This window comes from Pseudomonas sp. IT-P218, from assembly GCF_949767605.1.
GTDB lineage: Bacteria > Pseudomonadota > Gammaproteobacteria > Pseudomonadales > Pseudomonadaceae > Aquipseudomonas > Aquipseudomonas putida_AE.
The window spans coordinates 1-55,070 of record NZ_CATKQQ010000004.1 but is presented as its reverse complement, the minus strand read 5'-3'; the positions used below and the strand labels follow the sequence as shown (position 1 = coordinate 55,070).

Here is a 55,070-nt window from a genome sequence, read left to right as displayed (position 1 = left end):
ACACGCAAAAAGCCCTGAAAGCCGAGAACAGTGCCGCCAGTGCGCGGTTGATCGATGCCCAGGAAACGGTCGAGCGCAATCTCGAGTTGTTCGTCCAGGGGGCGGTCAGTGGGGCGGTGGTGGCTTCGTCGAAAGCGCAGCTGGCTTCGTTGCAGGGCGCGGCCGAGTCTGTGCGTTCGCAGTTGCGCATCACCGATGGTGACGTCAGCGCCGCCAACAAGCGGGTCTACCTCGATCCCGATCAGCTGCGCATGTTCGATCTCAGCGCGCAGATGACTACGCTCAAGCTCAGCCTGGAGAATCAGGCGCGCAACCGGGCGACCTATCAACAGGAACTCGCCAACCTCAACCAGCTGATCGATACCGAGCAGAACCGGATCAAGTTGATGGCCGGCTACGACGTCGTGGCGTATTCGCCGGGTACCGTCCAGGAACTGCTCGCCCCCCAAGGCACCCTGGTGCAGGCCGGCTCGACTCTGCTGCGGGCCACCGATTGCGCGCAGAGCTACGTGATCGCGGTGTTTCCCGAGCGCATGGCCAGCAAGATCGACCGCGACAGCGTGCTCACCGTGAAAATCCGCGGCCTCGACCAGCCGCTCAAGGCCAGTGTGGTGCAGTTGTTGTCCAGCGCTTCGGACATCCGCGCCAATACCTACAGCGTGCCGTTTCCCTATGCCGAGCAGAATTCGGTGTACGTGGTCGGCACCTTTGCCGCCGATCTCACGGACAGCCAGCGTGCCATGACCTGCAACCCGGGATTGTGGGCCAGTGCCGAGGTGTCGCGGCCATGAGCATTTTATTGCGAGCGATGGTGGGGCTGATGTTGATGACCGGTGCGGCAAGCGGATGGGCTGCGCAAGCCCGACCGCAACTGGCGGCAATGACCTGCGCCGCCCTGGATCAGGCCGTGGCATCACAGCCGGCGGGCCCGGTACTGGTGGCCAGTTATCCGCCGCTGGATGGCCAGCCTGCGCCGATCCTGGCGTTGCGCGGGGTGGCGTTTACTTACGACAACGCACTGGCCAGCATTGCCCTGTTTGCCTGCGGCAAGGCCGAATCGGCGCGGCGGATTGCCGATGCATTGGCGTTCGCCACACTGCACGATCCGGAGTACCAGGACGGACGCTTGCGCAACGCCTATGCCGCCGGCCCGGTGGCGGCGCCGTCGATGAAGTTGCCGGGCTATTGGAGTGTCGAGCGCAACGCCTGGAACCAGGACGCCTATCAGGTCAGCAGCGCCACCGGTAACCAGGCCTGGGCGGCACTGGCCTTGTTGGAGGCCTATCGACAGAGCGGCGAGGCGTCATACCTTGCGGCCGCGCGCAAAGCCCTGCACTGGTCGCAGCAAAACACCTACGACGGGCAATCGCCGGCCGGATTCAGTGGCGGCTACTACGGGTACTTTGACAAGCAGGTCCAGCAGAACTGGAAGTCCACCGAGCACAACGTCGACCTCGCCGCGGCGTGGTCGGCACTCGACGCGGTGGCGCCGAATCAGGATGCGGCGAAACAGGCACGGATCGCCCGGCAGTTTGTCTCGAGCCAATGGGATGCCGGGGAAGGCCGCTTCCTGATCGGCACTGGCGCGGATGGCCAGACCTCGGACCGCGTGCGCTCGGGGCTGGATGCGCAGATCTGGCCCTTGATCGCCCTGCATGAGCCGCCCAAGGACTGGCGACGAGTCTTCGCCTTCATCGACCACGCTCACCGTGCCGGCGAAGGTTACGGGTTCAACCGCGACCCCGATGGCCTGTGGACCGAAGGCACCGCCCAGGCCGCTGCGGTGGCGCGCTTGAGCGGCCTGAGTGAGAAAGCCCAGCCGCTGTGGAGCGTGCTGCTGGCCCAGCAGGCGGGCAACGGTTGGCTGTTCGCCACACCGCAAGCGCGCATCAGTACCGGGCTGGCCATAGGCCCGGACTCGGTCAGCAACGATTTCTTCTATTACCACCTGCCTCACTTGGGCGCCACAGCGTGGGCGGCGATTGCTGCCACCGGCGTCAATCCCTTTACCGGTTCGCAAGAGGCTGACTGACATGCAGGCACTGGACTCGCTGCAACTGCTGCAAATCAATTTCTGGACCCTGGCGGCGGTGATTCTGTTCACTTGCCTGACCCATCGTGATCAATGGGCCGCGCGGGTCGGATTCGGTGCCATCACTGCATTTTTGCTGATCAACTATGCAGCCTGGCGGATTCGCGACACCTTGCCCGACGGTCATTCCGGATTTGCCACGGTCTGGGCCTACAGCTTCCTGTTCTTCGAGATGCTGGCGATCGGTTACACGCTGTTTTCCATCGTCGTGATGCTCTGTCGCACGGATCACCACAAAGCGGCCGATGCCGGCGAACGCCGCCTGCGCCAGCAAGGCAACGCGGTGCCGGCGGTGGACATCTTCATCGCCACCTACAACGAGGGCCTGGAAATCCTCGAAAAAACCATTATTGCCGCCCAGGCCATCGACTACCCGAACTTCACCATCTGGGTGCTCGACGACACCCGGCGCGACTGGTTGCGCGACTACTGCGCCGAAATGGGCGTGCAGTACGCGCGGCGCCCCGACAATTCCCACGCCAAGGCGGGCAACCTCAACAACGGTCTGCGCCAGTCGGCGGCCCTCAGCAACGCGCCGTACATCCTGGTGCTCGACGCCGACTTTGCACCGCAGCAACCGATCCTGCTGCGAACCCTGGGGCTGTTCGACGATCCCAGGGTCGGCCTGGTGCAGACGCCGCAGTTCTACTACAACCCCGACCCGATCCAGCACAATCTCGGCACGTCGGCCTGCTGGGTCGATGAACAGCGGGTGTTCTTCGATGTGTTCCAGCCGGCGAAGGATGGTTGGGATGCGGCGTTTTGTGTCGGCACGTCCTTCGTGGTGCGACGCGATTTGATCACCGAAGTCGGCGGTTTTCCTACAGGGTCGGTCTGCGAAGACATCTACACGACTTACCGCTTGCTGCAAAAAGGCTACGTCACCCGCTGGTTGAACGAGCGCCTGTCCATTGGCTTGTCTGCCGAAGGTTTGACCGAGTATATCAATCAGCGTGGACGCTGGTGCCTGGGCACGATCCAGGTGGCGCTGCTCAAGGAAGGGCCGTTGCGCGGCAGCGGCTACACGCTCAATGACCGTTTGCACTATATCCATGGGCTGATGCACTGGTTTTCCAAGCCGTTCATTCTGATGATGCTGGTGTCGCCGGTGCTGTACTGGTACTTCGGCATCGCCGGGTTCTACGCCAATCCGGTGGATTTCCTGGCGTTCGGCATGCCGGCGCTGATTGCGTTCTGGGGTTACGGGACCTGGGTGTCGGACCGGCGAACCTTGCCGATCTTTACCGAGGTCACGCAGATCGTTGCCTCGCTGGCGGTCACGGCCACCATCGCCAGCGCCATGATTCGTCCGTTCGGCAGGCCGTTCAAGGTCACCGCCAAGGGCCTCGACCGGACGAAAACCATGGTCCACTGGAAGCTGTTCGGCTTCTTTCTGGCCTTGACCTTGCTCTCGCAATTTGGCGCCTACATCGCCATCAGCACCGCCGCCTCGTTCGACGGCAACATGCTGTTCAACCTGTGCTGGACGGTGGTCGCGCTGGTGTACAACCTGGCGACCCTGGTGGCTTGTGTCGACCGGCCGCGGTTGCATGGCGAAGAGCGGTTTCCATTCGACAAACCCACCGGTTTTCGTTTTGGCGGCAAGGTGCTGCCGGGGCGCCTGATGGATATTTCCCTCAGCGGTGCGTCGCTCAACTGCGCCTTCGCTTCCTCGATCAAGCCGGGGCTGTGCGGGCAGCTGTGGGTCGACAAGTTGGGTTGGATTGACGTCGAAGTCATGCGCAATCACGGCGAGGACCAATTGGGCTTGAGGTTTGCCGACCTTGACGAAGGGCTGCGGCGGCAACTGATTGCCCGGCTGTTCAGTGACGCCACGATCAACGTGGTCAGCAAGGCGCAGCCGGCGCAGGCCTTCGGCACGTTGCTGCAGCGCTCGTTGATCGGTGAAAAACGCCTGGCAACCCGTGCCGCCAAGCCGGTCAAGGCGCCGACCTACGTCCCTGCACCCCGCTGGCGGCCGATCACTGTGCGTTCGCGTAAACAGGCGCTGCCGAACATCAGTGTCGGTCGGTCGGGTCTGTGGTCGTTGCTTCTTTCCCCCTTGCGAGCTTTGCTCGGCCAACGTTTTTAGGTGCGCGCCATGAACAGTTGCTTGCCCACTACATGTTTCATGACTTTGTTTTTGCTCGGCGGTTGTTCGCTGGAACCGACCTACGAGAAACCCGACGCGCCCATCGACCAGCAATGGCCGGCCAATACCGCTGGTGAATGTTGCAAAGGCAAGCAGGCGTTCGATAAGGACTGGCGCGGTTTTGTGGTCGACGAGCGACTGCGCCAGTTGATCGACATGGCCCTGGCCAACAACCGCAGTCTGCGACAGTTCGCGGCCAGTGTCGAAGAGGCGCGGGCCGGGTATGACAGTGCGCGTTCGGGGCTTTTTCCTACGATCGGCATCGACACTTACGCCGGTCGCAGCAAGTTGCCGCCGCTGGTGCGCACACCCGGAGGCGGCGATACCGCTGGCAGTATCGCCAACACCTATCAGGCAACGGCGGGCTTTACCTCCTACGAGTTGGACCTGTTCGGGCGTATCCGCAGTCAGCGCAATGCCGCCGGGGCGCGCTTCGAAGCGTCCGAGGCGGATTACCAGACGGCGCGGCTGGCGCTGATCGGCGAAGTCGCCAGCACCTGGCTGAGCCTCAAGGCCAACCAGCATCTGCTCGACCTGGCGCAGAACACCTGGCAATCCCAGGATCGTTACGGGCAGTTGTTGCGCAAGAGCTATAACCTCGGTTCCAGTGCGCGGATCGATGTGCATCAGGCGGATGCGCAGACCAACACCGCGGCGGTGCAGGTCAATACCTATCGCATGCAAGTGGCGCAGGACAGCAATGCGCTGCGGGTGTTGGTGGGGCAACCGGTGCCGGTGGGGTTGCTGCCGACCGGCGCGTTGGGGGAGCAGTTGGCGACGCTGGACGTGCCGGCGGGTTTGCCTTCGGCGCTGGTCGAGCGGCGGCCCGACATCATGTCCGCCGAGGCGCAACTGCGTGCCGCCAACGCGGATATCGGCGCGGCGCGCACGGCGTACTTCCCGACCTTTTCCCTGACCTCGGCATTGGGCAGCCTGACCGGAGAGTTTTCCCAGTTGCTTACTGGCCCGGCGGAGTTCTGGTCGGTGGCGCTGGCCGGCTCGCTGCCCTTGCTCGACGGCGGCGCGCGACGGGCGCAGGTCGATGCCAGTCACGCTCGGTTCGCCGGCCAGGCGGCGGCCTATGAAGCCACGGTGCAGAACGCTTTTCGGGAGGCGGCCGATGCCCTGAATGCGCGCCAGGAAATGCTCACTCAGGTCGAGTACCAGAAAAAACTGGTGGGGGATTATCAGGAAGCCTACCGGCAGTCGCGCCTGCGTTTCGAATCGGGGCTGGACAGCTATTTTTCCACCATGGATGCGCAGCGGTCGTTGTTCGATGCGCAGCAGAAATGGGCGCAGCTGGAGTTGGCGCGGGAGATCAATCAAGTGACGTTGTACAAGGCGCTGGGGGGAGGGTGGAGCCAATCCTTGAAGATGGCGGAACGTTGACCACGCCAATTCATTCACACCACAAATCCCCCCTGTGGGAGCTAATGCTGTTCACTTAAGCATGGTGTTGTTAAGAACTGGATTGGGGGATATACACCTAATCCAAATATCCACCTGAAGCCCTCCAACCTAAAGTGAACAGCATTACCCTGTGGGAGCGGGCTTGCTCGCGAAGGCGGCGTGTCAGGCAACATCATTGGTGAATGACACTACGCCTTCGCGAGCAAGCTCGCTCCTACAGTTCTATCGCATAATGGCTCAGCTTGGCGTTGGGTCAGGAAGTGCTTTGGGGAGTGGGGGATTTGTTGAACAGGTGGCAGGCCGTTTTTCTGGTGTTGATTGGCACCTTGTCCGCCTGCGGCAATGGCGAATCCATGGAAAGCTTCGGCGGGCCGACCATGGGCAGCACCTGGTCGATCAAGTACGTGCGACACGCCGGCCTTCCTGCCCCGGCAGAGGTCCAGGCTCAGGTGGAAAAGATCCTGGCTGAAGTCGACCGGCAAATGTCGACCTACCGCATCGACTCGGACATCGAGCGCTTCAACGCTTTGCCCGCCAATCACTGTCTGGTCATGCCCGCGCCGATCCTCGAATTGGTCCGCGTCGGCGAGCAGTTGTCAGTACAAAGCGAGGGCTCTTTCGATTTGACCGTGGAGCCGCTTCTGAATCTCTGGGGTTTCGGCCCACAGGCCCGTGAAGAAAAAATCCCCACTGCCCAAGCGCTGGCCGATGCGCGCCGACGTGTCGGTCACGAGCATCTGCGCATCGACGGTGACCGGCTGTGCAAGGACGCCGCCGTCGAAGTCGACTTCAACAGCATCGCGGCCGGTTATGCGGTGGACACCATTGCCGCGAAGCTCGAGACCATGGGCATCCACGACTACCTCGCCGAAGCCACCGGCGAACTCAAGGCGGCGGGCCGCAAACCGGACGGCACTCCTTGGCGCATCGCCCTGGAGGAACCTCGGGACGATCAGCAGGTGACCGAGCGCATCATCGCCGTCGACGGCTATGGCCTGTCCACGTCCGGCGACTACCGACATTATTTCGTACAGGGTGGCCAGCGTTTTTCCCACACCCTCGATGCCCGGACCGGTACACCGGTCTCACACAACCTGGCGTCAGTCACGGTGATTCATCCTTCAGCGCTGATGGCCGATGGCTTATCGACGCTGTTGCTGATTCTTGGCCCCGAGCGGGGCTGGGACTACGCGGAAAAACACGGCATCGGCGCATTTTTTGTGATGCGCACCGATACAGGTTTCGTCACACGCAGCAGTCAGGCTTTTGCACGCCTGAGTGGCGAAAAAACCGAATGATAACGGCGATTCAGGCATTGAAACCTGGCGTTGTAGTGCAGGCAAAACTAGCCTACGACGCGACCAAGGGTTAATGTGCGCGGCGTTGACGCTTCTATAGACTGTGTCCGGGTTCTGCATGGGCCCCAAATTGTTCCTTCATGCCACAGATTGGCGTGATTTAGCCGCAGGTGCCGCTGGCGCCACGGCCTGTTCTGAGGAGTACGCATGGCTGTCTACAACTACGACGTGGTGGTGTTGGGTTCCGGCCCGGCGGGGGAAGGCGCGGCAATGAACGCCGCCAAGGCAGGGCGCAAGGTGGCGATGGTCGACAGCCGTCGCCAGGTTGGCGGCAACTGCACTCACTTGGGCACCATCCCGTCCAAGGCACTGCGTCACTCGGTCCGGCAGATCATGCAGTTCAACACCAACCCGATGTTCCGGGCCATTGGTGAGCCGCGCTGGTTCTCGTTCCCGGACGTGTTGAAAAGCGCCGAGAAAGTGATCTCCAAGCAAGTCGCCTCGCGCACCGGCTACTACGCCCGTAACCGCGTCGATGTGTTCTTCGGTACCGGCAGTTTCGCCGACGAGCAAACCATCGAAGTGGTCTGCGCCAATGGCGTGGTGGAAAAACTGGTGGCCAAGCACATCATCATCGCCACCGGTTCGCGCCCTTATCGCCCGGCCGACATCGATTTCCATCACCCGCGTATCTACGATAGCGACACCATCCTCAGCCTCGGCCACACCCCGCGTAAACTCATCGTTTACGGCGCCGGCGTGATCGGTTGCGAATACGCCTCGATCTTCAGTGGCCTGGGTGTGTTGGTCGAGCTGGTGGACAACCGCGGCCAGTTGCTGAGCTTCCTCGACTCGGAAATTTCCCAGGCGTTGAGCTACCACTTCAGCAACAACAACATCACTGTTCGCCACAACGAAGAGTACGACCGCGTCGAAGGCGTGGACAACGGCGTGATCCTGCACCTCAAGTCCGGCAAGAAGATCAAGGCCGACGCCTTGCTCTGGTGCAACGGCCGCACCGGCAACACCGACCAGCTGGGCCTGGAAAACATCGGCGTGAAGGTCAACAGCCGTGGCCAGATCGAAGTCGACGAGGCGTACCGCACCGGGATCCAGAACATCTACGGCGCCGGTGATGTGATCGGCTGGCCGAGCCTGGCCAGTGCCGCCCATGACCAGGGTCGTTCGGCCGCTGGCAGCATCGTCGACAACGGTAGCTGGCGCTTCGTCAACGACGTACCGACCGGGATCTACACCATTCCGGAGATCAGCTCGATCGGCAAGAACGAGCAGGAGCTGACCCAGGCCAAGGTGCCGTACGAAGTGGGCAAGGCGTTCTTCAAGAGCATGGCCCGGGCGCAGATCGCCGGCGAGCCGCAAGGCATGCTGAAGATCCTGTTCCACCGTGAAACCCTGGAAGTGCTGGGCGTTCACTGCTTCGGCTACCAGGCATCGGAGATCGTGCACATCGGCCAGGCGATCATGAACCAGCCGGGCGAGCTGAACACCTTGAAGTATTTCGTCAATACCACGTTCAACTACCCGACCATGGCCGAAGCCTATCGGGTCGCCGCGTACGACGGCCTCAACCGGCTTTTTTGAGCGGCTCCGGCCGGTGGCCTGAGCCGGCCGGGGAGACCGATTTCAGCAATTCTCGAGCGTGGCAGTGGCCAAACCGGGAAAGTCTGTAATCAGGCTGTCAACGCCGAAATCAGCGAGCCTGCGCATCAGCGCGGGTTCGTTGACTGTCCACACCGACACATGCAGCCCCTGGCGCTGCGCCTTCTGCAGGCGTTCCGGCGTACACAGGGTCCAGTTCAGCGCGAGGATCTCGCAGCCGTAGCCTTGGGCGACCTTTAGCGGGTCGAGCCAGGCGTATTCGGCCACCAGGCCGCGGGACACGTCCGGCACCAGGTCCAGGGCCGCCTTCAACACTTCCCGCGAACTCGAGGTGATGGTGATCCTGTCCAGCAGGCCATGCCGTTGGGCCATTTCGCGAATCGCCAGCACTGTCGTCGCGGCGCGGGTGCGTGAAGCGCTCTTGACCTCCAGTTGCCAATGCTCGAAATCGCATTGCTCGAACAGCTCTTCGAGGGTCGGGATCGGGCACGGTTTGATCCAGCCCGGGCCACCCTTGCGCGCGTCGTAGGTCACCAGTTCCGCTGCAGTGTGCTCGACCACCTTGCCGCGCCGGTCAGTGGTGCGCTTGAGCGTCGGGTCGTGGATGACCATCAGCTCGCCGTCCATGGACAGGTGCAGGTCCAGTTCACAACGGCGTACGCCGTGCTTGAGACATTCCTGAAAGCTGGTCAGGGTGTTTTCCGGTGCTTCGCCCTTGGCGCCGCGGTGGCCGTAGATGAGGGTCACGATTATTCCTTTATTTAAATGCCTGATTCGTTCAGTTCGCGGGCCAGGCGTCGTTCCTGGGCCTGCTTCTGCAAGATATGGCGCGCCAACAGTTGCCGCTGGGCATCGGTCAGGTGTTCGAACTCGGTGCCGACATCAAAGCCATCGCCCTTGCGGTCGCAATGGGTGACGCGCGCACGCAGCAACAGGCCCAGGGCCTGGGGCATCAGCACCAGCTTGATCGACAGGCGCGAACCGGCGGCGATGGGGGAAGGGTGCTGGAAGTCGATGCCGCCTTCGGAGATGATCACCGGCTGCGGTTCGCCGATCTGCCCGAGCACGGTGATGGCGATCACCTGGCTGAGCAGATCGATGCGCTTGTTCTGGGATTTGAGGAACGCCGCGAGGTTGCGGTCGCGCTCGCTGATCTGGCGCAGCAGGTGCTGCGACTCGAATTCGCTCAGGTGCAGTTCGCTGAGCAGATTGAACAGTGGGGAAGCATCCTGCAACACTTCCTGCCCGGCGGCTTCGAGGGCGGACAGGGGCCGAATTTCCAGTGCGATCATGTCCTCGATACGGTAGTATTCGCGGCGATCTTCTTCATCTAATGTCGACATGGCGAACCCATGGTAGCGGCGGTGGTCTGAGTGTAAAGCTGGTTATCGACCCCCGCCACAAGGACGTTCCTTTTCCCTCCGAACAAGCCCCGACATGTTCAGACCTCTCTTCGTATTTATCGGCACGCGTTATACCCGTGCAAAGCGTCGCAATCATTTTGTGTCATTCATTTCCCTGACCTCGATGATCGGACTCGCCCTTGGCGTGGTCGTAATGATCGTGGTGCTGTCGGTCATGAACGGCTTCGATCATGAGATGCGCACCCGCGTGCTGGGCATGGTGCCCCACGCGACCATCGAATCCGGCGAGCCGCTCAGCGATTGGCAGGGCCTGGCCGCCAAGGTCAAGCAGAACCCTCAGGTGACGGCCGTGGCGCCGTTCACGCAGATGCAGGGTTTGCTGACCAACAACGGCAAGGTCAACAAGATCCTGCTCAATGCCATCGACCCGGCGCAGGAACGCCAGGTATCGATCATCGACAACTTCATGACCCAGGGCAAACTCGACGACCTGGCGCCGGGCGAGTTCGGCATCGTCATCGGCGACAAGGCGGCGGCCAAGCTCGGTGCGGCCATCGGCGACAAGCTGACGTTCGTCGCGCCGGAAGTCACCGTGACCCCCGCCGGGATGTTCCCGCGCATGAAGCGCTTCACCGTGGTCGGCATCTTCCATGTCGGTGCCGGCGAGCTCGATGGTTACCTGGGCATCACCAATCTCCAGGACCTGGCGCGCCTGCATCGCTGGAAGCCGGATCAGGTGCAGGGCCTGCGGCTGAAGTTCGACGACCTGTTCCAGGCGCCGCGCACGGCGTGGAGCATCGCCCGCGAGCTGGGCGAGGACCGTTTCTATGCCCGCGACTGGACCCGCACCCACGGCAACCTGTACCAGGCGATCCGCATGGAAAAAGCCATGATCGGCCTGTTGCTGCTGCTGATCGTCGCGGTCGCTGCGTTCAACATCATTTCCACGCTGGTGATGGTGGTGAACGACAAGAAGAGCGACATCGCGATCCTGCGCACCCTCGGTGCCACGCCGGGCACCATCATGCGCACGTTCATGGTCCAGGGCACGGTGATCGGCGTGGTCGGCACGGCCATCGGCGCGGTGGTCGGGATCTTCGCCGCGCTCAATGTCAGCGCGGCGATCTCGGCGCTTGAAGGCCTCATCGGCCACAAATTCCTCAACGCCGACGTGTATTTCATCGATTACCTGCCGTCGCAGGTGCAGAGCCAGGATGTCCTGATGGTCTGCTGCGCGGCGTTGGTCCTGAGTTTCCTCGCCACCCTGTATCCCGCCTGGCGTGCCGCGCGCACCCAGCCGGCGGAGGCGCTACGTTATGAGTGAGTCGGGCATGAGTGATAAAGCAATCTTGAGCTGCCGCAGCCTGGGCAAATCCTACGAGGAAGGCCCGGAGTCGGTGGAAGTATTGGCGGGCCTGCAACTGGAGTTGCACCCGGGCGAGCGTGTGGCGATCGTCGGCAAGTCGGGCTCGGGCAAGAGCACCTTGCTCAACCTGCTGGGCGGCCTCGATACGCCGACCAAGGGCAGCGTCTGGCTCGACGGCGAAGAGCTGTCGGCGCTGAGCGAGAAAAAACGCGGGCTGCTGCGTAACCGCGCCCTGGGCTTCGTGTACCAGTTCCACCACCTGCTGCCGGAATTCACCGCCCTGGAGAACGTCTGCATGCCGCTGCTGATCGGCAAGACCGCGATCCCCGAGGCGCGTCAACGTGCCACCGCGTTGCTGACGCGGGTAGGGCTGGGCCACCGACTGGAGCACAAGCCGGCGGAGCTGTCCGGTGGCGAACGCCAGCGCGTGGCCATCGCCCGCGCCCTGGTGAACAATCCCGGCCTGGTGATGCTCGACGAGCCGACCGGCAACCTCGATTCCCACACCGCCCAGGGCATCCAGGACTTGATGCTGGAACTCAGCACCTCGATGCGCACCGCGTTCCTGGTGGTGACCCACGACATGAACCTGGCCCGCCAGATGGACCGCGTCCTGCATTTGCAGGAAGGTTGCCTGACGCCTATCTGACCGGTTGCAACCCGACGGGGCTGAAAAGCCAGTCGGGTCTTTTATTTTTTTACGGTGCCCCAGCGAATGTTCAGACCGTTATCGATCTTTATCGGCACGCGCTATACCCGCGCCAAGCGCCGCAATCGCTTTGTTTCCTTCATCTCGATGACCTCGATGATCGGCCTCGCCCTGGGCGTGCTGGCCATGATCGTGGTGCTGTCGGTGATGAACGGCTTCCAGCGCGAAATGAGCTCACGCATCCTCGGCATGGTCCCGCATGCGACCATCGTCGGGGTCAATCCCATCGATGACTGGCAGCCCGTTGCGGCGGCCGCGATGAAAAACCCGCAAGTCACGGCCGCCGTGCCGTTCACCGAGATGGAAGGCATGCTGTCCTACAAGGGCACGATGCAGCCGATCCAGGTCAGCGGCATCGATCCGGCGCTGGAAGGCAAGGTGTCGATCGTCGCCCAGCATATCGTCCAGGGGCGGTTGGATGCGTTGAAGCCGGGCGAGTTTGGCGTGGTGATCGGCGAGATCACGGCGCGGCGGTTTCGCCTGAATGTCGGCGACAAGATCACCCTGATCGTGCCGGAAGTCAGCAATGCGCCGGGCGGCATCACCCCGCGCATGCAACGGCTGAACGTGGTCGGGGTGTTCAAGGTCGGTGCCGAACTGGACGGTTCGATGGCACTGATCCACATGGCCGATGCCGCGGCCATGCAGCATTGGGCGCCGAACCAGGTGCAGAGCGTGCGCCTGGCGGTGAAGGACCTGTACGCCGCGCCGCAAGTGTCGAGCGACATCGCCACGGGGCTGGGCGCCGCCTACAAGGCTGACGACTGGACCCACACCCAGGGCAGCCTGTTCAGCGCCATGAAGATGGAAAAAACCATGATTGGCCTGTTGTTGCTGATGATTGTCGCGGTGGCGGCGTTCAACATCATCGCCACCTTGATCATGGTGGTGAACGACAAGGGCGCGGACATCGCGATCCTGCGCACCATCGGCGCCACGCCACGGCAGATCATGGCGATCTTCATCGTCCAGGGCACCGTAATCGGGATTGTAGGCACCCTGATCGGCGGCGTGCTGGGCGTGATTGCGGCGTTGAATGTCAGTGCCATGGTCGGCTGGGTAGAGCGGGTTAGCGGACAGCACATCTTCAGTTCCGATGTGTATTTCGTCAGCAATTTGCCGTCGGAATTGCAGGGTGCGGACGTTGCGCTGATCTGCACGGCGGGGTTTGTCATGAGCTTTTTGGCCACGGTTTATCCGGCGTGGCGTGCGGCGAAGATCGAGCCGGCTCACGCGTTGCGTTATTCGTAAGCGCTGATACCGCTATCGCCGGCAGGCCAGCTCCCACAGGGATCGCGTCGTACACAAATTATGTGAACATCACAAAATACTGTGGGAGCTGGCCTGCCGGCGATGAGGCCGGCCCGGCTAGCCTCAATCTCCCTTTGGCAACTCAATCACAAACCGCGTCCACCCATCAGCCGATTCACACCGAATCTGCCCACCATGGGCCCGGATGATCGACTGGGTAATCGCCAACCCCAACCCCGCATGCTCACTGCTGCCTTCATGTCGCGCCGGATCAGCCCGGTAGAAACGATCAAACAGGCGCGGCAGCAAATCCGCTGAAATCCCCTCACCGCTATTTTCCACTGTCAGCCTCAAGCCCTCGGGCCGATCGACAATCCGCACCCGAACCTCGCCCCCAACCGGGGTAAACCGCAGCGCATTGTCCAGCAAGTTGGACAGCGCCCGGCGCAACATACTGCGGTCGCCCTCGATACATGCATTTCCGTCGCGGCTCAAGGTGAGTTGAGTGTCCTCGGCCAGGGGCGCAAAAAACTCCAGCAACACATCCACTTCCTCAGCCAGTTCCAGCGGTTCGCGCTTGGGCATCAACAAACCGTGGTCGGCCTTGGCCAGGTACAGCATGTCGTTGACCAGTTGCGCCATCCACTGCAGTTCCTCGAGGTTGCTGTGCAGCGCTTCGCGATAATCCTCGAGGGGGCGCTCACGGGTGAGGGTGACCTGGGTGTGGGTCAGCAGGTTCGACAGCGGTGTGCGCAGCTCATGGGCAATGTCGGCGGAGAAGGCCGAGAGCCGTTGGAAGGCGTCGTCAAGTCGCCCTAGCATGGCGTTGAAGTGGAGGGCCAATTGCGCCAGCTCCGGCGGCATGTTGTCTTCCGGCAGGCGTGCGTTCAGCGAGTGCGCCGAGACCCCACGGGCGACCGCGCTCATGCGGCGCAACGGTCGCAACCCGCTGCGCGCGGCCCAGGCACCCAGCAGGGCAGTGGCCAGGGCGGACAGGCCGACAGTCAGCCAGATCAGGTGTTGCATGCGTTGCAGAAAATGCTGGTGATGGGTGATGTCCAGCAGCAGGGTCAGTTGCGGCGAATCGACCTGGTCGGGATACAGCGGTGCGTTCAGCACGCGATAGTCGGTGCCGTCGTGGCTCACCGTGGACAAGCCGGGCTGGCGCGGCAAGGTCGGCGGCAGGCGCGGGGAGCTGTCATGCCAGCGGCGGCCATCGCTGCCACTGATGCGCAGTGACAGGTCGGCCTGGCGACTCAATTCGTCGGCCAGCCGGGCTTGACCTTCGCTTGATTGGATATCCGGCAATGCCCTTCGTAATCCAACAAGCTTGGCGTCCAGCAACTGTTGGTCGAGCTCGATGAAGTGCGCCTCACTGGCGCGGCTGAACAGAAACCCGGCGAACAGCGAGACCACGGCGGTGCACGCGGCGAACAATAGTGCCAGGCGCGCGCTCAAGGACAGCCGGCGCATCAGGGCTGGCGCTCTTCAAGCACGTAGCCCATGCCGCGCACGGTGTGGATCAGTTTGTTCGGGAACTCGTCGTCGATCTTCAGGCGCAAGCGGCGGATCGCGACTTCGATGACGTTGGTGTCGCTGTCGAAATTCATGTCCCAGACCTGGGATGCGATCAGCGATTTGGGCAGGACTTCGCCCTGGCGGCGCAGGAGCATTTCCAGCAGGGCGAACTCCTTGGCGGTCAGGTCGATGCGCTGGCCGCTGCGCTCGACGCGGCGACGGATCAGGTCCAGGCGCAGGTCGGCCAGTTGCAGGCAGGTTTCCTGGGGTGGGGTGCTGCCACGGCGCAACAGGCTGCGGACCCGCGCGAGCAACTCGGAGAAGGCGAACGGCTTGACCAGGTAATCGTCGGCGCCCAGCTCCAGGCCGTGTACCCGGTCTTCCACGGCGTCCCGGGCGGTGAGGAACAGCACCGGCGTGTCGAGGCCGGCGCTGCGCACCGCTTGCAGGATCTGCCAGCCATCGCGACCGGGCAGCATCACATCGAGAATCAGCAGGGCATAGTCACCGCTCAGCGCCAGTTGCTGACCGGTGCTGCCGTCGGCCACCAGTTCCGTGGTGAACCCGGCCTCGGTCAGGCCCTGGCGCAGGTAATGGCCGGTTTTCGGTTGGTCTTCGACGATCAGCAGTTTCATGGGCGACTCGGGCTAAATGGCACAACAGCGTTATACCTTGGGCGACGACGCTGCAGGCCAAGCTGACAAAGTTGTAATCTGGCCGTCAGGTAACGGGCAGCGATGGCAGTTTAGAGTTTTCCACAGGCTGAACCTTGATCTTGTTGGAGTACTTCGATGTTTTTGCGCAAATCCGTGTTGTTGGCCAGCTGTCTGTTGGCGCTGAGTTCGCCGGTGTGGGCATCGCCGGCGCAAACCTGGGATTTTGGTCAGCCGGCACCGGCCGCCAAGGCGAGCCGCAGCGTCGAGGTGGTCATGGGTGACATGACGTTCACCCCCAAGGCGATCGAGATCAAGGCCGGGGAAACGGTGCGCTTCGTGCTGGTGAATAAAGGCCAGTTGCTGCACGAATTCAACCTCGGCGATGCCGCGATGCATACCAGGCATCAGCAGGAAATGCTGCAGATGCAGCAACACGGCATGCTCACGCCTACCGGCGTGAAGGCAATGGACCACAGCGCCATGGCCGGAATGGGCCATGGCATGCAGCACGACGACCCCAACAGCGTGCTGGTGGAGCCTGGCAAGACCGCCGAGCTGACCTGGACGTTCACCAAGGCCACCAGCCTCGAATTTGCCTGCAACATCCCCGGTCATTACCAGGCCGGCATGGTAGGCAAATTGACTGTCAGTCAGTAAGCACTCAAAGGCTGCGGCAAAGGCTGGTAGAATCCGCTGATTCTTCAGTCAGGTTTCCGCCATGCATCCCGCAGCCGAACACTCGCCGCTGGGCAAATCCAGCGAATACATTGCCACTTACACGCCGTCCCTGTTGTTTCCGATCCCGCGCACCGCGAAATGGGCGGAGCTGGGCCTGACGGCTGAAACACTGCCGTATAAAGGCGTGGATTTCTGGAACTGCTTCGAACTGTCGTGGTTGTTGCCGTCGGGCAAACCGGTGGTGGCGATCGGCGAATTCAGCATTCCGGCGGATTCGCCGAACATCATCGAATCCAAGTCGTTCAAGCTCTACCTCAACTCCTTGAACCAGACGCCGTTTGCCGACATCGCCAGCCTCGAATCGACCCTGGCCAAGGACCTGTCGGCCGCCGCCGGCAAGACCGTGGGCGTGCGCATCCGCAGCCTGAAAGAAGTCGAGGCCGAAGGTGTGGTGGCATTGCCAGGGGAGTGCATCGACGATCTGGACATCAGCGTCAGCACCTACGAGCACCCGCGCCCGGACCTGCTGCGTTGTGATCATTCGCGCGTTGTCGAAGAGAGCGTGCACAGCCATTTGCTCAAGTCCAATTGCCCGGTGACCAGCCAGCCGGACTGGGGCAGCGTGGCGGTGGAGTACCGTGGCGCGGCGCTGGATCACGCGAGCCTGCTTGCGTACATCGTCAGCTTCCGCCAGCACTCGGACTTCCATGAGCAGTGCGTGGAGCGGATTTTCCTTGATCTGCAGCGGTTACTGAAGCCTGAGAAATTGACGGTGTTTGCGCGGTATGTGCGGCGGGGTGGGTTGGATATCAATCCGTATCGCAGTACTGAAGAGGTGCAACTGCCGAACCATCGCCTGGTCCGTCAGTAAATGATTTGTAGGAGCAAGCTTGCTCGCGATGGAGGTCAACGATAACGCGGGAAGCCTGACTCCCCGCGGTGATCTCTGGTTTTTCGCGAGCAAGCTCGCTCCCACATGTATCTGCAGGATCAGATGCCCATGCTGTGCAGGGCCGTGCCAATCCGGCGCAGGGCGTCGGAGAGGGTCGGGTGTTCGAGTTCGAAGCGTTCGACGGCCATGTTGACGTTATCGGCGAGGTTGACGTCCTGGGTCTTGGTTTCCAGCTCCAGTTCAAGTTCGATCTGTTGCATCAGCTTGTGCAGGTCTTCGCGCTCGACTTCGGTCAGCGGAGGATTCTGGTCCAATTGCTCGCGCAGGGCATTGAGCTGTTCTTGCAGTTCGCGGGCAGGCATGGCGTTCTTCCTTTTATCGATAGGCACTGGCATAGACCGCGACGGCGCGCCAAAGGTCTATGGCTTATCTTTAGATTAATCCACTCGCGCCTAACCTGCATGATCTGTATCAGGGCTTTTCGCCCTTGAGCCGACGCAAACTGATGTCTGCCAGGCAAGTGTCGAGTTCACCGAGGTGATCGATCACCGAATGCACGCCCAGGCCGAACAGCTGCACCGTGGCCTTGCTGCGCTTGATGTCGCGTTCCTGTGCGGACAATGCCTGCCATTGCGCCGGCGACAGCCCGCAGAGCGAGCCGCAGGAGGCCAGGCCGATGGTCCACAACCCGGCATTGAGACCCGATTGCAGCAGCCGCGGTTCGCCGCTGACCAGCACGCAACCGTCCAGGCGTTCGATGTCCAGGGCCATCAAGGCTTGCCAGCACGCATCCGGTGCCGGCCAGGGTTTGATTGTTGCAAGCTGTTGCAGAGGCTGCGAAGGCTTGATCCATTGCGGCAGGCCGATAGCCAAAGCATGGCTGGTCGAGGGAGGTAGTTCATCGAGCCAGGCGCAGGGGATCTGCTGGCGCTGCAAGCTGTGCAGGCTGTCCAGGGCGCCGGGGGTGACCTCGGCGTGATCGGCACCATGGCTGGCCTGAAGGCGCATGCAGGCGCCGAAATCCACCAGGCAACCACTCAGGCCGAACAGCACGGCAGTCAGGTTCGGCGCGGTTTGCGGGGTGATTTCGGCGTGTGGCATGTCTACGTCCCTGAAATAGCCTCGAGGCTAAAGGGCGACGGTGACAGTTGAGTGACACTGTTGTGAATTGCTCGACCTGTGAGGGGGGCGGGTCCAATACTGCCTAAAGTGGCAGTTACGTCTTATACTATCGATCTTTGCGCCGGGCCAAGCGCCCCGCGACGTTACAGTCCAAGGAGTTTTTCTATGCGCTGGAGCAATCCTCTCGCTCGGCTTTGTGTGTGCGCCAGTGCGCTGCTGGTTCCGTTTGCTGCCCAGGCAGCCTCGGAAGATGATCCTTGGGAAGGCGTCAACCGTCCGATCTTCGAGTTCAACGACTTCGTCGATACCTATGCCTTGAAACCTTTGGCCCAGGGCTATCAGTTCGTGACGCCAGAGTTTCTCGAAGATGGCATCCACAACATGTTCCGCAACGTCGGCGATGTGACCAACCTCGCCAACAATATCCTCCAGGTCAAACCTCACGCGGCGGGTATCGACACGGCGCGCCTGCTCTTCAACACCACCTTCGGCCTGCTGGGCTTCTTCGACGTGGGTACCCACATGGGCCTGCACCGCAATGACGAAGACTTCGGCCAGACCCTGGGTTACTGGGGCGTTGGCAGTGGTCCCTACGTGATGTTGCCCCTGCTCGGCCCAAGTACGCTGCGTGATGCGCCCTCGAAGTACGTCGACGGCTACACCGGCCCGTACCGCTACATCCACGATGTACCGGTGCGTAACTCGATCTTCGGCCTGAACATCGTCGATACCCGTGCGAGCCTGCTGTCCTCCGAGAAGCTGATCACCGGCGACAAGTACACCTTCATCCGCAACGCTTATCTGCAAAACCGTGAATTCAAGGTGAAAGACGGCCAGGTCGAAGACGATTTCTGATCTCGACCGGTAAGAAACAAGGCGGCCAACGAGCCGCCTTGTTCGTTTTTATTGCCCTGAGCGACCTTTCATTGGGTTTCGGTTTTGCAGGTTCTTATAACTCCCGGTGATTTGAAAAGTCTCGTCGCCAAGAGACCATCGGCGTGAGCTTGAAACGCCTCGCGGATGGGAGTACCGTCTGCGCCTTAGAAGGGCACCTCTGGTGGACCTGTGAGTCGGGTAAACGCTCGAAAACAGTGCAGCAGAGAGGCTAGAAAGCGAATCCAGTAGTCTGAGCCGGACGAAAATCCGAGCCGCTACGCCAACCTAATTCTGGCGCCGTTTGCCCACATGCCAAAAACCAGTGCCACGCTGCTGATAATCGATGATGACGAAGTAGTGCGCGCGAGCCTCGCGGCCTATTTGGAAGACAGTGGTTTCAGCGTCTTGCAGGCCAGCAATGGCCAGCAGGGTCTTCAGGTATTCGAGCAAGACAAGCCCGACCTGGTCATCTGCGATCTGCGCATGCCACAGATGGGCGGTCTCGAACTCATCCGTCAAGTCACCGAGCTGTCACCGCAAAGACCGGTGATCGTGGTGTCGGGTGCCGGCGTCATGAACGACGCGGTCGAGGCCCTGCGCCTGGGTGCAGCGGATTACCTGATCAAGCCTCTCGAAGATCTGGCCGTGCTCGAGCACTCGGTGCGTCGGGCCTTGGATCGCGCACGCCTGCTGGTGGAAAACCAGCGCTACCGCGAGAAGCTGGAAAAGGCCAACCGTGAGCTCGCCGCCAGCCTGAACCTGCTCCAGGAAGACCAGAACGCCGGTCGCCAGGTGCAGATGAACATGCTGCCGGTCAGCCCCTGGACCATCGACGACTTCAAGTTTGCCCACCAGATCATTCCGTCGCTGTACCTGTCGGGTGATTTTGTCGACTATTTCCGGGTCGACGAGCGCCGGGTAGCGTTCTACCTGGCGGACGTTTCCGGGCATGGCGCCTCTTCAGCCTTCGTCACCGTGCTGTTGAAATTCATGACCACGCGCCTGTTGTTCGAGTCCAAGCGCAACGGCACCTTGCCGGAATTCAAGCCGTCTGAAGTGCTTGGGCATATCAACCGGGGCCTGATCAGTTGTAAGCTGGGCAAACACGTCACAATGGTCGGTGGAGTCATCGACGAGGAGACAGGTTTGTTGACCTATAGCATCGGTGGTCATTTGCCGTTGCCTGTGTTGTACACACCCGACAGTGTTCGTTACCTGGAAGGGCGTGGTCTGCCGGTAGGCCTCTTCAATGAAGCCACCTACGAGGATCACGTGCTGGAATTGCCGCCGACGTTCAGCCTGACGCTGATGTCTGATGGCATTCTGGACCTTTTGCCGGAACCCACACTCAAAGAAAAAGAGGCTGCCTTGCCCGAACGGGTTAAGGCGGCGGGCGGCAGCCTGGATGGCCTGCGGCAGGTTTTTGGATTGGCCACGCTTGGGGAGATGCCGGATGATATCGCCCTGTTGGTGTTGAGCAGGAATCTTTGATGAGTACCGGTAGAATCCAGTTCGCCGAGCAGGACGGCACCTTTGTCCTGAAATTCGTCGGTGAAGTTCGCCTGACCCTGTGTTCGGCGTTGGATGCAACTATTGAGCGGATCTTCACCGCGTTGAATTTCAACGCGATCGTGATCGACCTGACCGAAACCCGCAGCATCGACAGCACCACCCTGGGCCTGCTGGCCAAACTGTCGATCCTGTCGCGGCAGAAGGTCGGACTGCTGCCAACCGTTGTCACCACCCATGAAGACATCACCCGTCTGTTGCAGTCGATGGGGTTCGAGCAGGTGTTCAACATCGTCGACCAGCCGGTGCCATGCCCGGAATGCCTGGACGACCTGCCTGATCAGGATCAGTCGGAGGAGGTGGTGCGGATCAAGGTGCTGGAAGCGCACAAGATCCTCATGGGCTTGAACGACTCCAATCGGGAAGCCTTTCATGACCTGGTGAATGCTTTGGAGCGTCACTGATCCCTTAAAGTGATGTTGGCCGGGCTGGCCTCATCGCCAGCAGGCTGGCTCCCACATTGGATCTGTTGCGTGAACAAATCCCCCTGTAGGAGCTGGCTTGCCAGCGAAGGCGTCCGCAAGAACACCTCACTCGATCAGGACTCACAAAAAAGGGCGAACCCACCAAGGTTCGCCCTTTTTGCATTACGCGATGCAGATCACAGCTTGGCCTGCAACAACGCCTCCAGCTTCTCCTGGTCCCGGGCGAATTGACGAATACCCTCGGCCAGTTTCTCGGTGGCCATGGCGTCTTCGTTGGACAGCCAGCGGAATTGCGCTTCATTGAGGTTCAGGCGCGCTTCACCGGCGCTGCCCGGCGCCAGTTTACGCTCCAGCTTGCCGGTGTCCGCCGCCAGCTTGTCGATCAGGTCGGGGCTGATGGTCAGGCGGTCGCAACCGGCCAGTTGCTCGATCTGGCCGAGGTTGCGGAAGCTCGCGCCCATGACCACGGTCTTGTAGTCATTGGCCTTGTAGTAGTTGTAGATGCGCGTCACCGACTGCACGCCCGGATCATCAGCGCCGACGTAGTCGTTACCGTTGGCTTTCTTGTACCAGTCGTAGATGCGGCCCACGAACGGCGAAATCAGGAACACCCCGGCGTCGGCGCAGGCAGCCGCCTGGGCAAACGAGAACAGCAGGGTCAGGTTGGTCTGGATGCCTTCCTTTTCCAGGATCTCGGCAGCGCGGATACCTTCCCAGGTGGAGGCGATCTTGATCAGCACCCGGTCGCGGCCGATACCGGCGTTTTCGTACAGCTCGATCAGACGGTGCGCTCGCTTGAGTACGGCGTCAGTGTCGAACGACAGGCGCGCATCCACTTCGGTGGAAATACGGCCGGGAATCACCTTGAGGATTTCCTGCCCGACCGCGACGCCAAAACGGTCGCTGGCCAGGCCCACATCGCCCTTGCAGTCGGCGACGCATGCATTGAGCAGTTCGGCATAAGCAGGAATGGCCGCTGCCTTGAGCAGCAGGGAAGGGTTGGTGGTGGCGTCCACGGGCTTGACGCGAGCGATTGCTTCGAAGTCGCCGGTGTCGGCAACCACGGTGGTCATCTGTTTGAGTTGTTCCAGCTTGGAAGTCATGGGCGTGCTCTGTCCTATGGGTCTGATGACATTACCCGAGCGCTGAGAGCCACTCAAGGGCATGTATGTGTATCGATGGCCCCAGGGGCAACAACCGCAAAACGGCTGTTTGAATGGCGGGGCGCGGTATCGGTAGATAGGATGCCGAAACGCCGCGCAGGTTCCGGGCAACTGACCGGGTGTGCATCTCATGTACGATAGATAGACCTGTGGGAGCGGGCTTGCTCGCGAATGCGGTGTGTCAGTCGATACTCATGTTGACTGACACACCGCATTCGCGAGCAAGCCCGCTCCCACATTGGATGTGTGTATGGGCTAAACGCGGAACTGATCCATCAGGCTCTGCTGTTGATTGGCCAGGCGATTGAGCGATTGGCTCACCCGCGCCGACTCGTTGGCTTGCCCCGACAGCGACTCGGTGACGTCGCGGATGGTCGCCACGTTGTGGTTGATTTCCTCGGCCACGGCACTTTGCTCTTCGGCGGCGCTGGCGATCTGCAGGTTCATGTCGCTGATCACGGTGACCGCGTCGCCGATCTGCTGCAGCGCCGTCACGGCCTGACCAACCTGTTCGACGCTGTCCTGGGCCTGGCGGTGGCTGTTGCCCATCGAACCGACCACGTCCTGGGTGCCGCTTTGCAGTTGTTCGATCACCACGCGGGTTTCTTCGACCGACTCCTGGGTGCGCCGCGCCAGGTTGCGCACTTCATCGGCCACCACGGCAAAACCGCGCCCGGCTTCACCGGCCCGGGCGGCTTCGATGGCGGCATTGAGGGCCAGCAGGTTGGTCTGTTCGGCAATGGCGCGGATCACTTCCAGCACCGAACCGATTTTCTCGCTGTTGGCCGCCAGGCCTTCGACCTGGACCATCGCCGCGCTCATGTCGGCGGCGAGGTTGTCGATGCTCGCGGTGGTGCGGTCGATCACGGTCAGGCCCTGGCGGGTGGCCTGATCGGCATCGCGCGCCGCCTGTGCCGCTTGTGCGGCGCTGCGGGCGACGTCCTGGGCGGTTGCGCTCATTTCGTGGGAGGCGGTCGCGACCTGGTCGACCTGACGGTATTGCTGCTCCATGCCGGCGCTGGTCTGGGTGGCGATGGCGGACGACTGGTCCGCCGTGCCGCGGGCGTCCTGCACCGAGCGTTTGACCTCGGCGATGATCGGTTGCAGCTTGTCGAGGAAACGGTTGAACCAGCCCGCCAGTTGGCCCAGTTCATCCTGTTTGTCATAGGCCAGGCGGCGGGTCAGGTCACCTTCACCGCTGGCGATGTCCTGGAGCATGTGCGCCACGCCGAGGATCGGCCGGGTCACGCTGCGCGCCATCAGCCACACCAGCAGCAAGCCGATCAGCGCGGCGAGGATGCCCAGGCCGAGTTCGGTCAGGGTGCCGGCGGTGTTGCTGTCATCCAGTTGTTTTTTCAGGGTCTCGGCCGGGCCGACCAGGACTTTTTCCGGCACGTCGAGCAGCACGCCCCAGGCTTTGCCGCCGGGAATCGGCTGGAATGGGGCCAGCACTTTCAATTGCTGATTTTTGTGCAGGCTGGCGGTCGCGCTGCTGGTGGCAAGCATGCGCATCAGCTCGGCGCCGGTGCGGGTGTCCACGGCTTCCAGGCGCTGGCTGAGTTTGCTGGCATCGGCACTGTAACCGGCGAGCAGGCCGGCCGGGCTGACGATGCTGACGCTGGTCTGGCCGTCGTAGAGCTTCTCGCTCGCGCTTTGGCTGATTGCCTGCAGGCTGTTGAGGTTGATGTCCACCGACAGCGAAGCGATGACCTTGCCGTTGACCATCAACGGGAACACGATGCTGGTCATCAGCACATTCTGGCCGTCGATCACATAGAAGTACGGCTCGATCACGCAAGGCGTGAGGCGCGCGCGCGGGCAGGTGAACCAGGCGTTGGCCGGTTCGCCGCTGGGGCCGGTGCTGGTGTCGGCCATGTCGCTTTCGGGCAGCGCCATGGAGGTCACCTTGCCCGGTGTCGGCTGCGACCAATAGAGGGCGAAACGGCCCTTGTCGTTGCTCCCCAGCTCCGCCTGGCCGCTGAACAGTTCGTCCTTGCCGTCCAGGGCGTTGGGTTCGAACACCAGGGACAGTCCGAGCAGGTCGGGGTTGGCTTGCAGTGCCGACTTGACCTGGCGGGTCAGGTCTTCGCGCAGGTCGAAGGCATCGAGGAAGCGTTTTTCCGCCTGGTCGCGCAGGAACAGCACCTGGCGCGAGAAACCATGGCCATATTGATAGGCGTCCATGAACTGCTGGCGGATCATCAGCGCCTGGTTTTCACCCTGGGACTCGATCCGCGCCTGGGCCGCTTCGGTCAGCATCTCCATGCTCGAGGCTTTCACCAGCGCGGAACTGTGCTCCATGCGATACAGCGAAAGACCCACCAGCAGGGTCACGATGCCCGCCAGGCAGAGGCCGGCCAACAGGGTGATTTTCCATTGAATGGAAAGTTGTCTGAGCGACATGGAGGCGTCCTTATTCGATAAATATCTGCGACTTTGCTCTGTAACGGCCTGAAAGCAGCTTTCTTGAGCCAAAACTTGTCGCTTGAGGCTTGCAGCTTGCAGCGGCTTCCTTCAAAGTGCGCGCCCTCTAATAAAACCTATTCCTTTATCCGCTGGCGGCTCTCGCAGACTGCCGGCCGGACTCTTTTCGCTTGCCCAGAGGTAACGACAATGAATGCAGTAATTGCCGCGGTCGGCATCATGCTGATACTCAGCCTGTCCCGCGTGCATGTGGTCATCGCGCTGATCGTAGGGGCGCTGGTGGGGGGGCTGACCGGTGGCCTTGGCATCGACGCGACCCTCAAGGCGTTCAATAGCGGCTTGGGCGGTGGTGCGACGGTGGCGTTGTCCTATGCGTTGCTCGGCGCGTTTGCGGTGGCGATTGCCAAGTCCGGCCTGGCCCATGCCCTGGCTGACAAGGCCCTGGCAATGGTCGACCGCCAACATGCCAATGGCGGTGGCCAGGTCAAATGGCTGCTGATCGGCCTGTTGTGGGTCGTGGCCATCGCGTCCCAGAACATCCTGCCGATCCATATCGCGTTCATTCCATTGCTGGTGCCGCCGCTTCTGTATGTGCTGACCAAGCTGCAGCTCGATCGCCGGTTGATCGCCTGCGTCATGACCTTCGGCCTGATCACCCCGTACATGTTCCTGCCGGTGGGCTTCGGCAACATTTTCCTGAATGAGATCCTGCTGGCCAACGTCGCCCGCAGCGGCGTCGATATCAGCGGCATCAACGTGACTCACGCCATGGGTATCCCGGCACTGGGCATGGTGGTAGGCCTGCTGATCGCGTTTGTCAGTTACCGCAAGAAGCGCGTCTACGACCTGGCAAAGATCGAACAGGTCGAGCAGGTCGCGGTGCAGTACAACCCGCTGAGCCTGATGGTTGCCGGCGTGGCCATTGCCGCGGCGTTCATCATCCAGCTGCTGCTGGATTCGATGATCATCGGCGCGTTGGTGGGTTTCCTGATTTTTTCGGCGTCGGGCATCGTCAAGTGGCGTGACACCGATGAGCTGTTCACCGAAGGCATGAAGATGATGGCGATGATCGGCTTCATCATGATCGCCGCGTCCGGCTTTGGCGAAGTGATCAAGGCCACCGGGCAAGTGCAGACGCTGGTCGAAACCTCGGCCTCGTGGATCGGCCACAGCAAGGCCGTCGGCGCCTTGCTGATGTTGCTGGTCGGGCTGTTGGTGACCATGGGCATCGGTTCGTCGTTTTCCACCGTGCCGATCCTGGCGGTGATTTTCGTGCCCTTGTGCGTGCAGCTGGGCTTCAGCCCGATCGCCATCGTCTGTATCGTCGGCACCGCGGGTGCATTGGGCGACGCCGGTTCGCCGGCTTCGGATTCGACCTTGGGGCCGACCTCCGGCCTGAACATCGACGGCCAGCATCACCACATCTGGGACACCGTGGTCCCGACTTTCCTGCACTACAACCTGCCGTTGCTGGTGTTCGGCTGGATTGCGGCGATGGTGCTCTGATTTCACATACGGCAGCGAAGGCGGCATAACGGCCACCCTCGCATCGCCAGCAAGCCGGCTCCTACAGGTCCCAATACGGCACTTCGCCAAAGCATTCGACAAAAAAGTCGATCACCGTCCTGACCTTCACCGACAGGCGCCGGCTGCCGGGCCAGAGCACGGCGATCTGCTGCGGCTCGAGGCTGTTGGACACCTGGTAGTCCCCCAGCACCGGCACCAGCGTGCCGTTGCGCACGGCCTCGCCGATCAACCACGACGGAAACATCACCAGCCCCAGGCCCTGCTCGGCGGCCTGGGTCAGGGTGTCGGCGTGGTTGCCGGTGATCGGCCCTTTCACCGTATAGGGTGTCCAGGGCAATTGGCCTTTGCGGAAAAACCAGCGCTGCAGGCCTGACACGCCTTTGTAGGCCAGGCATTGATGAGCAGCGAGATCGTCTGGATGTTGTGGCGTGCCGTGGCGTTGCAGGTACGCCGGGCTCGCCGCGACCTGAAAGCGATGGGGCGCGAGGATCCGCCCCTGCATGCTGGAGTCATGCATTGGGCCAATGCGAAACAGCAGGTCGGCGCCTTCCTGCAAGGGAGAGACGTAGCTGTCGGTCTGCTGGATGTCCAGTTGCAGTTTGGGATAGCGCGCACACAACTGCCCCAGCCACGGCGTCAAATGCCGCTGGCCGAACACCACTGGCGCGTTGATCCGTACCAGTCCGCTGGGCTCGCTTTGCTGTTCCTGCAGCGCCTGTTCGGCTTCCTCCAGTTGCACCAGCACCAGTCGCGCGTGTTCACCCAGCAATCGCCCGGCCTCGGTGGGCGTGACGGCGCGCGTGTGGCGGTAAAGCAATTGCTGGCCCAGGGCCTGTTCCATCAACTGGATCTGGCGGGAAATCGAAGAGGGCGCCAGGCCCTCGCGGCGGGCGACTTCGGAAAAGCTGCCGTGATCGAGCACCGCGACAAACAGCCGAAGCGCCTTGAATCCCAGTTCGTTGAGGCCGTGCATGGTCAGTCCTGCTGTGCGAGTTACGCAAAAGTGTTGTCAGGATGCTCCCATTTATCGCAAAGCACCGCCAATCGATAATGCGCGCCATGTTTCTCGAACGGAGTTTTATCGATGCAGTCTTCTTCTCTCGACAACGTCGGTGCTGCAGTGGCACCGAGCACCCGGCCAGGGTTGCGGCTATTGCTGCTGCCCCTGGTGATCCTGGCGGGCATGGGCCTGTCCGTGGAGGCCGGTTTGCTCGGGCCGTTGGGCGTTCAGGTCGGTCACCTGTGGGCGACCTTGAGCATCTTTGGCGTCGGCTCGGCGATTCTGTTTTTCCTGTTGCTGCTCAGCGGCCCGCGACAGGGCCCGGCGCTGAGCGAATTACCGCGCTGGCAGCTGATCGGCGGTTTTCTCGGGCCGATCTATGTCGTGGTGCTGACGCTGGCGACACCGCACATCGGTATCGCGATGACCATGATCGCCATCCTGTCCGGGCAGGTCGGCAAAAGTGTGCTGATCGACCATTTCGGCTGGTTCGGCACCACTCGCAAGAAGGTCAACGCTGAACGCTGGCTGGCCTTGCTGCTGATTGTCGCGGCACTTGTCCTGATTGCACGGGGTTGATGATGAGTCTGATTATTTTGTTGGCAGTGGTCGTGGCGGCCGGGGCGATCCTGAGTGTGCAGGCGGCGATCAACGGGCGTCTGGGGGAAACGGTCGGGGTGTTGCGCAGCAGCTTGCTGACCTTCGTGGTGGGCGCGGTGCTGACCGGGTTGCTGATCGTTTTTTTTGAACCGGCCCATGCCACGAGCCTGCTGGACGTGCCGAAGTGGCAGCTCAGCGGGGCGCTGTTTGGCGTGGTCTACATGATGGTCATGGTCGGTGCGGTGCCGCGGGTGGGGACGGCGGTGGCGACCGTGGCGGTGATCGTCGGGCAACTGGGGATGGGGATGCTGATCGATAATTTTGGCTGGCTGGGCAATCCGGCCATCGAGTTATCGGGGAGCCGGGTGTTGGCGATGGTGCTGTTGGGGCTGGCCCTGGTGTTCATGTACCGCAGCAGCAGTCGGGTTGCGGGTTGAACGGTCAGGTGTACGCTTGATCAACTCCTACACTGGTACAACGGGTTGCTGATGCGGCCCGCCGACGACCACTGCCCAAGGAGTCAGCGCCATGACTGATGAAAAAAGCGTCTGTGACTGTCCGAAATGCAACTGCAAGCTCGGTGAACATCCGATCGTGCGCCACGGCAAGCATTGCTGCTGTGAAGCCTGTTCCAAGCACCACGAGCACGGCGAAGAGTGCGCCCATAAAGGCTGCAAGTGCGCCCACTGACACTTGCAGCGCGGGAACGTGGGGCCTAGTCAGGCTCCACTTCCAGTTTCAGGCTGTCGTCGTCAAGCCGTTCGCTGTGGCGCACGGTGCCGGCCAGGCGTCGTCCATCGACCCGCACCACCACCGTCTTGGCCTGCTCCAGGTCTTCCGGCAATGGCGCTGGAACGCGGATCACGAAGCGCATTGGATCATCTTCGACCTGTTCCAGGCCGACCCGGCATTCGGTGCTCTTGGTGATGCGGCCGAACAACGTATCCAGACCGTAGTCCAGATGTGCAGGGCTGCTGACGAGTGTCATTTACTGATCCCCCAATCCTGAGCGCTGCCGGGTTAACCGGCCGGGCGCCACTTGACGTTTTCCACGCCGAATTTTTCCGCCATCGGTTTGCTGGTCTTCTGCACTTTTTCGCGGCCGAAGCGAGGGATACGTCCGACCCCCGCGTCGCAGCTTGCCCAATGCCATGCCTCCGCGTTGTCCATTTTGTCCAGACGGATGATGAACGACTTGGGGACGCCATGAAGAGTGTATTCAATGACGAACAGTTTTGCGTTGTTCATAGAGCCTTTCTTCCTCCCTGTGTACATAGAGGGATCGTTGGGCGATGGGAAAATTCATTCGGATTGGCGGACGGTGAATTCATGACCGCTTCGCGAGCCGGCTCACTGCCACAGAGGCAGCGGCCGCTCTGCTAGAATCGGCCCCATTGACCCCATGAGGTGCCCTATGAGCGAACCGATTCGCCTGACCCAATACAGCCATGGCGCTGGTTGCGGCTGCAAGATTTCTCCCCAGGTGCTGGAAGTGATTCTGGCCGGCAGCGGTGCGCAGAATCTTGATCCGAAACTCTGGGTCGGCAATGCCTCGCGCGACGATGCGGCGGTGTATGCCATCGATGCAGAGCGCGGCGTGGTATCGACCACCGACTTCTTCATGCCGATCGTCGACGATCCTTTCGATTTCGGCCGTATTGCCGCCACCAATGCCATCAGCGACATCTACGCCATGGGCGGCGATCCGTTGATGGCGATCGCGATCCTCGGCTGGCCGGTCAACGTGCTGGCGCCGGAGATTGCCCGGGAAGTGATTCGCGGCGGGCGCGCGGTGTGCGATGAGGCCGGGATTCCCCTGGCCGGCGGGCATTCGATCGACGCACCGGAGCCGATCTTCGGCCTGGCCGTCACCGGGCTCGTGGAAAAGCGCCACATGAAGCGCAACGACACGGCCACGGCCGGCTGCCTGTTGTACCTGACCAAGCCCTTGGGCATCGGCGTGCTGACCACGGCTGAGAAGAAAGGCAAATTGCGCAACGCCGATATCGGCCTGGCCCGGGACTGGATGTGCACCCTGAACAAACCCGGCAGCCGTTTCGGCAAGCTCGAAGGTGTGACGGCGATGACCGATGTCACCGGTTTCGGCCTGCTCGGGCACCTGGTGGAAATGGCCGACGGCAGCGGCCTCACAGCGCGCATCGGGTATGACCGGGTACCGCGCTTGCCGGGCGTCGAGTATTACCTCGACCAGGGCTGCGTGCCGGGCGGCACGTTGCGCAATTACGATAGCTACGCCAGCAAGGTCGGGCGCCTCCAGGAGCTGCACAAGCGAGTGCTGTGCGACCCGCAAACCAGCGGTGGCCTGCTGATCGCCGTGACACCCGAAGGCAACGCCGGGTTTCTCGCGGTGGCGGCCGAACTGGGGCTGGACCTGGCGCCGATCGGCGAACTGGTGGCGCGACAGAGCCACGCGGTCGAGGTGTCCTGATGCCTGTCGACTGCACCGATTACCGCGACATTTTTCTCAGCGATCGACCGATGATGGATGCCCGTGCGCCGGTCGAGTTTCTCAAGGGCGCGTTCCCCGGCGTGGTCAACCTGCCGCTGATGAACGATCTGGAACGGCAACGGATTGGCACCTGCTACAAGCAACAAGGCCAGCAGGCGGCGATCGAGCTGGGCCATCAATTAGTGTCCGGCGCCATCAAGGCCGAGCGCATCCAGGCCTGGGCGGATTTTGCCCGGGCCCATCCTGATGGTCTGTTGTATTGCTTTCGTGGCGGGCTGCGGTCGCAGATCGTCCAGCAATGGCTCAAGGACGAGGCGGGCATCGACTATCCGCGGGTGGGCGGCGGCTACAAGGCCCTGCGTACCTTCCTCCTGGAAACCATGGACGAGGCCGTCTCCCAGTGCGATTTCGTGTTATTGGGCGGCATGACCGGCACCGGTAAAACCGACGTGCTCACGCAACTGGACAACGGCCTGGACCTCGAGGGGCATGCCAACCATCGCGGTTCCAGTTTCGGCAAACGCGTCACTGGCCAGCCGTCCAACATCGACTTTGAAAACTGCCTGGCGGTGGACGTGTTGAAAAAACGCGCCCGCGGAATCGAACAGTTCGTGCTCGAAGACGAGAGCCGCGCGGTCGGCAGTTGCGCGCTGCCACTGCCGTTGTACCAGGGCATGCAGCAGTTTCCGATGGTCTGGCTCGAAGACAGCCTGCACGGGCGAGTCGAGCGGATCCTGCGCGATTACGTGGTGGATTTGTGTGCCGAGTTCATCGGTGCCCATGGTGAGGAAGGTTTTGCGCTGTTTTCCGAGCGTTTGCTGGCGAGCCTGAACAATGTGCGCAAACGCCTGGGCGGTGAACGGCACCAGCGGATGCTGATCCTGATGGAAGACGCGCTGGCCGAGCAGGCGCGCAGTGGGGCGGTGGATTTGCACCGGGCGTGGATCGAAGGGCTGCTGGTGGAGTATTACGACCCGATGTATGTCTTTCAGCGGGAGAAGAAAGGGGCGCGGATCGAGTTTGCGGGGGAGCGGGAGGCGGTGTTGGCGTATCTGCGCGAGCGGGGTGGTCGGCGCGGGTGAGGGTGGTTTTGCCGGCCCCTTCGCGAGCAAGCCCGCTCCCACAGTAGATCTTCAGTGAACACAAATTTTGTGTCTGGGAGCGGGCTTGCTCGCGAAGGGGGCCGTCAAGGCACTACAAGACTTAAAGCACCAATTCAAGTCGGGCAAGTCTGCTGCCCGTTGTCCAACCCCTGCTTGTAGCTGTGGCTCTGCAGACTGGCCTTGCCGTTGTGCCAGGTCAGGGTCAGCACATACAGCGAGTCGTAGTCATTGGACTCCCAGTCCTCGGTGATCTTCTGTTTCTGGCCAACGGCTTCACCGGCGACCTTGTTGATCAATTCCGGCAGATAGCCGTGGGACCAGGCGGTGTAGATGACCGAGTTGTGGTACTTGTCGTGCAGCAGTTCATCGGCCAGGTCGCTGGTGTCGTTGGCCGAGAAGTTGATGTTCACCGGCAAACCGAGCTTGATCGCGCTGGGGCTGATGGTCATCAAGGGGCGGATGTAGCTGTAGGAATTGTCCAGTTCGCCTTCCTCGACGTTGCGCGTCGGGTTGGCGGCAAACACGTAGTCGGCCTTGCCGAATTTTTCCGGCAGCAGGGTGGCCAGGTCGATGGCGCGGTTCAAACCCTGGCAATTGAGCTGGCCCAGGCCGCCCTCAGGCTTTTCCGCATGGCGCAGGAACACCAGGGTCTGGGTGCCATCCGCCGGCTGGGCGCGACTTTCACGGGCCTCCAGCGCCAAAAACAACGCGCTGGTCGCCAGCAAGGCGGGCAGGATCAAATAAGCGCGACGTTTGAAGTGTTGGGTGAATTTCAACGGATTGATCATGGAGTAAACGGTTCTTCAGCGCATTGAGTTAAGGCTGACAAACCTTTGCACCGCAACTTTCCTGCGTCGGGTGTTTTCCATGTCGTGAAGCCGGTCCGTATCAAAGGGACGCATCTCAGAGTCCTCTGAGGCCCGTTTGGTTCGATTCCGGCCGAGAGCGCAGCACTTTACCGGTAACCTTGCACGGGTTGGAGCAAAGGTTATCGACAGGATGTTGCGAAATTATGGACACCCTACACTAGCCGGCACGCCAGCGCGCCGTGATCTCGCTTGATCTCCACCATCATTGATATTCATGGCGCCAGACGCCGCAGCCCGGGTTATCTCCATTATGATCGGCATTCTCAATTTTCCCGTGGATGCCCACATGACCGATTTGTCTGCGTTCCCCATCACCCGAAAATGGCCGGCCCAGTACCCGGAGTGGATTCAGCTGTACTCCTTGCCGACCCCCAATGGCGTCAAGGTATCGATCATGCTTGAAGAGATCGGCCTGCCCTATGAGCCCCATCGCGTGGGCTTCGAGAGCAACGACCAGATGTCCCCCGAGTTCCTGTCGCTGAACCCCAACAACAAGATCCCGGCCATTCTCGATCCCCACGGTCCGGACGACCAGCCGTTGCCGCTGTTCGAGTCCGGGGCGATCCTGATCTACCTCGCCGACAAGAGCGGGCAGTTGCTGGCCCAGGAATCGGCAGCACGTTACGAGACCATCCAGTGGCTGATGTTTCAGATGGGTGGCATTGGCCCGATGTTCGGCCAGCTCGGTTTCTTCAATAAATTTGCCGGCAAGGACTTCGAAGACAAGCGTCCACGCGACCGCTATGTGGAAGAAAGCCGACGCCTGCTCAGCGTCCTCGACAAGCGACTTGAAGGGCGCGACTGGATCATGGGCGAGCGTTACACCATCGCCGACATCGCGACCTTCCCGTGGGTGCGCAACCTGATCGGCTTCTATGAAGCGGGCGATCTGGTGGGTATCCAGAACTTCCCCAACGTCACCCGGGTGTTGGAGAAATTCCTCGCGCGGCCGGCGGTGAAGCGCGGGCTGGAAATTCCGAAACCAATCGCAAATTAAACCCTTACCCCCTGTAGGAGCGAGCTTGCTCGCGAAAAACGCCAGGGCAACGCGATCCTTCAGACTGCGCGCGTTATCATTGACGACCATCGCGAGCGAGCTCGCTCCTACAGTTTTCAGGAATACCCATGTCCAGTCAGTTCCCCGAAGCACGTCCCCGCCGTCTGCGCCGCAATGCGAGCCTGCGCAGTCTGTTCCAGGAAACCGAATTCAGCCTGAACGATCTGGTGCTGCCGATTTTCGTTGAAGAAGAAATCGACGACTTCGTGCCGATCAAGAGCATGCCCGGGGTGATGCGCATTCCCGAGTCGAAGCTGGCTGGCGAGATCGAGCGTTATGCCCGGGCCGGGATCAAGTCGGTGATGACCTTCGGCGTGTCCCACCACCTGGACAGCGATGGCAGCGACACCTGGCACGACAACGGCCTGGTGTCGCGCATGTCGCGCATCGCCAAGGATGCGGTGCCGGAAATGATCGTCATGTCCGACACCTGTTTCTGTGAGTACACCGACCACGGGCATTGCGGCGTGATGCACAATCACGAGGTCGATAACGACCAGACCCTGCTCAACCTCGGCAAACAGGCGGTGGCCGCCGCCCGTGCCGGCGCTGACGTGATTGCCCCGTCCGCGGCCATGGACGGGCAGGTCCAGGCCATCCGCCGGGCACTGGATGCCGCCGGGTTCACCCAGACGCCGATCATGGCCTATTCGACCAAGTTCGCCTCGGCGCTTTATGGTCCGTTCCGCGAAGCCGGGGGCAGCGCGCTCAAGGGCGACCGCAAAAGCTACCAGATGAACCCGATGAATCGCCGTGAGGCGGTGCGTGAGTCGCTGCTGGACGAGCAGGAAGGCGCCGACGCGCTGATGGTCAAGCCGGCCGGTGCGTACCTGGACATCATCCGCGACATCCGCGAAGCCTCGCGCCTGCCCTTGTCGGCGTATCAGGTGAGCGGCGAGTACGCGATGATCAAGTTCGCCGCCCAGGCCGGGGCCATCGACGAGGATCGTGTGGTGCGCGAAAGCCTCGGCGCGATCAAGCGCGCAGGGGCCGACCTGATTTTCACCTACTTTGCGATGGACCTGGCACTGGCCGGAATCTGAAAAAAACCGGTCAGGGTGCGCCAAAATACGGGCGGATGCCGTGATCGCGGAAATACCGTTCGATGACCTTGGGGTCCGAGCAGGTTTCGGCGATCGCCACATAGGTGTCCGGGCGTAACAGGTAAAAGCCGTTACGCCCAAGGCCCGCCGCTTCGAATGCCGGGCGCCAGTAGAATACATGCAGCGGCAGATGGTGCTCGTGGCACCAGGCGATCATCTCGTCGCTGGTGTCGCCATACACGTGCACCTGCCAGGTCGGGCATCTGAGCGGCCCAAAATTGTCCCCTTCACCGTCATGGGCCCACGGCAGGCGATCACCGCCATGCACGTGCCCGGCGACCCCCGTGCTCAAGGGCATGCCGCGATAGTTCAGGGTGATCTGCGACACCGTGCGAAACAGGAACTCGCGGGTGGTTTCGAACGAGGCCATTTTCGGAATCAGGAAGGGTGCCAGCCGTGTGCGCAGCAAGTCGGCGATAGGCCCTTCGGCGGTGACGAAAGTAAACACCCGGTCAGTGGTGGCCACCAGTCTGCGGGCGAAGGCGATGCGCTCGGTTTCGTAGGTATCGAGCAGTTTTGCCTCGGCACCGCCGCTCAGGACCGCCGCGAGTTTCCAGGCCAGGTTGATGGCATCGCCAATCCCGGTGTTCATGCCCTGGCCCCCGGCGGGGCTGTGTACATGAGCAGCATCGCCCAACAGGAAGGCGCGGGCGCTGCGAAAGTGATCGGCCACCCGATGATGCACGCGGTAGGTCGAGAACCAGTTCAGTTGTTCGACCTTGACCTGCATATGTTCGATGGCGCGACTGCTCACGTCTTCGAATTGCAGGGTGTGCGCCTGTTCGGCGCGTTCGTCGCGCACGGTGCCGATCAAGCGCGCTCGACCGCTGCCGGCCAGCGGGAATACTGCAAGGAAATCCGCTTCATCCAGGTCCACATGCAATTCGCCATTGAAGGCCGGGCCGCTGGCCTGGACGTCGGCGACGTAGAACACCTGCTGGTAGGTACCGCCGGGAAAACCGGTGTCGAGGGTCTTGCGCACGATCGAACGGGCGCCGTCGCAACCGGCCAGGTAGCAGGCCTGGCAGGTTTCCTGCTGGCCGTCGGGCAAGCGCAGCGTGGCGCTGATGCCGTCATCGGTTTGCTCGAAACCTTCGAGTTCGGTGTTGCGTTCCACCGTGATGCCGAAGGATTGCAGGCGCTCGATCAATAGCCGTTCGTGTTCGTCCTGGGGGAAGATTTCGAGGAAGGAGTAGGGCGTCAGGCCCTCGCCGACGCGGCTCAACGGCAGGCGCGCCACGGGCTGGCCTTTGACCCAGAAATTGGCGGCGGCTACCCGATGACCCTTGTGCACGATGGCGTCGGCCAGGTCCAGCTGGCGATACAGCTCCAGCGTGCGCGCCTGCACCGCCAGCGCCCGCGAGGTGGTGCCCGGTGCAGAGGTCTTGTCGACGATCCGCACGCGCACCCCCAGTTTGCTCAGCCATAGCGCCAGGACCAGCCCGGTCGGGCCGGCGCCGATGATCAACACATCGCTACGCTGCATGAGCCAGTCCTCCTGGGCGTGTGCAGCAAGTATGGTCCAGCCTTGCGCAGCGGCCAGGCTGACCGCTGAATGGAAAAAATACCTGTGGGAAATACCTGTGGGAGCGAGCTTGCTCGCGATGATCTCAGGTGCGCCGCGCTGCCCGGAAAGCGCGCGTTATCGTTCACGACCATCGCGAGCAAGCTCGCTCCCACATAATCAGAAGTCGATGGTCCCCGACAGCTTGGCCACCCGTGGTTCGCCCTGGGTCAGGAAGCCGCCCTGGGCCGATTCCCAGTACTTCTTGTTGGCCACGTTTTCCACGCCAAAGCGCAAGGTCACGTCCTTTTCCTGCACCTTGAAGGCGTAGCGGGCACCGGCATCGAAGCGGTTCCAGGTCGGCAGGCTGAGGTTGTTCGCCGCGTCGGCGTATTGACCGCCGGTGCGCAACATCCGACCGTTCAACGCGACGCCTTGCAGGCCGGGGACGTCCCAATCGACGCTGGCGTTGAACTGGAAGGTCGGCACGCCGATGGCCCGGTTACCGTCGTTGAGGCCACCCTGGGTTTTCTTCAGTTCGGTGTCCATCACGGTGACTCCGCTGAGCAGGCGCAGGCCGTCGAGGGGTTCGCCGAAGACGTTGAGTTCCACGCCTTTGTTGACCTGCTCGCCCTTGTGCACGAAGCGCGCGGTGCCGGCGTCGATGACTTCGGTGTAGCCGTCGGCCGGTTGTTCGATGCGATAGACGCCGAAGGTGGCGCCGTAGGTGCCCATGTCGACCTTCACACCGGCTTCGAGCTGTTTGGAGCGGGCCGGGGCAAAGACTTCACCGCCGTTGACCACCACCCGCGAGCCGGCGGTGTTGGGGGCTGTCGGGCCTTCGGCCAGGCCTTCGATACGGTTGGCGTAGAACGACACGTGTTCCCACGGCTTGAACACGATGCCGTACACCGGGGTGGTGATCGATTCGTCGTAGTTGGAGGTGCGGGTTCCCGTGCCATAGGCATAACCCTGGACCACCAGTTGCTGGCGACGCACACCGACGGTCACCAGCAGGCGATCATCGAAAAAGCCCAGGGTGTCGGACACCGCGCCGCTGCGCACGAAGGTTTTGCCGGTGATGCCCGGATCGTGCAGGTCGCCGCCGGAGAAACCGCCCTGGGGCGCCGGCACGTCGACCGGGTGGTAGATGTTGTTGGGGTAGCGGGTCAGGTCGAAATCGAAGGCGTTGCGCTGCTGGGTCCAGATCCCGGCCAGGCCGAAATTGAGCCGGTGACTGACCGGGCCGGTGGCGAACTTGCCGTTGAGGCCGGCCATGGCGCTGCTGTTGTCCTCGTCATGGGGAATGAACGAGCCGGTGGTCACGGAACTGCCATCGTTGCCGACCAGGGTCGTGCCGTCGTACTTGCCGACTTCGCGGGTGTGCTTGGCGCCAGCGGCGGCGTAGGCAGTCCAGCTTTCGTTGAGGTCGTACTCGGCGCGCAGCATGCCGAAGGTATCTTCGATCTGGCTGAAGCCCCACTTCTGCGCATAGTTGGTGTCGGCCGATGGCGCATCCGGGATGTGCGTGGTATTGCCGAGGTTGACCGAGCTGCGGCCGCCGTTGATGCGCTCCTTGGAATAAATGAAATCGCCGGACAGGCGCAGGGCATCGCCGCGGTAGTCGAGGCCTATGGCGAACAGCTTGGAGCGCTGGTTTTCATCGTCGATGGCGGTATCGCCTTCACGCTGGGACAGGTTGATCCGTGCGCCGAAGCGGTTGTCCTCGCCGAAGCGCTGGCCGACGTCCAGGTGTTCGCCGATACGCCCTTCATCGCTGATGTCGGTGGTGAAGCGCCGCAAAGGCACGTCAGCGGCGCGCTTGGGTTGCAGGTTGACGCCGCCGCCGATGCCCGAGCCGGACGGAGTCACGCCATTGATGAAGGCGTTCGGGCCCTTGAACACTTCGACGCGTTCCAGGGCATCGGTGGAAATGATCTGCCGCGGCAAAATGCCGTACAGGCCGTTGAAGGAGATGTCGTCGCCGTTCAGTGGCAGCCCGCGGATCATGAAGGTCTGGGCCTGGTTGGAAAACCCGGAGGCCTGGCGCACCGACGAATCGTTGAGCAGCACATCGCCCACGGTTTCGGCTTGCTGGTCGCGGATCAGTTCTTCGGTGTAGGCGGTGACGCTGAAGGGCACGTCCATGATGTCCTGGTTGCCCAGCACCCCCAGTTGCCCACCGCGCGCGACCTGGCCGCCAGCGTATACCGGGGGCAGGTCGGACGAAGAGGGCGCCTGGGCATTGACGTTAACGTCGTCCAGCACCAGCGCTGAAGAGTTGGTTGGCGCGGGTGTCGCGGCGTGGGCCGTGACCGACAATGAGCAAAACAAGGCCAGTAGCGTAGGACGGTAGGGTATGCCGGTTCGGGCTGGAGTCATGATGGAATGGGTTCCTGGGCGGCGCCGCCGCTGATAAAAAAGTTATGACGGCGCGGAACTCCTTGCGCAAATGCGACTCCTGGCGCGAATGATAGGAGTTCTCAGTCATATCCTGCAATCAATTTGTATGACGGTGTGTAGGTAACGTTTCATGGGCACCAGAGGAACAGCCGGGCTCACGCCACGGTCATAGCCTGGGCCATGCCATTGGTCGTATGGTTAACCGGTTAAACGAACGCCCTGGAGCAACATGCAAGCCCATCGATTGATCATGAGCATCACCGCGTTGCTGGTGCTGGCCGGCTGCAGCAGCCAGCGCACCCAGGAACCGCTGGCGCGCAAGCCCGCCGAGGTCAAGGCGCAGATCGTGCGCCTGCTGCCGGCCAAGACCGTCGATCGCCAGGGGTGGGCCACGGACATCTACGCCGCGTTTGCCGCGCAGGACATTGCACCGACCACGCAAAACATTTGTGCGGTGCTGGCGGTCACCGAGCAGGAATCGACCTTCCAGGTTGATCCCCGCGTGCCGGGGCTGGGCAAGATCGCCCGGGAGGAAATCGATCGCCGGGCATCCAAGGCGCATATCCCCGAACTGTTGGTCAGCGGTGCGCTGCGGGTCAGTTCACCCAACGGCAAGACCTACAGCGACCGGCTGAATGCGGCGCGCAGCGAACGGGAACTGAGCGCGATTTTCGATGACTTCATCGGCATGGTGCCCATGGGCAAGACCCTGTTCGCCGGCTTCAACCCGGTGCACACCGGCGGGCCGATGCAGGTCAGCATCGACTTTGCCGAACAGCAGGCCAAAGGCTATCCGTATCCGGTGGAGGGCTCGATACGACGCGAAGTCTTTACCCGGCGCGGCGGCATGTACTTCGGCATCGCGCATTTGCTCGGTTATCCGGTGAGCTACAAGCAACCCTTGTACCGCTTCGCCGATTTCAACGCCGGTTGGTACGCCAGTCGCAATGCCGCCTTCCAGAACGCCGTGAGCCGGGCCTCGGGCATTCCACTGGCGCTGGACGGCGACCTGGTCCGCTACGATTCGATCATGCCCGGCAGCACCGAACTGGCGGTGCGCACCCTGGGCAAGCAGCTCGGCATGCGCAACCCGACGATCAGGGATCAATTGGAGGAGGGCAACACCCTGGCGTTCGAGGACAGCGAACTCTATCAGCGGGTTTTCGCCCTGGCCGAACAGGCCGAAGGTCGTGCCCTGCCGCGTGCGGTATTGCCGGGCATCGTGCTGCAAAGCCCGAAAATCACCCGCAAGCTCACCACCGCCTGGTTCGCCAAACGGGTCGACGAGCGTTACCAGCGCTGCATGGCGCGTTGAACGCGGCGCTGCAATTCCCTTGATGGCCGTGATGTTACAGTCGTCGGACGGTCGAGGCGTGGTCGATGGCGCCTTCTACACTGCATAGCGGGTGCTGATCTCGGCCAATCAGGAGGCGTGAATGTATCAACTCTACGGACATCAGAACTCTGGCGCGGCGGCGATCGAGGCCGCACTGGAGCTGTGCGAGATCGCCTATCGCTTCATCGATGTCGAGACCTCCCCGGAGGCCGCCCAGGCATTGGAGAAGCTCAATCCGCTCAAGCAGATCCCGACGCTGCAACTGCCCGACGGCGGCATCCTCACCGAGAGCGCGGCGATCCTGATTCATCTCGGGCTGACGTTTCCCCAGTCGAACCTGTTGCCGGCCGACCCTGCCGACCGTGACCAGGCCATTCGTGGCCTGGCGTTCATCGTCAGCAATTGTTATGCGGCCATCGGCATCATCGATTACCCCGAACGCTGGCTGGCCGGGGCGGATGAAGCGTCGCGGCAAAACCTCATGGCCGGTGCCCGGCAGCGTCTGCACTGGAGTTGGGAAGTGTTTGCCGACCAGTTTTCCGCGGAGTTGTATTTGGGTGACGAGACACCGGGAGCATTGGATGTGCTGGCGGCGGTGGTTACGCGGTGGGCGGGCAGCCGCGAGCATTTGCGCCGGACCCGGCCGGGTTTTTCCGCCTGGCTGGAACGGATTGACCGGCACCCGACATTGGCGCCGGTGTTTGCCCGGCATTGGCCTTCGTAAACTCATCAACTCCTCCCCCTGTGGGAGCGAGCTTGCTCGCGATGGTGTGTCAGTCGACACCTGTGCAGCTGATCCACCATCGCGAGCAAGCTCGCTCCTACAGGTACAGAGGACTCATCATTCGCCGCGAATGTATTGCTCCAGCTGGCGAATCAGCTCGGCCTGTTCGGCGATGGCTTCCTTGACCAGGTCGCCGATCGACAGCAGGCCGATCAACTTGCCGTTTTCCACCACCGGCAGGTGGCGCAGGCGTCTGTCGGACATGATGCCCAGGCAGGTGTCGACGGTTTGATGGGTGTCCACGGTAATGACGGGCGATACCATGATGTCGCGTACCGGCGTACCCACGGAGGAGCGGCCATGCAGCACCAGTTTGCGCGCGTAGTCGCGCTCACTGATGATGCCCAGCACCTCGTCATTCTCCACCACCAGCAAGGCACCGACGTTTTTTTCAGCCATCTTCATCAGCGCTTCGAGCACCATGTGATCCGGTTTGATCTGGTGCACTTCCTGGTTCTTCTGATCTTTCATCTTGAGCAGTTGCGCGACGGTTTTCATGGCGGTTTCCCGGGTGTTGTCGTTGTCCTTGAAGGATCGTAGACCCAGGCGTTGAGGGCAAGGGCGAATGCGGCAGATAGCATGCAAAAAACGTCATTCGGCGGTTTTTTTCTGTAAAACCAAAAAGATCGCAGCCTTCGGCAGCTCCTACAGGAGGAATGCGTTCTTCTGTAGGAGCTGCCGAAGGCTGCGATCTTTTCCAGGCTAACGCGTAGAATCACCCTCTGAATCAACGTTGAGGTTTGCAGTGGTGGATTTACCCCAGGGCTTCGTCCTGACCCGGCATTGGCGCGACACACCGGCGGGCACCGAAGTCGAGTTCTGGCTGGCGACCGACAGCGGCCCCCGGCGCATCCGCCTGCCTCATCAGCCGTCGGTGGCGTTCATCCCGGCCGAGCAGCGCGAGCAGGCCGAGGCGCTGTTGCGCGACGAAAAGAACGTCGAGCTCAAGCCCCTGGCCCTGCTGGATTTCGAACATCGCCCGGTGCTCGGCCTGTATTGCCAGCAGCACGGGCAACTGATGCGCCTGGAAACCGCGCTGCGCCGGGCAGGCGTCGAAGTGTACGAGGCCGATGTGCGCCCGCCGGAGCGCTACATGATGGAACGGTTCATTACCGCACCGGTACGTTTTGGCGGTACACCGGATGCCGATGGCCTGCTGCTCGATGCACAGATGAAACCCGACCCCGACTATCGGCCCAGCCTGAAACTGGTGTCCCTGGACATCGAGACCACCGCCCAGGCCGAGTTGTATTCCATCGCCCTGGAAGGCTGCGGCGAGCGTCAGGTCTACATGCTCGGCCCGCCCAATGGCGACCACAGCGCAGTGGATTTCCAACTTGAGTACTGCGAGTCGCGAACCCTGCTGCTGAAAAAGCTCAATGAATGGTTCGCCCGCCACGACCCTGACGCCATCATCGGCTGGAACGTCGTGCAGTTCGACCTGCGGGTGTTGCACGAGCACGCCCGGCGCCTGGGCGTGCCGTTGAAACTGGGGCGTGGCGGCGAGGAAATGCAATGGCGCGAACACGGCAGCGGCAACCATTACTTTGCCTCCGCCGCCGGCCGGCTGATCATCGACGGCATCGAGTCCTTGCGCTCGGCGACCTGGAGTTTCCCCTCTTTCAGCCTGGAAAACGTCGCGCAAACCCTGCTGGGCGAAGGCAAGGCGATCGATAACCCGTACCAGCGCATGGATGAAATCAACCGCATGTTCGCCGAGGACAAGCCGGCGCTGGCCAAGTACAACCTCAAGGACTGCGAGCTGGTCACGCGGATCTTCGCCAAGACCGAGCTGCTCAAGTTCCTCCTGGAGCGGGCCAGTGTCACCGGTTTGCCGGCCGATCGCATGGGCGGCTCGGTGGCGGCGTTCACCCACCTGTACATGCCGCTGATGCATCGCCAGGGCTTCGTGGCGCCCAACCTTGGCAGCAAGCCGGCGCAAGCCAGCCCCGGGGGTTTTGTCATGGACTCGCAGCCGGGGCTGTACGAGTCGGTACTGGTTTTCGACTACAAAAGCCTCTATCCGTCGATCATCCGCACCTTCCTCATCGACCCGGTAGGCCTGATCGAAGGGCTCAAGCACCCCGACAACCAGGATTCGGTACCGGGTTTTCGCGGCGCACGGTTCTCCCGCACCCGGCATTGCCTGCCGGCCATCGTCGCCCGGGTCGCCGAAGGCCGGGAAACCGCCAAGCGAGAGCACAACGCGCCGCTGTCCCAGGCGCTGAAGATCATCATGAACGCGTTCTATGGCGTGCTGGGCTCCAGTGGCTGCCGCTTCTTCGACACGCGCCTGGCGTCATCCATCACCTTGCGTGGCCACGAGATCATGCTGCGCACCCGTGAGCTGATCGAGGCCCAGGGCCACACGGTGATCTACGGCGACACCGACTCGACCTTCGTCTGGCTGCGGCGCGCCCACGGCCAGCAGGAAGCCGCGCAGATCGGCCGCGCGCTGGTCGATCACGTCAACCAGTGGTGGCGCGAGCATGTACGCCGCGAGTACGGCCTGGAGAGCGTGCTGGAGCTGCAGTTCGAAACCCACTACAAACGCTTCCTCATGCCGACCATTCGCGGTGCGGAGGAGGGCAGCAAGAAGCGTTACGCGGGGTTGGTCACGCGCACCGATGGCAGTGACGAGATGGTCTACAAGGGCCTGGAAACCGTGCGCACCGACTGGTCGCTGCTGGCCCGGCAATTCCAGCAGGAGCTGTATTCGCTGATCTTCCACCGCAAGCCCTATCAGGACTATGTGCGCGAGTACGTGCGCAAGACCCTGGCCGGTGAGTTCGACGAGCGCCTGATCTACCGCAAGCGCCTGCGCCGCACGCTTGACGACTACCAGCGCAATGTCCCGCCTCATGTACGGGCGGCGCGCATTGCCGATGATTACAACGATCGCCAGGGCCGCCCGCGGCAGTACCAGAATGGCGGCTGGATCAGCTACGTGATCACCGTCGCCGGCCCCGAGCCGCTGGAAATCCGCAGTGCGCCCATCGATTACGACCACTACATCAGTCGGCAGCTGCAACCGGTGGCGGACGCGATCCTGCCGTTTGTCGACGATGATTTCTCAACCCTGGTGGGGGGGCAACTGGGCTTGTTTTGAGTCCATCAGCGACAGCGTCCAGTCATCCAGGATGCCGTGGAAATACTGGTTCAAGGCTTGATGAAAGAGGCTGTCGGCGGCCGCTATCTGGGCAAACAAGGTCATCGAGGAGCGAAACTTCAGGTCGTCGGGATGGCCGAAAATCGCTGCCACCGAGCGCTGCGGGATGTCCAGCACTTGCTGGGTACAAGTCCTTAGCCGGGCACCCAGCAGCGGGTGGTCGAGATAGGCCTGTGCTTCCTGCCGGGAGCGGATCGCGAAGCGGCGCGACATGTCGCTGTCACCCAGCCCGGCAAATTGCGGGAAAATGAACCACATCCAGTGACTGCGCTTGTGGCCGGCCTCCAGTTCGGCTAGAACCCGGTCGAACACCGGGTTCTGCGCCTGGATAAAGCGTTGCAGGTTAAAGACGTCCGGTTGATCGGTGCTTCTCATATCGAAGCCCTCTGTCACCGCGATGGCTTAGACCATGGCCAACCGCTGCTTGCGTTTGGGCGCGTGAAACGCTTGGTCCAGCGCCTCCAGATCCCCAGCCTCCAGCTTCAACCGTACCGCTTGCGCATTGAGTTGCACGTGGTCCGGGCGGACAGCCTTGGGGATGGCGATCACGCCGTCCTGGCGCAGCAGCCATGCCAGCGAGACTTGGGCAGGCGTGGCGTCGTGGCGGGCAGCTACTTGTTTGAGCGTAGCATTGGCCAGCATGTTCCCTGCCTGGCCGATTGGACAATAGGCCATGACCGGCATCCCGTGTGCCTTGCACCAGGGCAAGAGATCGAATTCTATGCCGCGCTCCTCCAGGTTGTAGAGTACCTGATTGGTGGCGCAGGCCTCCTTTGCCGGGAGTTCCAGCATGTCGTCGAGATCAAGGTTGGACACGCCCCAACGGCCAATCTTGCCGGCTTCACGCAGGCGTTCGAAGGCCTCGACCGTTTCTTCCAGGGGATACTGGCCCCGCCAATGCAACAGGTACAGATCGATAGTCTCGGTCTTCAGCCGCCGCAGGCTGCGCTCGCACGCCTGGGGAATGCCCTGGCGGCTGGCGTTGTGCGGGTAGACCTTGCTGACGAGAAAGACCCGGTCGCGCTGGCCGGCGATGGCATCACCCACCACGATCTCGGCGCCGCCTTCGGCGTACATTTCTGCGGTGTCGATCAGGGTCATGCCCAGGTCGATGCCCAGGCGCAGGGCGGCGACTTCCTCTTTATGGCGGGCGGGGTCTTCGCCCATTTGCCAGGTGCCCTGGCCAATCACGGGCACTTGGGTGCCGGCCAATTGCTGGGTGCGCATGCTTGCTCCTTTTAGTGATATTTCGGTTGGCATCAGGATAGACCCAAGGGTTCCATCCCGACGGCCAACTGCACGCGGATGTACCCGATCCCCTGCAGGAGCTGGCTTGCCAGCGATTAACGCCAGAGCGCCGCGATGAACCTGACATCACGCGTTATCGTTGACGACCATCGCTGGCGAGCCAGCTCCTACAAGGTAAGCGGCTTCGTTCCGGTTCTGCTCCCAAACCTGCCGGTGATCGATTGCCAACCCTCGCCACCGCACTTTTCCCCATCTATCGGCTCTATCCATTGCCAGCCGACGGCGATCCCCACCGCCGGCCCATGTCCAAGTTCAATGCCCATGGCCGAAGTTTCACCCCACATCATCCGCTCAATCCGTCGCCATCGCCTGCTACTGGCCGGTCTGTCGCTGTTGCTGGCCAGCGGTTGCAGCCACCAACCCGGCAACGACCTGTTCACCCAGATACGCGAAGGCAAACCCCAGGAGTTCCTGCAAACCAGCGTCGACCGCATGGCCACGCTGGCCATGCGCGACAACCTCGACAGCCTTTACCTGCTGATGGGCAAGCTGTACCTGCGCAACCCCGAGGAATTGAAGAAATCCGGCTTCCTCGATGCCCGTACCGCCGGCAAGCAGGTGCGCATGGCCATTGAGCAGCAGCAGCCCTTGCCCACGCTGGGGAACAAGAAGGATCTGGCGGCGCTGCGGTTTGCCATGAGCCCTGAGTTTCTCGGCGATCGGGTCGGTGCGTTCATCTATGCCATCGGCAGCATGCTGGTCACCGCCCACGGCAATCGCCTGGAGTTCTACATGACGGACGCGATCAACCCGACGTTCGTCAGCAATGCCGCGCGCAACATCGAGATCGCCACCTGGATCCTCAGCCAGCGGCAGAACAAGGACGGCCAGCCCATGCTGTTCTCCAACGAAATCTCGGAGGAGGGCAGCAACCTGAGTTTCGCCGTGGAGTTCGGCAAGATCGTCGCGCGCCTGGACCTGGTGACCCAGATGCTCGACGAACGCTACCGGCGGATCGGCCTGAATTATGCCCAGAGCCTGCTGTTCCTGAATTTCCTGCCGGTGCAATGACCCACCCCTTTGTAGGAGCTGCCGAAGGCTGCGATCTTTTGATCTTCAAAAACCAGATCAAAAGATCGCAGCCTTCGGCAGCTCCTACAGGTTGTGATGACATCGGGGTATAAAGATAGATCGCATCGATATAACTGGTTATAAGAATTGTCGCTATGCTGCGGGCCAGTTATTCCCTGCGGTTTGTGGACGTATCAATGGATCTATTGAATTTCGGGTTGGTCGTGGCCGGGCTGGTGGTCGGCTTTATCGTCGGCATGACGGGCGTCGGTGGCGGGTCGTTGATGACCCCCATCCTGCTATGGTTCGGCATCAACCCGGCAACCGCAGTCGGCACCGATCTGCTGTACGCGGCCATCACCAAATCCAGCGGCGTCCTGGTTCACCGCAAGAACAACAACATCGACTGGTCGATCACCGGTTGGCTGACCCTCGGCAGCGTGCCGGCGGTGGCGTTGACGTTGTGGTTCCTGAGCAGTCTGAACGAAGCACCCGACGCGATGAACGCGATCATCAAGCAGGCGTTGGGCTTTGTCCTGTTCGCCACGGCGTTGGCGATCCTGTTCAAGAAACGCCTGCTCGATTTCGCCCACAAGCGCGCGGGCGGCAACTACAACCCCAGCGGCGCGCGCCTCAATGTCCTGACCGTGATCACCGGCCTGGTGCTGGGCGCCATGGTCGCCTTGACCTCGATCGGCGCGGGCGCCCTGGGCACCGTGGCGTTGTTCATCCTCTATCCGTTGCTGCCGACCCGCCGCCTGGTCGGCACCGAAATCGCCCACGCCGTGCCCCTGACCCTGGTCGCCGGCCTTGGCCATGCGAGCATGGGCAACATGGACTGGCACGTACTCGGTTATCTGCTGGTCGGTTCGTTGCCGGGGATCTACCTGGGCAGCCACCTGACCGGGCGTATCTCCGATGAAGTGTTGCGTCCTTGCCTGGCGACCATGCTGGTATTGATCGGCTACAAACTGGCGTTCTGAGAAATCCTCACGGCAATGCATACACCCGGAACAGCTTCTTCATCGTCTCGTTGATCCCGCCCAGGTACTTGTCGTACTCCTGCTCGATGGCGCCGGAGCGATAAGCCTCGCTCAGTGCCATATCGACCAGCAGCCGGAAGTCTTCGTCACCGCGTTCGACGATCATGGCCACCGGGGAGAACTCGAAGATGCGGTCCAGGACCATCAGGTCATTGTTGGCGCCGCCTTTGGCCACCTGGTTTTTCAGGAGCATGCGCTCGGAGAAGAACGCATCGGCCTTGCGCGTGGCGACCATCGCTGCACCTTCTTCGGTATTGGCCACCGTCACCAGCGAAGCGATCACGCCGAGCATGCGCATCTGTTCGCGAATCCAGTCTTCGACTACACCGCCCTCGACGGTGGCGTAGGTCTGGTTGGCCAGGCCGCGGTTGATCGTCGCCCGCCAGGTCGGGCCGGGGATGGCTTCCTTGCCGTTGAGCGCGTTGAGCAGCGGTTCGGTGGCATCCTTGCGCACCAGTACCGAGAGGCCGGCGGTGTACACCGGTATCGAGTAGCTGACGGACTTGCGCCGTTCGAGGGTAGGCGGGGTCGGCGTGCAGAGGATGTCGACCTTGCCCAGTTTCACCGCGCTGGTCTCTTCGGCAGACGTGACGGGCTGGTAGCGCACCTGCAGGTTGGGCAGGTCGAGTTCGCTCTTGAGCTTGTCGGCGATCTTCAGGCACAGGTCGATGGCATAACCGCTGGCTTTGTCGCCATCCTGAACGCTGAAGGGCGACAGGTCCGGCACGTAGCCCAGGGTAAAGGCATTGCTGGTGCGGATGCGCTCCAGGGTGTTGGCACCCGCCACCATCGGCAGGGCGGTGACCACCAGGGCCAGCAGCAGGCGGGTGGTTTTTGCAGCAAAAGGTACTTTCATGTCCGGTTTCCCCGTGTACAAGTCTGAGCAGTCCTGATTGCCATGCCTAAACATTGCCGGTCCTGGCCTGGGTGACGGTGGGCGCGTCGACGAAACGCTTGGCGAGGAAGCCATAGAGCAGGTAGCCAAAGGCGAGCACCAGGGTGCCGCCCAGTACCGCATCCTTGCCGCAGGCGTAGAGCGCATATAACGAGTAGGCCACCGCCACCAGCAGCACCACCACGTTGCGCGAGTACACCGCGGGCCCCACCTGGGCCTTGTGCATGATCACCAGCAAACCGGTCAGCGCCGTGATGTACGGGATCAGGTTGGTCACGGCCGCCAGGCTCACCAGTTTGCTGAACTGTGCAGCGGCATCGGGCGAGATGGTCGACACGGCCATGAGCGTCTGCAGCACGCCGCAGACGATCATGCCGATCACGGGGGCATCGCTGGCGTTGACCTTGCTGAACAGCTTGAGAAACAGGTTCTGGTCGGCGGTCATCTTCGCGGTCTGGGCCAGGGTGAACTGCCAGCCCAGCAGCGAGCCCACGCACGCCATGACCGCCAGGGCCATGACGATGTTACCCACCAGCGGGCTGAACATCTTGGCGTAGACCAGCGCGAACGGTGCCGAGGAGTTGGCCAGTTCGGCGTTGGGAATGATTCCCTGGATGACGGTGGTCGACAGCACATAGACCGTGGCTGCACCGAGGGTGCCGAACAGGCAGGCCAGCGGTACGTTGCGCTTGGGGTCTTCCACCGCATCGGTGGCCTGGGCCGCCGATTCCATGCCGAGGAAGGCCCACAGGGTCAGGGGGATGGCCTTGCCGATGGCGTCGGAGATCGCCAGGTTGTTGGGGTTCCAGGCGGCTTCCAGCACGTTGGCATCGAACCAGAACCAGCCGATGATGCACAGGCCCGCCACCGGAATGATCACGCCCCACACGGTGATCGCGCCGATCTTGCCGGTGATGCTGGGGCCACCGAAGTTGGCGATGATGGTGATCCAGATCAGCCCGACCGTGCCGACGAACAGCGGGATGGCTCCCGTGCTCAGCCAGGGCAGGAAGGCGCTCATGTAGCCCACTGCCGAGATGGCAACAGCGACGTTGGCGATCGCCAGGGACAGGAAGTACAGGTACGAGCAGAGGAAGAACCCCGACTTGGCATGGGCTTCTTCGGTGTAGGCGGACAAGCCGCCGGAACGCGCGCAGAACACCCCGCACTGGGCGAAGCAGTAGGCAATGGCCATCGAGCCGATCGCCGTGAAAATCCACGACAACAGCGAGACGGCACCCAGTTGGGCCATGTTGGTGGGGAGCATGATGATGCCTGAGCCCATCATGTTGACCGTTACCAGGGTGGTGAGCCCCATCAGGCCCATTTTCTTGCTTGAATCTGCCATCGCACACTCCTTGCTGTAAGTCGCAGGAAACGCTGCTCTTTGAATGGGGCGAGGATCAGGCCTTGAGCACGTATCCGTAAGCGCGAATGCGGCCGCCTTGTTCTTTCAGGTACACGCCTTGCAGTTCCGGCGTGAAGCCGGGCAAGGCGTTGATGCCGTCTTCCAGCGCGAGGAAATACTTCAATACCGCACCACCCCAGATTTCCCCCGGCACCACGCACAGCACACCGGGCGGGTAGGGCAGTGCCCCTTCGGCCGCAATACGACCGTCGGCATCGGCCAACGCGACGAGCTCGACATTGCCGCGGATGTATTCGATCTGCGCCTGTTGCGGGTTCATGGCTTTTTTCGGGAAGTGTTCCTTGCGGAACATGTCCTTCTGCAGTTGCTGCACGTTATGGCTGCGGTAGAGGTCGTGCATTTCCTGGCAGAGCTGGCGGATGCTGTAGTTGCGGTAGCGGTCCTCGAACCTGGCGTAGATGGCCGGCAGCACCCGGCTCATGGGCGCGTCATCGCTGAGGAACTGCTCGAAGCGCGCCAGTTGCGCGGCCAGATGGCTCATCTTCGCCCAGTCTTCGGCGGGCGTGAGCAGGAACAGGATCGAGTTGAGGTCGCACTTCTCCGGGACGATGCCGTTCTGGCGCAGGAAGTTGGCCAGGATGCCGGCGTGGATGCCGAAGTCGGTGTAGCTGCCATCAATCGGGTCGATCCCGGGGGTGGTGAACAGCAGCTTGCAGGGGTCGATGAAGTATTGCTTGTCGGCATAACCTGGGAAGGCGTGCCAGCGATCCTTGGGGTGAAACTCGAAAAAGCGCAGGTCGCTGGCGATGGCGTCGGTGGGGTGGTCCTGCCAGGGGCGACCGTCGATGGTTTCCGGCACGAAGGGGCGCACCAGCGTGCAGGCTTCGAGGATCAGCTTGCGTGCATTGATGCCGAACTTCACGCAGTCTTCCCACAGGCGCAAGCCACTGCGGCCGGCGTGGATGCGCGCATTCACATCCAGCGAGGCGAACAGCGGGTAGAACGGGCTGGTGGAAGCCTGGGCCATGAAGGCGTTGTTCAACCGCGCATGATTGCAGTAGCGCGCCTGGCCCTTGATGTGGCGGTCCTTCTTGTGGATCTGCGAGGCCTGGGAGAAGCCGGCCTGTTGCTTGTGCACCGATTGCGTGACGAAGATGCCCGGGTCGTCTTCGCCAAGGTCCAGCAGCATCGGCGAGCAATCCTTCATCATCGGGATGAACTGCTCGTAGCCCACCCACGCCGAGTCGAACAGGATGTAATCGCACAGCTTGCCGATGCGGTCGACCACCTGGCGCGCGTTGTAGATGGTGCCGTCATAGGTGCCCAACTGGATGATCGCCAGGCGAAACGGTCGCGGTAGCTGGGCCTTGTCCGGGGCGACTTCCTTGATCAGCTCGCGCAGGTAGTCTTCTTCAAAGCAATGGGCATCGATGCCGCCGATGAAGCCGTAGGGGTTGCGCGCGGTTTCCAGGTACACCGGCGTGGCACCGGCCTGGATCAATGCCCCCTGGTGGTTGGACTTGTGGTTGTTGCGGTCGAACAGCACCAGGTCGCCAGGCGTCAGCAACGCATTGGTGACCACCTTGTTCGACGCCGAGGTGCCGTTGAGCACGAAGTAGGTCTTGTCCGCGTTGAACACTGTGGCGGCATGCTTTTGCGCCAGCAGGGCCGGGCCTTCGTGGATCAGCAGGTCGCCGAGCTTGACGTCGGCGTTGCACATGTCGGCGCGGAACAGGGTTTCGCCGAAGAAATCGAAGAACTGGCGGCCGGCGGGGTGCTTTCGAAAGAATTGTCCGCCCTGGTGGCCGGGGCAGGCGAAGGTCGCATTGGCTGCTTCGGTGTAGTGCTTGAGGACGTCGAAGAAGGGCGGCAACAGGTTTTCTTCATAGGCCTTGGCTGCTGTTTCCAGCTGATTGCCGTAGTACTCGGCGTTGTAGCTGGAGAGGTCAAACACTCCGTTGACCAGCAGGATGACCTCGTGCAGGCGCTTGTAGACATCGAGTGCACGGTTGCCGGCACCGCCGCGAGGGACCACCAGGAATAGGGGGATGTCGAAACCTGTTCGTTGAATGGCATCGAGCGCGCCGCCCATGACATCGTCGACGGTCAGTACCGCGGCGGCAACATCGGTGAAGTCGGTTTGATCCAGGGCAACGATCGGGCGGGAAGTATGGAAGCAATCTAGAACGGTATGGCCTGCTGCGACTTTCAAACCATTCATAACCAGAGTCTCGTGGTCTGTCCTGACGTTGAGTGACCGGGGACCAGCGACTGCACGGGTGCTTGGGGCCGGGATCAATACTGATTGCCCAATTGGGTATAGTTGATTTTCCTGAAGATGAAAATTTAATGATGTGTGCGGGAGCAGGTCCTGTCGGTTCGACTGGCAGAGGTCGAACGTGGGCTGAAGTGGCCGTGGCAACGGGAACTTCAGGGTGCAGGCCAGGTCAGTAGGGGCCCTGTATCGGAGATTCCGAGCAGTGCTGGTGGCCTGCTTTCATGGCGGTGCCCTCCGAGATCAGCCGAGTCTGCCCCCTGATGCCAACCAAGCGTTTCCTGCCCAGCTTCCTCCTGGCGTTTTGCGCCGTCGCGTCGTTTGGCCCGGTGGCTGCCGAGCGAAAAACGCCAGCGCAAAGCAATAGTGCCTCAACCGCCCTGATCGAAACCGCCTCGCGCCAGTATGAAAGTGGCCAGCTGGACCAGGCCGCCGCCACGCTGGAGCGTGCCCTGCATATCCAGCCGAACAATCCCGCGACCCTGCATTACCTCGGCGTGCTGCGCCTGCAGCAGGGGCAATACCAGCAGGCGCAAACCCTGGCGTTGCGCTCGAACATGCGGATTACAGGCAACGAGGCGTTACGCAACCGCAATCTCCAGTTGATCCAGGCGGCGCAGCAGGCCCAGGCTTCGGGTATCCCGCCCAAGGCGCAGGAGAATCCGGTTGCCGTACAGAAGGCGCGCGAAGCGGAAGTGGCCGCGGCGACTGCCGGGCCACAGAGCGCAGGACAATTCAAGGTGGCTGCGCTGGAGCCAGAGCCCGCGTCCGATGAGATAACCATTCCCCGCGGCCATTGGCCGCCTCCGGGTCAATGCCGGATCTGGTTCGCTGATCGCCCGCCGGGGCAACAGCCCCCGCCCGGCAGTTGCAAGAAGCTGCGCAAGCGGGTTCCGCCAGGCGCCGTCCTGATGCAGGGTTGAGTATTCTTCTGGCTGAACCCAGTGCCAGAAATTGCGCTCCAGCACCTGAAACGATTAGTATATGTTTCATATATATTTCGTATCGGGCAAGTAGATGGGTATCGTCAAGATTTCAGAAGACATGCATGAGAACCTGCGCGTCGCCAGCGATGCGCTGAGTCGCTCGATCAATGCGCAAGCCGAACACTGGATGCGCATCGGGATGCTGGCCGAGCTACATCCAGAATTGAATCACAGCGACATCTGCCGCCTGCTCATTCGTGCCGAACTGGCCGGTGGCCTTGATGTAAAACAGCTCTGTGCGATCGCGGATGTTTCCCAAGCCTCGCCGGTTCATGCAACGTCCAGGGGCAAGCAATGAAGGCCAATATCAAGCTCAATACCCCGGCAGAAATAGCCCAGTCGCGCGCGGCGGCCACGCTGGCGGCCGAAGTGCTGGCGATGATCACGCCCCATGTGCAAGCAGGGGTCACCACCGACGAACTCGATCGGCTCTGTCACGACCATATCGTCAATGTGCAGAAAGCCATTCCAGGCAATGTCGGCTACCACGGCTTTCCCAAGACCGTTTGTGCCTCTGTCAACGAAGTGGTCTGCCATGGCATCCCTTCGAACAGGGTATTGAAGGATGGCGACATCCTGAACATCGACATTGCCGTGATCAAGGACGGTTGGTACGGCGACACCAGTCGCATGTACTTCGTGGGCGAACCTAGCCCGCAGGCACGACGCCTGGTCAAGACGACCTATGACGCCATGTGCGCCGGTATCCGCATGGTCCGCCCCGGCGCTACGCTGGGCGACATTGGGCATGCCATCCAGAAGGTGGCGGAAGATGACGGGTTCAGTGTCGTGCGCGAATACTGCGGTCACGGTATCGGCAAGATCTATCACGATGAACCGCAAATCCTTCACTACGGCTACCCAGGCCAGGGAATGAAGTTGAAAGCCGGCATGATTTTCACCATCGAGCCCATGTTGAACCTGGGCAAGCGCCACGTGAAAACCCTGGCCGACGGCTGGACCGTGGTCACCAAGGATCACTCCCTTTCGGCACAGTGGGAGCATATGGTGGCGGTCACTGAAGATGGCTTTCAGGTGTTGACGGCCTGGCCGGACAGCAGCGATGAGTATCCCGCTATTCGCGGGTGAAGATCTCCAGCAGATGCCCGTCCGGGTCATCGAAATACACCCGCCGTCCGCCGCCATGGTCATTGATCTCACCCGGCTGCTGCTTGCCCGGATCGGCCCACCATGGCTGCCCGGTTGCTTGCAGGCGGGCGAAGGCCTGGTCGAAGTCGTCGTCGCCGAGCAGGAACGCGTAATGCTGCGAGGCGATCGGCGGGTCGTTGTCGTAGAAGTCCAGCGACACCTGGTTGTCGAGCCTGACGATCAGCATCGGCCCGAAGGGCTCCGGCGCCGGGAGGCCGAGCAGTTCAACGAGGAAATGGGCCGACCGTTGTTTGTCGCGGCACCAGACGATGGTGTGGTTCAGTCGAACGCTCATGCACGGCTCCTCATGAGGTTTATTTCATGCTTTCAGATTAGCCCAGCCTGTTGCGCAATGACCGCCCTGACCTAAGCTTGGAGCAAGGTGAAACACATTTGCCAAGCGTCACCGGAACGAACGCCGCGATGCGCAATCATTAGAGCGTGGATATCAAAAGGAGATGCGCATGCTCATCAGGTCACTGACCCTGGCTACCTTGCTGGCGATTGCCGGCCCCTTGTTCGCCGCCGATGGCGATTCACCTCTGGATATCGACAAGGGCAGGGCCCGGCCGCTGATCGTGATTGCCTCGAGCACCGTCGACCCGGTCTGGGTCAACCTGAAAAAGTCGCTGGAAGATCCGGCCAACAAGCAGGGTGTCGCCGAGCGCAACATCCGGGTGTACAGCGTGCTGAACATGTCCGGCCAACTGGACGGCAAGGACCTCGGCCAACAGGACACCATGGCCTTGATCCGTGCGCTGAAACTGGGGGCCGGCGCGTTGCCCAAAGTGATCCTGATGGGCAAGGACGGCGAGAAGAAACTCGAAAGCTCGGGGGATGAATCCAGGTCGGTCGACCTGAAGAAAATCTTCGACACCGTCGATGCCTTGCCGGCGGCAGAGAAGGAAGCTGCGGCGCCAACGCCACCTCCGGTTGCCGAAACCCCACCGCCCAAAGGCACCGCCAAGGCGGCAAAAAACGGCAAACCGGCAAAACCGGCCAAGCCACCGGAAATGCCGGATGATTGAGCCTTTACCGGTTTACCACTGGTAGCGATAACCCGCCGTTACTGCCCAAGGCTGCGTAGGCAAGGGCCCGTGGATTGGCCTGGTCTTCCACACCTGCGTACAGCTGTCACCCTCATGTAGGAGCGAGCTTGCTCGCGAAAAAACCGAGATGGCCGCGGGGTGTCAGGCTTACAGAGTTTTCGTTAACGACCATCGCGAGCAAGCTCGCTCCTACAGGGTTGTCCGATACTTTTAACCCCGGTATTCCAATACAGAAAAGCCCTACACCCTTCTCAGAAACGTCCCATTTCCAACTTATTCAACTTAACCAAAGCTTTCATCCATCAGGACCTGGGTGAACGCAAAACCCTTCCTGCACATTCCCCCCGCAGACCAGGAAGGACTGACCATGAGCACGCCACCGCGCATCTTTTTCGACCACACTCGCCACAAATTTGCCATCCGCTGGTTCGACGCCGTCTTCGACGTCCTGGCCTTCGAGGGCGAAGAACACCTC

General features: G+C 61.8%; 51 protein-coding genes and 2 pseudogenes (1 of these 53 running past the window's edge). 31 read left to right on the top strand and 22 right to left on the bottom strand.

The features are described from left to right. The 6 genes from ACM6I6_RS03255 to sthA form a co-directional block, all read left to right on the top strand. Positions 1 to 791 carry the 3' portion of an HlyD family efflux transporter periplasmic adaptor subunit gene (locus ACM6I6_RS03255; RefSeq protein ID WP_414919391.1) on the top strand. The gene continues 415 nt to the left of window position 1, outside the view, so only the last 791 of its 1,206 coding nucleotides appear in the window; its start codon lies off the left edge, out of view; the stop codon is at positions 789 to 791. After that, a complete protein-coding gene (locus tag ACM6I6_RS03250; RefSeq protein ID WP_274077070.1) occupies positions 788 to 2,032 on the top strand; it encodes a hypothetical protein in 1,245 nt (414 codons plus the stop codon). The genes ACM6I6_RS03255 and ACM6I6_RS03250 overlap by 4 nt, the downstream gene beginning before the upstream one ends. A gap of 1 nt (position 2,033) precedes the next feature. After that, positions 2,034 to 4,184 (top strand): glycosyltransferase family 2 protein, encoded by a 2,151-nt coding sequence (locus ACM6I6_RS03245; RefSeq protein WP_414919390.1) that lies wholly within the window; start codon positions 2,034 to 2,036, stop codon positions 4,182 to 4,184. Positions 4,185 to 4,223: 39 nt separating this feature from the next. Continuing rightward, positions 4,224 to 5,633: an efflux transporter outer membrane subunit gene (locus ACM6I6_RS03240; protein WP_414919389.1), complete on the top strand. Its 1,410-nt coding sequence runs from the start codon at positions 4,224 to 4,226 to the stop codon at positions 5,631 to 5,633. A gap of 302 nt (positions 5,634 to 5,935) precedes the next feature. Beyond that, positions 5,936 to 6,952 carry an FAD:protein FMN transferase gene (locus ACM6I6_RS03235; RefSeq protein ID WP_414919388.1) on the top strand — a complete coding sequence of 339 codons (1,017 nt, stop codon included), beginning with the start codon at positions 5,936 to 5,938 and terminating at the stop codon, positions 6,950 to 6,952. A gap of 207 nt (positions 6,953 to 7,159) precedes the next feature. Then, complete coding sequence (gene sthA / locus ACM6I6_RS03230; RefSeq protein ID WP_077047123.1) at positions 7,160 to 8,554, top strand: Si-specific NAD(P)(+) transhydrogenase; 1,395 nt, start codon at positions 7,160 to 7,162, stop codon at positions 8,552 to 8,554. Positions 8,555 to 8,596: 42 nt separating this feature from the next. On the opposite strand, the gene ACM6I6_RS03225 is transcribed toward sthA, so the two are convergent. Next, a complete protein-coding gene (locus ACM6I6_RS03225; protein WP_274077067.1) occupies positions 8,597 to 9,319 on the bottom strand; it encodes a glycerophosphodiester phosphodiesterase in 723 nt (240 codons plus the stop codon). 14 nt (positions 9,320 to 9,333) lie between these two features. After that, on the bottom strand, positions 9,334 to 9,915 hold the full coding sequence (locus ACM6I6_RS03220; RefSeq protein ID WP_274077066.1) for a PilZ domain-containing protein: 582 nt from the start codon (positions 9,913 to 9,915) through the stop codon (positions 9,334 to 9,336). A 94-nt stretch (positions 9,916 to 10,009) separates the two neighbouring features. Between ACM6I6_RS03220 and ACM6I6_RS03215 the strand changes: the two genes are divergently transcribed. The 3 genes from ACM6I6_RS03215 (at position 10,010) to ACM6I6_RS03205 (ending at position 13,262) form a co-directional block, all read left to right on the top strand. Next, positions 10,010 to 11,260 carry a lipoprotein-releasing ABC transporter permease subunit gene (locus tag ACM6I6_RS03215; RefSeq protein WP_274077065.1) on the top strand — a complete coding sequence of 417 codons (1,251 nt, stop codon included), beginning with the start codon at positions 10,010 to 10,012 and terminating at the stop codon, positions 11,258 to 11,260. Between the two features lie 7 nt (positions 11,261 to 11,267). Next, positions 11,268 to 11,951 (top strand): lipoprotein-releasing ABC transporter ATP-binding protein LolD, encoded by a 684-nt coding sequence (lolD, locus tag ACM6I6_RS03210; RefSeq protein WP_274077064.1) that lies wholly within the window; start codon positions 11,268 to 11,270, stop codon positions 11,949 to 11,951. Positions 11,952 to 12,017: 66 nt separating this feature from the next. After that, positions 12,018 to 13,262, top strand: coding sequence for a lipoprotein-releasing ABC transporter permease subunit (locus ACM6I6_RS03205; RefSeq protein ID WP_323608374.1), 1,245 nt, complete (start codon positions 12,018 to 12,020; stop codon positions 13,260 to 13,262). A 123-nt stretch (positions 13,263 to 13,385) separates the two neighbouring features. On the opposite strand, the gene ACM6I6_RS03200 is transcribed toward ACM6I6_RS03205, so the two are convergent. Together ACM6I6_RS03200 and ACM6I6_RS03195 are read right to left on the bottom strand one after the other, a co-directional pair. Then, entirely contained in the window at positions 13,386 to 14,735 is a 1,350-nt protein-coding gene (locus tag ACM6I6_RS03200; protein WP_414919387.1) for a heavy metal sensor histidine kinase, read from the bottom strand. Then, a complete protein-coding gene (locus ACM6I6_RS03195; RefSeq protein ID WP_323608372.1) occupies positions 14,735 to 15,415 on the bottom strand; it encodes a heavy metal response regulator transcription factor in 681 nt (226 codons plus the stop codon). The genes ACM6I6_RS03200 and ACM6I6_RS03195 overlap by 1 nt, the downstream gene beginning before the upstream one ends. 156 nt (positions 15,416 to 15,571) lie before the next feature. Between ACM6I6_RS03195 and ACM6I6_RS03190 the strand changes: the two genes are divergently transcribed. Together ACM6I6_RS03190 and queF are read left to right on the top strand one after the other, a co-directional pair. Continuing rightward, complete coding sequence (locus ACM6I6_RS03190) at positions 15,572 to 16,093, top strand: plastocyanin/azurin family copper-binding protein (RefSeq protein WP_414919386.1); 522 nt, start codon at positions 15,572 to 15,574, stop codon at positions 16,091 to 16,093. Positions 16,094 to 16,154: 61 nt separating this feature from the next. Next, positions 16,155 to 16,985 carry an NADPH-dependent 7-cyano-7-deazaguanine reductase QueF gene (gene queF / locus ACM6I6_RS03185; protein WP_414919385.1) on the top strand — a complete coding sequence of 277 codons (831 nt, stop codon included), beginning with the start codon at positions 16,155 to 16,157 and terminating at the stop codon, positions 16,983 to 16,985. 119 nt (positions 16,986 to 17,104) lie between these two features. Here the strand turns inward: queF and ACM6I6_RS03180 are convergent, their stop codons facing one another. Together ACM6I6_RS03180 and ACM6I6_RS03175 are read right to left on the bottom strand one after the other, a co-directional pair. Then, on the bottom strand, positions 17,105 to 17,368 hold the full coding sequence (locus tag ACM6I6_RS03180; RefSeq protein WP_414919384.1) for a DUF4404 family protein: 264 nt from the start codon (positions 17,366 to 17,368) through the stop codon (positions 17,105 to 17,107). Positions 17,369 to 17,477: 109 nt separating this feature from the next. Further along, a complete protein-coding gene (locus ACM6I6_RS03175; RefSeq protein WP_414919383.1) occupies positions 17,478 to 18,107 on the bottom strand; it encodes an HAD family phosphatase in 630 nt (209 codons plus the stop codon). Positions 18,108 to 18,293: 186 nt separating this feature from the next. Here ACM6I6_RS03175 and ACM6I6_RS03170 point away from each other — a divergent pair, with 186 nt between their 5' ends. The 3 genes from ACM6I6_RS03170 (at position 18,294) to rssC (ending at position 20,977) form a co-directional block, all read left to right on the top strand. Further along, positions 18,294 to 18,983: a VacJ family lipoprotein gene (locus ACM6I6_RS03170; RefSeq protein WP_274077056.1), complete on the top strand. Its 690-nt coding sequence runs from the start codon at positions 18,294 to 18,296 to the stop codon at positions 18,981 to 18,983. A 330-nt stretch (positions 18,984 to 19,313) separates the two neighbouring features. Beyond that, positions 19,314 to 20,495, top strand: coding sequence for a two-component system response regulator RssB (gene rssB, locus ACM6I6_RS03165; protein ID WP_414919382.1), 1,182 nt, complete (start codon positions 19,314 to 19,316; stop codon positions 20,493 to 20,495). Further along, complete coding sequence (gene rssC / locus ACM6I6_RS03160; protein ID WP_274077054.1) at positions 20,495 to 20,977, top strand: anti-sigma factor antagonist RssC; 483 nt, start codon at positions 20,495 to 20,497, stop codon at positions 20,975 to 20,977. Before rssB ends, rssC begins: the two co-directional genes overlap by 1 nt. 197 nt (positions 20,978 to 21,174) lie before the next feature. Here the strand turns inward: rssC and tal are convergent, their stop codons facing one another. From tal to ACM6I6_RS03145, 3 genes and pseudogenes are all read right to left on the bottom strand, one after another. Continuing rightward, positions 21,175 to 22,101 carry a transaldolase gene (gene tal, locus ACM6I6_RS03155; RefSeq protein WP_274077052.1) on the bottom strand — a complete coding sequence of 309 codons (927 nt, stop codon included), beginning with the start codon at positions 22,099 to 22,101 and terminating at the stop codon, positions 21,175 to 21,177. A gap of 315 nt (positions 22,102 to 22,416) precedes the next feature. Then, a pseudogene (locus ACM6I6_RS03150) lies at positions 22,417 to 22,929 on the bottom strand (methyl-accepting chemotaxis protein); the annotation flags it as partial. Between the two features lie 345 nt (positions 22,930 to 23,274). After that, positions 23,275 to 24,345: pseudogene (locus ACM6I6_RS03145) on the bottom strand (HAMP domain-containing protein); the annotation flags it as partial. Between the two features lie 429 nt (positions 24,346 to 24,774). Here ACM6I6_RS03145 and ACM6I6_RS03140 point away from each other — a divergent pair. Beyond that, positions 24,775 to 26,091, top strand: coding sequence for a Na+/H+ antiporter family protein (locus ACM6I6_RS03140; RefSeq protein WP_323608365.1), 1,317 nt, complete (start codon positions 24,775 to 24,777; stop codon positions 26,089 to 26,091). A 61-nt stretch (positions 26,092 to 26,152) separates the two neighbouring features. Here the strand turns inward: ACM6I6_RS03140 and ACM6I6_RS03135 are convergent, their stop codons facing one another. Further along, a complete protein-coding gene (locus ACM6I6_RS03135) occupies positions 26,153 to 27,085 on the bottom strand; it encodes a LysR family transcriptional regulator (RefSeq protein WP_323608364.1) in 933 nt (310 codons plus the stop codon). 111 nt (positions 27,086 to 27,196) lie between these two features. Between ACM6I6_RS03135 and ACM6I6_RS03130 the strand changes: the two genes are divergently transcribed. The 3 genes from ACM6I6_RS03130 to ACM6I6_RS03120 all read left to right on the top strand — a co-directional run bounded on the left by ACM6I6_RS03130 (position 27,197) and on the right by ACM6I6_RS03120 (position 28,402). Further along, on the top strand, positions 27,197 to 27,691 hold the full coding sequence (locus ACM6I6_RS03130) for a DMT family transporter (RefSeq protein ID WP_323608363.1): 495 nt from the start codon (positions 27,197 to 27,199) through the stop codon (positions 27,689 to 27,691). Further along, a complete protein-coding gene (locus tag ACM6I6_RS03125; RefSeq protein WP_323608362.1) occupies positions 27,691 to 28,149 on the top strand; it encodes a DMT family transporter in 459 nt (152 codons plus the stop codon). The genes ACM6I6_RS03130 and ACM6I6_RS03125 overlap by 1 nt, the downstream gene beginning before the upstream one ends. Before the next feature lie 91 nt (positions 28,150 to 28,240). Beyond that, entirely contained in the window at positions 28,241 to 28,402 is a 162-nt protein-coding gene (locus ACM6I6_RS03120) for a metallothionein (RefSeq protein WP_414919381.1), read from the top strand. 25 nt (positions 28,403 to 28,427) lie between these two features. On the opposite strand, the gene ACM6I6_RS03115 is transcribed toward ACM6I6_RS03120, so the two are convergent. Further along, on the bottom strand, positions 28,428 to 28,700 hold the full coding sequence (locus ACM6I6_RS03115; RefSeq protein ID WP_414919380.1) for a hypothetical protein: 273 nt from the start codon (positions 28,698 to 28,700) through the stop codon (positions 28,428 to 28,430). 32 nt (positions 28,701 to 28,732) lie between these two features. Next, on the bottom strand, positions 28,733 to 28,960 hold the full coding sequence (locus ACM6I6_RS03110; protein ID WP_020799440.1) for a DUF6555 family protein: 228 nt from the start codon (positions 28,958 to 28,960) through the stop codon (positions 28,733 to 28,735). Between the two features lie 166 nt (positions 28,961 to 29,126). Here ACM6I6_RS03110 and selD point away from each other — a divergent pair, with 166 nt between their 5' ends. After that, positions 29,127 to 30,161 (top strand): selenide, water dikinase SelD, encoded by a 1,035-nt coding sequence (gene selD / locus ACM6I6_RS03105; protein WP_414919379.1) that lies wholly within the window; start codon positions 29,127 to 29,129, stop codon positions 30,159 to 30,161. Further along, positions 30,161 to 31,264: a tRNA 2-selenouridine(34) synthase MnmH gene (gene mnmH / locus ACM6I6_RS03100; protein WP_414919378.1), complete on the top strand. Its 1,104-nt coding sequence runs from the start codon at positions 30,161 to 30,163 to the stop codon at positions 31,262 to 31,264. Before selD ends, mnmH begins: the two co-directional genes overlap by 1 nt. Positions 31,265 to 31,398: 134 nt before the next feature. Here mnmH and ACM6I6_RS03095 read toward each other — a convergent pair whose 3' ends face one another. Beyond that, positions 31,399 to 32,073: a histidine phosphatase family protein gene (locus tag ACM6I6_RS03095; RefSeq protein ID WP_406592288.1), complete on the bottom strand. Its 675-nt coding sequence runs from the start codon at positions 32,071 to 32,073 to the stop codon at positions 31,399 to 31,401. Between the two features lie 367 nt (positions 32,074 to 32,440). Between ACM6I6_RS03095 and ACM6I6_RS03090 the strand changes: the two genes are divergently transcribed. After that, positions 32,441 to 33,151 (top strand): glutathione binding-like protein, encoded by a 711-nt coding sequence (locus tag ACM6I6_RS03090; protein ID WP_323608359.1) that lies wholly within the window; start codon positions 32,441 to 32,443, stop codon positions 33,149 to 33,151. 128 nt (positions 33,152 to 33,279) lie between these two features. Beyond that, positions 33,280 to 34,254: a porphobilinogen synthase gene (hemB, locus tag ACM6I6_RS03085; RefSeq protein ID WP_274077040.1), complete on the top strand. Its 975-nt coding sequence runs from the start codon at positions 33,280 to 33,282 to the stop codon at positions 34,252 to 34,254. A gap of 10 nt (positions 34,255 to 34,264) precedes the next feature. On the opposite strand, the gene ACM6I6_RS03080 is transcribed toward hemB, so the two are convergent. Continuing rightward, positions 34,265 to 35,800, bottom strand: a complete 1,536-nt coding sequence (locus ACM6I6_RS03080) for an FAD-dependent oxidoreductase (RefSeq protein ID WP_414919377.1) — start codon at positions 35,798 to 35,800, stop codon at positions 34,265 to 34,267. A gap of 198 nt (positions 35,801 to 35,998) precedes the next feature. Beyond that, on the bottom strand, positions 35,999 to 38,200 hold the full coding sequence (locus tag ACM6I6_RS03075) for a TonB-dependent receptor (protein WP_414919376.1): 2,202 nt from the start codon (positions 38,198 to 38,200) through the stop codon (positions 35,999 to 36,001). Between the two features lie 250 nt (positions 38,201 to 38,450). Between ACM6I6_RS03075 and ACM6I6_RS03070 the strand changes: the two genes are divergently transcribed. Beyond that, positions 38,451 to 39,536 (top strand): DUF1615 domain-containing protein, encoded by a 1,086-nt coding sequence (locus tag ACM6I6_RS03070; protein WP_323627551.1) that lies wholly within the window; start codon positions 38,451 to 38,453, stop codon positions 39,534 to 39,536. Between the two features lie 121 nt (positions 39,537 to 39,657). Then, positions 39,658 to 40,281 (top strand): glutathione S-transferase N-terminal domain-containing protein, encoded by a 624-nt coding sequence (locus tag ACM6I6_RS03065; protein WP_274077036.1) that lies wholly within the window; start codon positions 39,658 to 39,660, stop codon positions 40,279 to 40,281. A gap of 117 nt (positions 40,282 to 40,398) precedes the next feature. On the opposite strand, the gene ACM6I6_RS03060 is transcribed toward ACM6I6_RS03065, so the two are convergent. Beyond that, positions 40,399 to 40,839 carry a CBS domain-containing protein gene (locus ACM6I6_RS03060; RefSeq protein ID WP_180204955.1) on the bottom strand — a complete coding sequence of 147 codons (441 nt, stop codon included), beginning with the start codon at positions 40,837 to 40,839 and terminating at the stop codon, positions 40,399 to 40,401. A gap of 250 nt (positions 40,840 to 41,089) precedes the next feature. On the opposite strand from ACM6I6_RS03060, the gene ACM6I6_RS03055 reads away from it, so the two are divergent. Next, positions 41,090 to 43,450 carry a DNA polymerase II gene (locus ACM6I6_RS03055; protein WP_414919375.1) on the top strand — a complete coding sequence of 787 codons (2,361 nt, stop codon included), beginning with the start codon at positions 41,090 to 41,092 and terminating at the stop codon, positions 43,448 to 43,450. Here the strand turns inward: ACM6I6_RS03055 and ACM6I6_RS03050 are convergent. Further along, the gene (locus ACM6I6_RS03050; RefSeq protein WP_414919374.1) at positions 43,415 to 43,885 is read right to left on the bottom strand and encodes a DUF1810 domain-containing protein; all 471 of its coding nucleotides are present in this window, start codon (positions 43,883 to 43,885) and stop codon (positions 43,415 to 43,417) included. The two genes, ACM6I6_RS03055 and ACM6I6_RS03050, sit on opposite strands and share 36 nt — an antisense overlap. 27 nt (positions 43,886 to 43,912) lie before the next feature. Next, complete coding sequence (locus tag ACM6I6_RS03045) at positions 43,913 to 44,737, bottom strand: aldo/keto reductase (protein WP_323608353.1); 825 nt, start codon at positions 44,735 to 44,737, stop codon at positions 43,913 to 43,915. A gap of 342 nt (positions 44,738 to 45,079) precedes the next feature. On the opposite strand from ACM6I6_RS03045, the gene ACM6I6_RS03040 reads away from it, so the two are divergent. Next, a complete protein-coding gene (locus ACM6I6_RS03040) occupies positions 45,080 to 45,829 on the top strand; it encodes a hypothetical protein (protein WP_323608352.1) in 750 nt (249 codons plus the stop codon). Between the two features lie 197 nt (positions 45,830 to 46,026). Then, complete coding sequence (locus tag ACM6I6_RS03035; protein ID WP_274077031.1) at positions 46,027 to 46,812, top strand: sulfite exporter TauE/SafE family protein; 786 nt, start codon at positions 46,027 to 46,029, stop codon at positions 46,810 to 46,812. A 7-nt stretch (positions 46,813 to 46,819) separates the two neighbouring features. Here ACM6I6_RS03035 and ACM6I6_RS03030 read toward each other — a convergent pair whose 3' ends face one another. The 3 genes from ACM6I6_RS03030 to speF are packed head-to-tail and all read right to left on the bottom strand — an operon-like array spanning position 46,820 to position 51,357. After that, entirely contained in the window at positions 46,820 to 47,728 is a 909-nt protein-coding gene (locus tag ACM6I6_RS03030; protein WP_408600213.1) for an amino acid ABC transporter substrate-binding protein, read from the bottom strand. 46 nt (positions 47,729 to 47,774) lie between these two features. Further along, positions 47,775 to 49,115: a putrescine-ornithine antiporter gene (potE, locus tag ACM6I6_RS03025; RefSeq protein ID WP_274077029.1), complete on the bottom strand. Its 1,341-nt coding sequence runs from the start codon at positions 49,113 to 49,115 to the stop codon at positions 47,775 to 47,777. 55 nt (positions 49,116 to 49,170) lie between these two features. After that, the gene (gene speF / locus ACM6I6_RS03020) at positions 49,171 to 51,357 is read right to left on the bottom strand and encodes an ornithine decarboxylase SpeF (RefSeq protein WP_414919373.1); all 2,187 of its coding nucleotides are present in this window, start codon (positions 51,355 to 51,357) and stop codon (positions 49,171 to 49,173) included. A gap of 317 nt (positions 51,358 to 51,674) precedes the next feature. Here speF and ACM6I6_RS03015 point away from each other — a divergent pair, with 317 nt between their 5' ends. The 3 genes from ACM6I6_RS03015 to map all read left to right on the top strand — a co-directional run bounded on the left by ACM6I6_RS03015 (position 51,675) and on the right by map (position 53,486). Then, positions 51,675 to 52,334 (top strand): tetratricopeptide repeat protein, encoded by a 660-nt coding sequence (locus tag ACM6I6_RS03015; protein WP_406592293.1) that lies wholly within the window; start codon positions 51,675 to 51,677, stop codon positions 52,332 to 52,334. A gap of 94 nt (positions 52,335 to 52,428) precedes the next feature. Next, positions 52,429 to 52,695 (top strand): ParD-like family protein, encoded by a 267-nt coding sequence (locus ACM6I6_RS03010; protein ID WP_323608347.1) that lies wholly within the window; start codon positions 52,429 to 52,431, stop codon positions 52,693 to 52,695. After that, positions 52,692 to 53,486, top strand: a complete 795-nt coding sequence (gene map, locus ACM6I6_RS03005) for a type I methionyl aminopeptidase (protein ID WP_406592280.1) — start codon at positions 52,692 to 52,694, stop codon at positions 53,484 to 53,486. The genes ACM6I6_RS03010 and map overlap by 4 nt, the downstream gene beginning before the upstream one ends. Here the strand turns inward: map and ACM6I6_RS03000 are convergent. After that, the gene (locus ACM6I6_RS03000; RefSeq protein WP_406592279.1) at positions 53,473 to 53,841 is read right to left on the bottom strand and encodes a VOC family protein; all 369 of its coding nucleotides are present in this window, start codon (positions 53,839 to 53,841) and stop codon (positions 53,473 to 53,475) included. The two genes, map and ACM6I6_RS03000, sit on opposite strands and share 14 nt — an antisense overlap. A 169-nt stretch (positions 53,842 to 54,010) precedes the next feature. On the opposite strand from ACM6I6_RS03000, the gene ACM6I6_RS02995 reads away from it, so the two are divergent. Beyond that, the gene (locus ACM6I6_RS02995) at positions 54,011 to 54,574 is read left to right on the top strand and encodes a DUF4174 domain-containing protein (protein WP_323608343.1); all 564 of its coding nucleotides are present in this window, start codon (positions 54,011 to 54,013) and stop codon (positions 54,572 to 54,574) included. Positions 54,575 to 55,070: the final 496 nt, after the last annotated feature.

What these genes read in the sequence shown, in the direction of transcription:
- rssB (WP_414919382.1), top strand. Translation starts at nt 19,314, where the DNA reads ATGCCAAAAACCAGTGCCACGCTGCTGATAATCGATGATGACGAAGTA.
- ACM6I6_RS03245 (WP_414919390.1), top strand. Translation starts at nt 2,034, where the DNA reads ATGCAGGCACTGGACTCGCTGCAACTGCTGCAAATCAATTTCTGGACC.
- tal (WP_274077052.1), bottom strand. Translation starts at nt 22,101, where the DNA reads ATGACTTCCAAGCTGGAACAACTCAAACAGATGACCACCGTGGTTGCC.
- ACM6I6_RS03065 (WP_274077036.1), top strand. Translation starts at nt 39,658, where the DNA reads ATGTATCAACTCTACGGACATCAGAACTCTGGCGCGGCGGCGATCGAG.
- ACM6I6_RS03125 (WP_323608362.1), top strand. Translation starts at nt 27,691, where the DNA reads ATGATGAGTCTGATTATTTTGTTGGCAGTGGTCGTGGCGGCCGGGGCG.
- ACM6I6_RS03000 (WP_406592279.1), bottom strand. Translation starts at nt 53,841, where the DNA reads ATGAGCGTTCGACTGAACCACACCATCGTCTGGTGCCGCGACAAACAA.
- ACM6I6_RS03095 (WP_406592288.1), bottom strand. Translation starts at nt 32,073, where the DNA reads ATGATCAATCCGTTGAAATTCACCCAACACTTCAAACGTCGCGCTTAT.
- ACM6I6_RS03115 (WP_414919380.1), bottom strand. Translation starts at nt 28,700, where the DNA reads ATGACACTCGTCAGCAGCCCTGCACATCTGGACTACGGTCTGGATACG.
- ACM6I6_RS03060 (WP_180204955.1), bottom strand. Translation starts at nt 40,839, where the DNA reads ATGAAAACCGTCGCGCAACTGCTCAAGATGAAAGATCAGAAGAACCAG.
- ACM6I6_RS03015 (WP_406592293.1), top strand. Translation starts at nt 51,675, where the DNA reads ATGCCAACCAAGCGTTTCCTGCCCAGCTTCCTCCTGGCGTTTTGCGCC.
- map (WP_406592280.1), top strand. Translation starts at nt 52,692, where the DNA reads ATGAAGGCCAATATCAAGCTCAATACCCCGGCAGAAATAGCCCAGTCG.
- ACM6I6_RS03030 (WP_408600213.1), bottom strand. Translation starts at nt 47,728, where the DNA reads ATGAAAGTACCTTTTGCTGCAAAAACCACCCGCCTGCTGCTGGCCCTG.
- ACM6I6_RS03045 (WP_323608353.1), bottom strand. Translation starts at nt 44,737, where the DNA reads ATGCGCACCCAGCAATTGGCCGGCACCCAAGTGCCCGTGATTGGCCAG.
- ACM6I6_RS03240 (WP_414919389.1), top strand. Translation starts at nt 4,224, where the DNA reads ATGACTTTGTTTTTGCTCGGCGGTTGTTCGCTGGAACCGACCTACGAG.
- sthA (WP_077047123.1), top strand. Translation starts at nt 7,160, where the DNA reads ATGGCTGTCTACAACTACGACGTGGTGGTGTTGGGTTCCGGCCCGGCG.
- hemB (WP_274077040.1), top strand. Translation starts at nt 33,280, where the DNA reads ATGTCCAGTCAGTTCCCCGAAGCACGTCCCCGCCGTCTGCGCCGCAAT.
- ACM6I6_RS03195 (WP_323608372.1), bottom strand. Translation starts at nt 15,415, where the DNA reads ATGAAACTGCTGATCGTCGAAGACCAACCGAAAACCGGCCATTACCTG.
- mnmH (WP_414919378.1), top strand. Translation starts at nt 30,161, where the DNA reads ATGCCTGTCGACTGCACCGATTACCGCGACATTTTTCTCAGCGATCGA.
- ACM6I6_RS03080 (WP_414919377.1), bottom strand. Translation starts at nt 35,800, where the DNA reads ATGCAGCGTAGCGATGTGTTGATCATCGGCGCCGGCCCGACCGGGCTG.
- ACM6I6_RS03220 (WP_274077066.1), bottom strand. Translation starts at nt 9,915, where the DNA reads ATGTCGACATTAGATGAAGAAGATCGCCGCGAATACTACCGTATCGAG.
- ACM6I6_RS03040 (WP_323608352.1), top strand. Translation starts at nt 45,080, where the DNA reads ATGGCCGAAGTTTCACCCCACATCATCCGCTCAATCCGTCGCCATCGC.
- ACM6I6_RS03140 (WP_323608365.1), top strand. Translation starts at nt 24,775, where the DNA reads ATGAATGCAGTAATTGCCGCGGTCGGCATCATGCTGATACTCAGCCTG.
- speF (WP_414919373.1), bottom strand. Translation starts at nt 51,357, where the DNA reads ATGAATGGTTTGAAAGTCGCAGCAGGCCATACCGTTCTAGATTGCTTC.
- ACM6I6_RS03130 (WP_323608363.1), top strand. Translation starts at nt 27,197, where the DNA reads ATGCAGTCTTCTTCTCTCGACAACGTCGGTGCTGCAGTGGCACCGAGC.
- ACM6I6_RS03170 (WP_274077056.1), top strand. Translation starts at nt 18,294, where the DNA reads ATGCGCTGGAGCAATCCTCTCGCTCGGCTTTGTGTGTGCGCCAGTGCG.
- ACM6I6_RS03090 (WP_323608359.1), top strand. Translation starts at nt 32,441, where the DNA reads ATGACCGATTTGTCTGCGTTCCCCATCACCCGAAAATGGCCGGCCCAG.
- ACM6I6_RS03215 (WP_274077065.1), top strand. Translation starts at nt 10,010, where the DNA reads ATGTTCAGACCTCTCTTCGTATTTATCGGCACGCGTTATACCCGTGCA.
- ACM6I6_RS03035 (WP_274077031.1), top strand. Translation starts at nt 46,027, where the DNA reads ATGGATCTATTGAATTTCGGGTTGGTCGTGGCCGGGCTGGTGGTCGGC.
- queF (WP_414919385.1), top strand. Translation starts at nt 16,155, where the DNA reads ATGCATCCCGCAGCCGAACACTCGCCGCTGGGCAAATCCAGCGAATAC.
- ACM6I6_RS03050 (WP_414919374.1), bottom strand. Translation starts at nt 43,885, where the DNA reads ATGAGAAGCACCGATCAACCGGACGTCTTTAACCTGCAACGCTTTATC.
- ACM6I6_RS03175 (WP_414919383.1), bottom strand. Translation starts at nt 18,107, where the DNA reads ATGCCACACGCCGAAATCACCCCGCAAACCGCGCCGAACCTGACTGCC.
- lolD (WP_274077064.1), top strand. Translation starts at nt 11,268, where the DNA reads ATGAGTGATAAAGCAATCTTGAGCTGCCGCAGCCTGGGCAAATCCTAC.
- ACM6I6_RS03250 (WP_274077070.1), top strand. Translation starts at nt 788, where the DNA reads ATGAGCATTTTATTGCGAGCGATGGTGGGGCTGATGTTGATGACCGGT.
- ACM6I6_RS03075 (WP_414919376.1), bottom strand. Translation starts at nt 38,200, where the DNA reads ATGACTCCAGCCCGAACCGGCATACCCTACCGTCCTACGCTACTGGCC.
- ACM6I6_RS03135 (WP_323608364.1), bottom strand. Translation starts at nt 27,085, where the DNA reads ATGCACGGCCTCAACGAACTGGGATTCAAGGCGCTTCGGCTGTTTGTC.
- ACM6I6_RS03010 (WP_323608347.1), top strand. Translation starts at nt 52,429, where the DNA reads ATGGGTATCGTCAAGATTTCAGAAGACATGCATGAGAACCTGCGCGTC.
- rssC (WP_274077054.1), top strand. Translation starts at nt 20,495, where the DNA reads ATGAGTACCGGTAGAATCCAGTTCGCCGAGCAGGACGGCACCTTTGTC.
- selD (WP_414919379.1), top strand. Translation starts at nt 29,127, where the DNA reads ATGAGCGAACCGATTCGCCTGACCCAATACAGCCATGGCGCTGGTTGC.
- ACM6I6_RS03110 (WP_020799440.1), bottom strand. Translation starts at nt 28,960, where the DNA reads ATGAACAACGCAAAACTGTTCGTCATTGAATACACTCTTCATGGCGTC.
- ACM6I6_RS03190 (WP_414919386.1), top strand. Translation starts at nt 15,572, where the DNA reads ATGTTTTTGCGCAAATCCGTGTTGTTGGCCAGCTGTCTGTTGGCGCTG.
- ACM6I6_RS03180 (WP_414919384.1), bottom strand. Translation starts at nt 17,368, where the DNA reads ATGCCTGCCCGCGAACTGCAAGAACAGCTCAATGCCCTGCGCGAGCAA.
- ACM6I6_RS03200 (WP_414919387.1), bottom strand. Translation starts at nt 14,735, where the DNA reads ATGCGCCGGCTGTCCTTGAGCGCGCGCCTGGCACTATTGTTCGCCGCG.
- ACM6I6_RS03070 (WP_323627551.1), top strand. Translation starts at nt 38,451, where the DNA reads ATGCAAGCCCATCGATTGATCATGAGCATCACCGCGTTGCTGGTGCTG.
- potE (WP_274077029.1), bottom strand. Translation starts at nt 49,115, where the DNA reads ATGGCAGATTCAAGCAAGAAAATGGGCCTGATGGGGCTCACCACCCTG.
- ACM6I6_RS03120 (WP_414919381.1), top strand. Translation starts at nt 28,241, where the DNA reads ATGACTGATGAAAAAAGCGTCTGTGACTGTCCGAAATGCAACTGCAAG.
- ACM6I6_RS02995 (WP_323608343.1), top strand. Translation starts at nt 54,011, where the DNA reads ATGCTCATCAGGTCACTGACCCTGGCTACCTTGCTGGCGATTGCCGGC.
- ACM6I6_RS03205 (WP_323608374.1), top strand. Translation starts at nt 12,018, where the DNA reads ATGTTCAGACCGTTATCGATCTTTATCGGCACGCGCTATACCCGCGCC.